The sequence below is a fragment of the Undibacterium sp. JH2W genome (assembly GCF_049340425.1).
Lineage (GTDB): Bacteria > Pseudomonadota > Gammaproteobacteria > Burkholderiales > Burkholderiaceae_D > Undibacterium.
This window is the reverse complement of sequence record NZ_JBMPOT010000010.1, coordinates 1-57259: the sequence shown is the minus strand read 5'-3', so window position 1 is coordinate 57259 and position 57259 is coordinate 1. Positions and strand designations below refer to the sequence as shown.

The window sequence follows — 57259 nt, the reverse complement described above, 5'->3', positions numbered from 1 at the left end:
TTTTGCGCCGACATCATGTGCCTGATACTGTCATTGCCCGTGTCTTGCACTCCCCCGCATACCGACGCCGCTACTAAAACCTGTCTACGATCTTAAGCGCGAGCGTTATCGTAAACGGGTTCTTAGTGAATTTCCTGCTTGGCATCCCTGGCCAGCAAGCGACTGATCATTTCTTGCAGTGAAATCCCGTCAAACAAGACTCCTGCCACGGCATCGGTGATCGGCATCTGTATACCCAGGCTTAGGGCCAGTGTGCGCACTGCTTGCGCACAACGCACGCCCTCAGCAACATGACCCAGTTCCTGCACGATGACATCCAGTGATTTACCCTGGGCCAGTGCCAGGCCTACCTTACGGTTACGCGACAGATCACCAGTACAGGTCAATATCAAATCCCCTACCCCAGTCAGACCCATCAGGGTTTCCGAGCGACCGCCGAGAGCTACACCCAGGCGGCTGATTTCTGCCAGGCCACGGGTAATCAGGGCAGCACGTGCATTCAGGCCCAGGCCCAGACCGTCCGCCACGCCGGTGGCGATTGCCAGGATATTCTTGACTGCGCCACCCACTTCGACACCGACCACGTCATCACTGGAGTACACCCGCATGGCATTCACATGCAGGGCCTGTACCACCAGGCGGCTGAGTTCATGGGATTTGGAGGCGATTGTCAGCGCGCAAGGCAAGCCTTTGGCCACTTCCTGCGCGAATGAAGGGCCAGACAAGGCACCGAAAGCCACACCCTGGCCCACGACTTGTTCTGCCACCTGATGTGGCAATAATTGCGTAACTTCTTCAAAACCCTTGCAAAGCCAGATAATGTTCCTGGGCTGATAAGCGCGGCAAGCTTCCAGCGTGGGGCGCAAACCTGAGACAGAAGTGGCAATCACCAGCAGCCCCTCAGGGCCAGCCGCATGGGCCATGGCGGCAGCAAAATCTGCCGTCACCTGCAAGCTGTCAGGGAAGCTGAAACCGCTCAAGTATTCATCATTTTGCCTGTTTGCCTGCATGGCAGACATGGAAGCTTGATTACGCCCCCACAACAAGACTTGATTTTTTGCGGCGAAGGCGATCGCCATGGCCGTGCCCCAGGCGCCCGCGCCCAATACGCTGATATTCATGCTTTCCCTGACTCCTGCTTATTTTAATAATCGGGTAGATGTAAAAAAAGGACAGCAGGCTGTCCTTTTTTATACTGTGCTGCTGTCTATGCATGCAGCCTGGACACTATAGCACTATAGGCCCCAGACTTCATTGATTTTGACAAAACCTAGCTGGCCGTCACGGTGTTTCACTTTGACCCAACCACCAGCTGCAGGCTCTGCCATTTCCAGCAAGACGTGTTTGTCGGCGCTAAATACCAGAGGGGCAGAGTCATCTGCTGCTGCCCTGATCTTGGCATTCGCTGCCCGCACCACCAGGCTGCGGCGAGTGATCAAGTCCTTGGACTCTACCCAGCTCATTTCACCGCTGACGTCTCTGACCTTACTCCATGCGCCAGAAGTAAACACCACTTCCACCGGCATGCCACGCGGTGCTACTGTTAATTTAGCGCCTTTGGCAGACGGGGCATCATACATGATGACAGCTGTCGCACCGATGGAACGAAATTCCAAAGCCTGTGCCGCACCACTCGCAAGCAGCGTGAACAATAGCAAAGGCAAGGGCTTCAGCAAGCGTCGCATGGATATCCTTCTTCATCAAGCCAGCCCGGTCACCAGACCGGACCAGACTTGTATTGATTACTGAATAGTTGCTGGAGCTTCAGCAGTCGCGCCTGCTTGCTCAGCAGCAATTGCCAGACGTTGTGTGTAGAAAGCTTCGAAATTGATTTCCGACAAATGGATAGGAGGGAAACCAGCACGTGTGATCGCATCAGCCACGTTGGAACGCAGGTAAGGATAAACGATGTTAGGGCAGCCGATTCCCAGCAGAGGATCGAGTTGATCTTCAGGGATATTGCGTGCTTCGAAAATACCAGCTTGTTTGCCTTCAACCAGGAAAGCCACTTTTTCGCCAACTTTTGCAGTAACAGTCACTGTTACTGTGGCTTCGTAGATGCCATCAGCCAGCTTTTCAGAGCCGACATCAACGGAAACTTCGATGCCAGGGGCTTCTTGTTCCAGGAAAATTGCTGGGGAATTAGGCTGTTCAAGCGACAAATCTTTCAGATAAACGCGTTGAATTTGGAATACGGGCTGCAGATTTTCGTCAGACATGTGAAACTTTCTAAAATTCTAAAAGATTAATAATGAACAGCGAGTCTGGCAGATAAGGCCGTTTCCAGCCATTTCAAGATCGCAGCGCGCTATTGTAGCAAGTAGTCTGCAAAAACAGCAATTTACCTCACAAAGCCGTAGAAAATCTGGCAAAGCCCGGTTTTTAATCAGCTGGATTCAGTAAAGGATCGAGTTTACCCGCTCTATCGAGGGCAGACAGGTCATCAAAGCCGCCTACATGGGTGTCATCTACATAGATTTGTGGCACGGTGCGACGGCCGGTTTTCTTCATCATCGCTTCGCGCACGCCAGGTTCGAGATCGACCCGGATTTTTTCTATTTCCTCGACACCCTTGGACTTCAACAGGCGTTCAGCCATCGTGCAATAGGGGCAAACGGCGGTGGTATACATGACTACATGGGCTTTCATGATGCTCTCCTGCTTTACTTTACTGTTGGCAAGCCTTGCGACTTCCAGGAATCTATACCACCATCCAGGCTGAACACCTGGGTAAAACCGGCTTTGCTGAGCAAACCTACAGCACTGGAAGAACGCACGCCAGACGCACAGACAGTAATGACGACATTGCTTTTTGACTTTTCTATCTCTTTCATGCGGTTATTCAGCTCAGCCAGAGGGATGTGCTTGGCATTTTGCAAATGTCCGGCAGTAAATTCCTCTGCACTGCGCACGTCCAATACCAGGGTCTTGGTCTGATTCATGTATTGTGTAGCTTGAAAATGCGAGACCTTGGCACCACGTCTTTGTAGAGCAGGCACCAGCAATGCGCCACCAGAAAGGATGGCGAGACCTATCCAGAATATATTGTCAAGAATGAATTTCACAGGATTCCAGTAGTAAAAATGGTTATCAGAAGCGCGCCATTATAAAATAGATGCCGCAATCGCATACTAAATCACTCATCTCATCTACTCGCACACTATGTATAAAATCGTTTTAATGCGCCACGGCGAATCTACCTGGAATCTGGACAACCGTTTTACCGGCTGGACTGATGTTGATCTGACAGCAAAAGGTGTGGCAGAAGCGACCCAGGCAGGCAAGCTCCTGAAAGATGCCGGCCTGACTTTTGACCTGGCCTATACCTCGGTACTGAAACGTGCAGTGCGTACCCTGTGGGGCACACTCGATGAAATGGATTTGATGTGGTTGCCAGTGATTCATGACTGGCGTCTGAATGAGCGTCATTACGGCGCGCTGCAAGGCTTGAACAAGGCAGAGACAGCGGCAAAATATGGCGACGAGCAAGTGCTGGTGTGGCGCCGTAGCTACGATACACCTCCTATGCCGTTGGCAGAAGAGGATGACCGCACCTCTTTCAATGACCCACGCTATGCTGGCCTGGAGCGCAGCCAGATCCCGCTAACAGAATGCCTGAAAGACACGGTTGCCCGCGTCATGCCAGCCTGGGATGACAGCATTGCCCCGGCCATACGCGCTGGCAAACGCATTCTGATTTCTGCCCATGGCAACAGCCTGCGCGCCCTGATCAAGATGCTCGACGGTATCAGCGATGACGACATCGTCAACCTGAACATCCCGAATGGCCAGCCGCTAGTGTATGAACTCGATGCCGACCTGAAACCTATCAGGCATTATTATCTGGGTGACCAGGACGCAATTGCTGCCGCCTTAAATGCGGTTGCCAGCCAGGGTAAATCCAAATAAGCATTGAATGTCATTTAACACCAAGTCTTCACCGTTTTTAATTGCAAGTTTGCTGTGCCTGACTCTGGCAGGCATGGCAACGTCTGCGGCACCGGCTTTGGCCGCCAGCAATGCCCGTTCGCAGCAAAAAACCAAGGCAGAAGCAGACCGGGCAGAGTTGCAAAACCGCCTGAAAGCACTTAAAAACGATATAAACAAAACTGAAACTGCCAAGGACAATGCCAGCGATGCCCTGGCTGATTCAGAAAAATCCATCTCTGAAGCCAACCGTTCTTTACGTGACTTGCAGACCGAGCAAACGCAGACAGAAGCCAAAGTCAAACAACTGACCGAGCAACAGCAGGCACTGGCAGACAAGGTGGAAAAACAAAAAAACCAGTTATCGAATTTTTTACGCCGCCAGTATATGCGGGGCGACAGCGACCGCATCAAATTGCTGTTGTCGGGTGATAACCCCAACCGCATCAACCGCGAATTGCAATACATGAGCTATGTATCGCAAACCCAGGCCAAGATGATAGATGGCTTGCGCATCAGCCTGCTGGCTGTAGAAAAAAATGCAGAAGAAGCCAAAGAAGCCAAAGCGGAACTTGATGAAATCGCCGACGAAGAAAAAAGTCACAAACTGGCGCTGGAAAAAGAGAAAAAACGACATGCCACATTACTAAGTCAGTTGGCAGAAAAATTATATACACAAAAAAAACAGGCTGACAGCCTGGAAAAAGATGAACAAAGACTGACAAATCTGGTCTCACAATTAAATAAACTAATTGAAGAACAGGCCAAGGCAGATGCAGCCCGGGCAGCACTGGAAGAAAAACAACGCCAGGAAAGAATTGCAGCAGCACAGAAAGAAAGAGCCAGACAGGCGGCGCAGGGAAAAAAACCAGCAAAAATCACCAATCCAAATGCGATTGATGATGATGAACCACCTAAACAGGCCAAGGTGGAAACACCACCTGCAGGTGAATTTGACAAGCTAAAAGGGCAATTGCGCTTGCCGGTAAAAGGAGAAATCCTGGCCAAATTTGGTAGCAAGCGCACTGACGGGCCTAGCTGGAAAGGCATGTTCATCAAGGCCAATGCCGGTGCCGAGATCAAAACCATCGCCCCTGGCAAAATTATTTTTGCCGACTGGTGGAAGGGCTATGGAAATATGATTATTGTGGATCATGGCGGCAGTTACTGGAGCCTGTATGGCAATAATCAGGCAGTATTAAAGCATGTAGGCGATGTGGTAAAAACGGGTGATGTGATTGCCAGTGCCGGAAACAGCGGCGGTAATGAAGAATCAGGTTTATACTTTGAAGTACGTCATCAGGGGCGTGTATTTGATCCCCTCAACTGGATCGTTAAATAGGTTTTAGGTGAATCACATGGGCAGCAAATTCAAGAATTTCGGCTTAATCGGCCTCGGCATGGTTGCAGGCGTAGCAGTTTCCATGCAATTTTCGGCAGTAGCGCAAAAAACTACCGGCAATTCCTTGCCGGTAGAAGAGTTGCGGCAACTCGCTGATGTCTTCGGCCTCATCAAGTCTGACTATGTAGAGCCAGTGGAAGACAATAAGCTGCTGACGGAAGCGATTTCCGGCATGGTGGCATCGCTGGACCCGCACTCAGCCTATCTGGACAAGAAATCATTTAAAGAATTAAAAGAAGGTACACAGGGCAAATTCGTTGGCCTGGGTATAGAAGTCGGTATGGAAGATGGCTATGTCAAGATCGTCTCCCCGATTGAAGACTCGCCGGCTTACCGTGCAGGTCTGAAACCAGGCGATCTGATCACCAAGCTGGATTCGCAGCCAGTCAAGGGCTTGACACTGGATGAAGCCGTCAAGCGCATGCGTGGCGAACCGAATACCAAGATCACCCTGACTATCTTCCGCAAAACCGAAGACAAGCCTATTGTCGTCACGATTACCCGTGAACTGATCAAGCAGCAAAGCGTCAAGGCCAAGATCGTTGAACCTGGTTATGCCTGGGTCAGGATTGCCCAGTTCCAGGAGCCTACGGTCGAAGACATGGCCAAGAAAATCCAGACCCTGTATGCCCAGGACCCCTCCATCAAGGGCCTGGTGCTGGATTTGCGCAATGACCCGGGCGGTGTCCTGCCTGGTGCGATAGGTGTCTCAGCCGCCTTCCTGCCTAAAGACGTACCGGTGGTATCTACCAATGGTCAGTTGCCAGATTCCAAGGCGACGTTCTATGCCCGCCGTGAATACTATTCTGGCCGTACACTGAACGACCCGCTGGCCAAATTGCCAGAAGCGATCAAAAACGTGCCTATGGTGGTACTCATCAACACAGGCTCGGCATCTGCCTCTGAAATCGTGGCTGGTGCCTTGCAGGATTACAAACGCGCCACCATCCTGGGTACCCAGAGCTTTGGCAAGGGTTCAGTACAAACCATACGCCAGATTTCTGCTGATACGGCAGTCAAGCTGACGACGGCACGTTATTACACGCCAAATGGCCGCTCCATCCAGGCCAAGGGCATCGTCCCTGACTTGAATGTCGAAGAAACCGCAGATGGTGATGGTTTCAATGGCTTGCGTGCCCGCGAAGCTGATTTGCAAAAGCATTTGACGAATGACAAGGAAAAAGAAGTCGCCCGTCCTAAAGTTGATGAAGTCGAAGAAGAGCAGCGTTTGATCGCCCTGGCGAAAAAGAGCAAGCCACTGGAATATGGTGGTGCAGAAGACTTCCAGCTGGCCCAGGCCTTGAATCATTTGAAAGGCTTGCCAGTCAAAGTCACGGAAGCCAAAATTGCTGACAAAGATGGCAAGGATAGTAAAGACGGCGGCAAGGAAGCTGACAAAGGCGACAAAGCCAGTAAAGCTGACAAAGCCGAGCACAAAACCGATAGCAAGAAAAAATAAACCCTGACAAAAAGAGGCCGCATGCAGCGGCCTTTTTTACAACCATGAACGATCAGCAACTCTTACGCTATTCCCGCCATATCCTGCTGGACCAAATCGGCATAGAGGGTCAGCAAAAAATCACTGAAGCACGCGCCCTCATCATAGGCGCTGGTGGCCTGGGCTCACCGGCTGCCCTGTACCTGGCCAGTGCTGGTGTAGGTCATATCACCCTTGTCGACAATGACAGCGTAGACCTGACCAATCTGCAAAGGCAGATCATGCATACCACGGCAGCCGTGGGCATTGCCAAGGTCAGCTCAGGCAAGCACACGCTGGAAGCCATCAACCCGGAGATCAGCATTATCGCCCTGCAAGAGCGGGCTGCCGATGCACGCCTGGAAGAACTGGTCAGCCAGGCCAGCATCGTCCTTGATTGCTGCGACAATTTTGCCACCCGCCATGCCGTCAATGCCGCTTGCGTTAAATTTGGTATCCCGCTGGTATCGGGGGCGGCCATCAGCTTTGATGGCCAGATCAGCGTATTTGACAGCCGCGATGACAATTCTCCCTGCTATGCCTGCCTGTTCCCACCCGACCAGCCGTTTGAAGAAGTATTGTGCTCGACCATGGGGGTGTTTTCACCCCTGGTAGGCATTATAGGCAGCATGCAGGCCGCCGAAGCCCTGAAAGTCATCATGGGCATAGGCCAGGCACTCAGCGGCCGCCTGCTCTTGCTGGATGCATTGCGCATGGACTGGACCAGCATAGGCATCAGCAAGAATCTGCAATGCACAGTGTGCGGACAAATTCATCAGCATTAAATCCCTCGCGTTCTAAAAATCTTATCAAGGATAAACATGTACACCCTGTATTACTGCCCCGGCACAGCCAGCATGGTCGTTCATCTGGCTTTACTGGAAATCGGTGCCGCGCATGAATTGAAACTGGTCGATGTAGAAAAGAAGCAGCAAAAAGATCCCGAGTACCTGCGCCTGAACCCGAATGGCGTCGTGCCTACACTGGTCTTTGATGGCCGCCCTTACCTGGAATCAGCTGCGCTATTGATGTTGTTATCCGAACGTCATCCAGAAGCTGGTCTGGTGCCAGCCACAGGCACAGTGCAACGCGATCAATGGCGGCAATGGATTATCTTCATCAGCGGCAGCCTGCAATCTGCTTTTCGGGCCTGGTTTTATCCGGCAGAACTGGGCTTTGAAGAACATAATGAAGCCACCCGTGCCGCCCTGCAAAAACGTATCGCCGCCATCTGGGATCAACTGGACCAGCACCTGAGCAAGAATGGCCCTTACCTGCTGGGCGAGACTTTTTCTGCGGTCGACCTGCAATTGACCATGCTGATGCGCTGGTCACGCAATATGCCGCGCCCAGCAACGCAATGGCCAGCCCTGAACAAGCTGGCGCAACTCATCATCGCTCGCCCGAGCTGGCAAAAGATGGCGGCAATCGAAGGCCTGGAAACCTGGCCAAAAGTCAACAATTAAGACTTGAGATTTCATGCAAAAGATGGGCTTGAATTTATACAAGGCAAACCAGGCAGCCAGCACAGAACTGCCGGAAGTCACCATCGCCGAACATCTCGGTGTGCGCACCCTGCATCTATCCTCGGATGCCATACAGGGTGCCATGCGCATGGCCATGCCTGACCAGATAGAACTGGAATACGTACAGCAAATGATGATGTGGATGCTGTTCAAAACTGAACCGCAACACATCGTTCAACTCGGCCTGGGCGCAGCATCACTGACCAAGTTTTGCTACCGTAATTTTCCACTGGCCAGAGTCACGGCAATAGAACTGAATCCCAAAGTCATCGCCACCTGCCACCTGCATTTCAAGTTGCCAGACAATGATGGTCGCCTGCAAGTGCTGTGCATGAATGCGCTCGATTATGTCAATGACAGCGCCAACCACGGCCAGGCCGATGTGCTGCAAATTGATTTATACGATGCCGCCGCCGAAGCCCCGGCACTGAGTAGCGCAGCGTTTTACCAGGCATGTGCAGACACCCTGCATGAAGATGGCATGCTAACAGTGAATCTGTTTGGCAATCCGCATAATTATGAGGCGAATTGCAATGCCAATATCGCCGCTCTGCAAGAGGCTTTTGATGCCGTCGTCTGGCTGCCGCTGGTGCATGATGCCAACACCGTCGCCATCGCCTTCAAGCAAGCCCCCGCCGTAGATTTTGAAGACTTGTATGAACGCGCAACGGCGATACGGCTGACCTGTAAATTACCGGCGGCAAAATGGGTGAATGGTTTGAAAGAATGGATGATTGAGCATGCATAATGTGCAATAATCCGGTGCACATTTGCGCCCGGCTTTATCGTCATTAATTTCACCTCCCTCCCCATTTTTTTAACACCTTTTTTCTATGCGTTTAATTTTTACGTCGAAGGGCCACGCTCGTTTTTTCGCTCTCTTTGTATGTGCCCTGCAATTTTTTTGCCTGCCTGTGCGTGCACAAACCATGGATAAGCAAGAAATGCGCTTGCGCGATCTTGCACAATTATGGCGTGACGTTAAATGGCGCCACCCCGCGCTGAGCAAAGGCAATGTAGACTGGGATAAAGCCTTGGTCATGGCTTTGCCCAGAGTGCAAGCCGCGCAGTCCAGGCAAGAATTGCGTGATGCTGTTGCCGGCATGATGGCGGCTTTGCATGACCCTGCGGCAGAGGTCTTCATCATGGAAGAACATGAGTCAACGGACCAGTCACAACAACTGATCGTGCCAGCCAAACAGGATGTGCTGGAATGGTTGAATGGCGATATCGCCCTGCTGCATTTGCATCACCCCCAAATCATGAGTAATGATCATCCTGATTACACCAAACTGATACAGGCCAGGGATGCCATCAAAAGCCGAGCCAAGGGCCTCATCATAGATTTGCGGCCTGCAGAGTCTGGCTGGTATGAGTCTGAAAATCTGAATGCCCTGCTGGCACACTGGATTGCTGCGCCATTAATCTTGCCGACCGAAAGAGTACGCGTGCACTCAGGCTTTGCTCCGCAAAAGGGAATGAATAGTGGCGGTTATTTTTCCGCACTCCAAACCATGGAGGCTGAGATCATCCAGCCTCTGGCACAGCCTGCTAAAGCCCTGCCCATGGTGTTCATAATTAACCAGGCCAGCCTGGTTCCACCTGCTGTACTGGCCCTGCAAAAAACCGGCAAAGCCTGGATACTGGCGCAAGGCAAGGCTACACCGGGCTGGTTTACCCCTACCAAACGTCATATCATCGCTGGCGAAGTCAAAGTCATATACAGCAATGCAGAGCTGGTCCATGCCGATGGTACTACCGGCTTTGCAACCGATGCCGAGATAGCGCCAGATACATCGACCGCCAAAACCAGTGCCAGCATCAGCAAAGCCCTGGCCCTGCTACATAGCAAGTGCAAACCCGGTGCGGCGATGCACTATCAAGCGAGTTCTGGCGTGGCCGTCAGGACGCTGGAGCTCCCCTATCGTGAGATGCGCTATCCTGACCTGGCCTGGCGACAATTGGCGGTCATTAAATTATGGGCGATTGCCGAGACCTTCTTCCCCTATAAGCATTTGATGGACCAACCCTGGTCAGATCAGTTGCCCATCTACCTCAGGCGCATCGCTGAAGTCAAAAATGCCGTGGAATATGCCTTGACGATGGCTGAGATGGCCAGCCATCTGCAAGATAGTCATGTCTATGTCAGAAACCGTATCAGTACAGAATATTTTGGTAAAGCCTGGCTGGCGATGAATCTGCTCATGATAGACAAGCAGGTGGTCATCAGCAAGATTACAGACTCACGTCTGCAGCAAAACCCTGACTTACATGTCGGTGACATCATCCTCAAGATAGATGGAGTGGCAGTTGCAGATAAAATTGAGCAATTCGCCAAGACCATCTCTGCATCCACCCCGGAAACCAGGGTCAGGGATGCGCTTGCCAACCTGTTGATGGGGCAGGAAAAAAGTGTGGCAAGCTTGCTCATCGCAGATAGCGCAGGCAAGCAGCACGAGATACGCCTGCCACGTTTTAATGATACTGTAGCTCCTGAAAATACCGCGCCAGCATTTAAAATGCTCAACAAGGATATCGCCTATGTGGACCTGGACCAGCTAGAAGGGACCGATGTCAATGCCATGTTTGAGGCCATCAAAGATAGCAAGGCCTTGATACTCGACATGCGAGGTTATCCGCGTGAATCAGTATGGAAAATAGCTCCCAGGCTGAATGTGAAGCAGGCACGGGTAGTGGCCCAGTTCCGCCGTCCTATGGTCTCGGCTGTTGAAGGTGACCAGAGCGGTGGTTACTATAGCTTTGAACAAACCATCAATACAAAAGCACCAGACTTGTACCGTGGCAAACTGGTCATGCTGATCAATGAAGAAACACAAAGCGCTGCCGAGCATACTGGCTTGATCCTGGAGTCAGTCGCACCGATGACCTATATAGGCACACATAGCGCTGGTGCCAATGGTGACATTACCGGCGCGTATTTGCCGGGGGCCTTATATTTTGCTTTTTCTGGTCATGACGTGCGACATGCCGATGGCCGTCAGTTGCAACGCACAGGCATACAGCCAGATATCAAGGTCGCCCCTACGCTGGCTGGTATAAGATCAGGAAAAGATGAAGTGCTGGAAAGAGCGATGCGCTTTTTAGAGACGGGCGAGTAAGAGCTACTCGGCATGATGGCAGCAAACACAAAGCTTGTTGCCATCCGGATCGCGGAAGTATGCACCATAGTAATTCGGATGATAGTGCGGACGCAAACCCGGTGGTCCTTCGCAAGTGCCGCCATGTGCGAGTGCTGCGTCGTAGGCACGCTGCACCGTTGCACGTGACGCAGCCAGCAAGGCCACCATCTGGCCATTGCCATGTTCGGCGGCTTCGCCGTTATAAGGTTTGCCGATGACAAATAAAGGGCGTGGCTGGTCTGCAGGCATCCAGCCTGCCCAGGGCTTGTCAGCATCCTTGAATTTCAAGACCAGGCCCAACTCAGCCATGAGAGCAGAGTAAAACGAAAAAGATTTATCAAAATCCTGTATGCCTGTGAATACATGGGAGATCATGCTTTTTCCTTCGTGCTGATTGTGATGTTTATTTGGTCGTGGCGTTTATTTGAATGTGGGATTTTACTGCGTGAAAATCTTGACCGGTATCTGCGCCTGCCCGGCAAGTTCTACCACATGCTGAGTACCACGGGCGCAACCAGGTTTGCCATAGTCTGCATGAAAAGCCAGCACCAGGTCTATACCCGTTGCCAGCATCCTGACATTCAAGCCCTTCCATCCCTCACCAGGAAATGCGCGGTAATCAGCATTGGTCTTTTTCATAGCTTCGACAGTAAAACCAAATTCCAGTGCAACTACTTTGGCATGCGCATCTATGCCGGGGGTATCACCGGTAACGATGATGGTCGCTGGCGGTAGCTGAGCCAGTTCGCGGCAGATTGCGGCCTGGCTCTCCCAACTGGTAGATCCTGTGATCAATACTCTCACTAGTGATTCTTCCTGGCCAGGCCCAGGTAGGTATCGATCACACGCTGGTCATTCGCCAGTTCTGCGGCATCACCTTCGAGCGCAATCTGTCCGGTCTCCAGTACATAGGCATAGTCAGCCACTTGCAGGGCGGCGCGGGCGTTTTGCTCTACCAGTAAAATTGCGACGCCGGTTTGCTTGAGGCGCTGGATGATGTGAAAAATTTCCTTGACGATCAGCGGTGCCAGACCGAGACTGGGTTCATCGAGCATCAGCAATTGCGGCTTGGCCATGAGGGCGCGACCTACTGCCAGCATCTGGCGTTCACCGCCTGAAAGTGTCCCTGCTTCTTGCGTGCGTCTTTCTTTGAGTCGTGGGAAGAGATCGAATACCACATCGAGCTGGTCGGCATAATTCTTTTCACCTGCCTGGTAACGGCGGTAACTGCCGAGCAAGAGATTGTCTTCCACCTTCATGCTGGCAAATAGTTCGCGTTTTTCCGGGACCAGGGACATCCCTTGTGCGACACGGTTTTCTATACTGACGCTGGCGAGATTTTTGTCGGCCAAAAGTATCTGCCCGCGCATACTGCCATTTGCAGGCAAGGCACCGGCGATGGCATTGAGCATGGTCGACTTTCCAGCACCATTCGGGCCGATGACAGTGACAATTTGCCCGGCACCTACACGTATATTGGCAGCCTGCAAAGCCTCGACCTTGCCATAGAATACTTGCAGGTCCTTGGTTTGCAATAAGGCCGGTTCCGACAGCGATGTCGTTGCCAGGATGACTGGCGTGGCTTCTGGAGTATTTGTGTTCGTCATCAATCTATCCCACCCAGATAAGCTTCCAGCACAGCCGGATTTTGTTGTACATCTTGCGGCAAGCCTTCGGCGATCTTGGTGCCGAATTCCATGACCACTAGTTGATCCGTCAAATTCATGACGAAATCCATGTCGTGCTCGACCAGCAGGATGCTCATGCCTTCTGCACGCAGTTTGTGCAAGAGTTCGGCGAGTTCCTGTTTTTCCTTATAACGCAAACCGGCGGCTGGCTCATCGAGTAACAACAGGCTGGGGTCACAACACAAAGCCCGCGCGATTTCCAGTATGCGTTGCTGGCCCAGGGCCAGGCTGCCTGCTTCTTCATTGATCAGATGCGCCAGGCCTACTCGTTCCAGCTGTTTTTTCGCCTCGGCCAGCAGGGAATTTTCTACCTTGCCATCACGCCGCAAAATGCTGGCGATGACTTCCATGACGTCGCCGCCCTTGGCACGCAGATGGGCACCTATCGCGACGTTTTCGAGTACCGTCATACTGGCCAGCAAGCGCACATGCTGGAAGCTGCGGCCTATGCCCAGTTTGACGATTTCACGCGAAGGCAGGTTGGCGATATCCTGCAGTTTGCCATCACGGTAAAAGCGCACAGCACCGCTGGTCAAAGGCAAAACGCCGGTGACCAGATTGAACATCGTTGATTTGCCTGCACCGTTAGGGCCTATTAAGCCAACGATCTGTCCTGCGCTGACGGTGAACTGCATATCATTGACAGCAACCAGTCCACCAAATTGCTTGCGAGCCTTGTCGATTTCCAGGATGACAGTACCGACAGCTGGTTTGGCGCGCACTGGCAATACCGCCGCATCTGCGACTACCTGTATGCCCTGATCTTCTGGTAGCCATTTGGCCAACAGACGCTTGCTCCAGCTGGCCAGATAAGGCCAGACCCCATCGCGCGCACGTTGCAGCAGCAAGACCAGCAAGACGCCAAACACGATAACTTCAAAATTGCCATTCGCCCCCAGCAATGCAGGCAAGATGCTTTGCAGTTTGTCTTTGAGTAGCGTCAGCAAAGCTGAACCCAGCAAAGCTCCCCAGACATTGCCAGCACCACCAACCACGGCCATGAACAGATATTCGATACCTTGATTCAAGCCGAAAGGTGTGGGATTGACTGCGCGCTGCATATGCGCATACAGCCAACCGGAAACACTGGCAAGCATGGCAGCGATAACGAAGATGATAACCTTCATGCGCGCCGTATTGACGCCCATGGCTTCTGCCATGACACCACCGCCCTTGAGTGCACGTATGGCACGGCCAGGGCGCGATTGCAGCAGGTTCTGTATCGCAACTATCGCCAATAGCAAAATCACCCAGATCAGGCCAAACATGCTGCGACCGCTGTCTAGCTTGAGGCCTGCGATTTGTATAGCCGGTATGCCATTGAGGCCATCGTATTTGCCGAGGAATTCCAGGTTACCGAACAGGAAATACAGTGACAGGCCCCAGGCGATAGTCCCTAGTGGCAGATAGTGGCCAGACAGGCGCATGGTAATCATGCCTATCGCCAGCGCTGCCACCATGGTCAGCACCAGGCCAGCCAGCAAACCCAGCCAGGGTGAATAACCCAGGGCCGTACTCAGATAGGCAGTGGAATAAGCCCCCAGGCCGACGAACGCTGCCTGCCCAAAGGAGGTCATGCCGCCTACCCCGGTCAGCAAGACCAGGCCGAGTGCGACGATGGCATACAGGCCTATGTAATTGGCCAGGGTGATCCAGAATTCTGGTACTGGCAATAGCGGAAACAACAGGGCCAGTGCCAGCAATACCCATTTCCCGTGTTTGATACCCTTGGTGAGGAGTGCTTTCATTATTCTTCATCCTCATCAGTGTGTTTGCTGGAGAGCGAGCGCCACAGCAAGACCGGGATAATCAGGGTAAATACGATGACCTCCTTATAGGCACTGGCCCAATAAGATGAATACGATTCCAGCAAACCCACCAGCAAGGCACCCGCTGCTGCCACAGGATAAGACACCAGTCCACCAACGATAGCACCGACGAAACCTTTGAGGCCGATCAAAAAGCCACCGTCGTAATACACCGTGGTCATCGGTGCGATCAAGACGCCACACAATGCGCCCATGGCTGCGGCCAGAGTAAATGCCAGACGGCCAGCCTGCGTGGTACCTATGCCCACCAGTTGCGCACCGAGGCGATTGACGGCAGTAGCACGCAAGGCCTTGCCAGACAGGCTGCGCTCAAAATAGAAATACAGCGCAGCGATCAACAGAGCAGAGACAGCAATCACCACCAGGCTTTGACCAGATACCTGCATGGCACCAAGTTCAAAGCGTGCATCACTAAAAGCGGTCGTGCGTGAACCCTCGGCACCGAACATGACCAGGCCCATGCCAGTCAGGGCCAAGTGCACACCGACAGAAACGATGAGCAAGACCAGAGTGCTGGCTTCTGCCAGGGGTTGATAAGCCAGGCGGTAGATCATGGGGCCCATGGGCACGACTATCGCCAGCGCCAATAAGACTTGTGCAAACAGCGACCATTCCTGTGCGTTGACATTACGTGCCAATAACCAGACTGCCACAGGAAACAGCAACAGCTTGCCTGCGGACAAAGCCAGTGCCTTGGTATTCACGGGCTGTTTGCTGCGTAATTGTGTATAAATTTCCTTGCCCAGGCATAACAAGCCGAAGGCCAAGAGCAGGCTGGCAGAATGCGGGAACTTGCCCGACTGTATTGCAGCCAGACTGAGCGCACCAAAGGCGACAAACTCACCTTGAGGTATGAAAATAATCCGTGTAACGGAAAACACCAGCACCAGCGCCAATGCCAGCAAGGCATAGATGGCGCCACTGGTAATACCATCCTGAGCGAGGATGGCGGCAATTGAAAAATCCATGTCAACCTGACTTTCTTGCTTACTCGTGTGGCATAGCCTCAAATTATGGGCCGAACAAAAAGGGAGCCGCAGCTCCCTTGATTACTTCATCAATACATCAGTTAGCCAGACCGATCAATTTCCATTTGCCATTGACGATTTGCACCATGACGCGGGAACGCTGGTCGAAGCCCAGATGGTCAGTATCCGTCATATTGACGATGCCATGCGAGACGGGCAGATTCACCGTGTTTTCCAGAGCGGTACGCAAGGCTGCACGAAATTCTTTAGTACCAGGCTGTGCCTTTTTCAAAGCCACGGTCGCTGCAGATTCCAGCAACAAGCTGGCATCCCAGGCATGACCACCAAAGGTGGAAACAGAACCTGGGCCATATTCTTTTTCATAGGCCTTGGCATAGCGCATGGCAGATTTTTTGACTGGATTATCATTCGGTAATTGTTCCGCCACCAACAAGGGGCCTGCTGGCAACCAGGTACCCTCGCAATCCTTGCCGCAAACCCGCAGGAAATCGTTATTGGCGACACCATGGGTCTGGTAAATCTTGCCCTTGTAGCCGCGCTCTTTCAAAGTTTTTTGTGGCAGGGCTGCTGGCGTACCGGCGCCAGCAATCAAGACGGCATCAGGATTGGTCGCGAGGATTTTAAGGATCTGGCCAGTGACAGAAGTGTCACTGCGGGCAAAGCGCTCGTTGGCGACCACTTTGAGCTTGCGCAATTCAGCGATCTTGGAAAATTCTTTGTACCAGCCTTCACCATAAGCGTCAGCAAAGCCTATGAAAGCCACTGTCTTGACGCCAGCATCATTCATATGACCGGTAATCGCGGTCGACATATGCGAATCATTTTGCGGGGTCTTAAATACCCAGTAACGCTTGGAATCAACAGGGGTAACGATAGCGGCGGATGCCGCCATGGAGATCATCGGTGTTTCATTTTCTGCCGCCACATCGACCATGGCCAGGGAATTAGGTGTAATGGTAGAACCGATGATGATGTCGACCTTGTCTTCGGCGATCAGCTTGCGGGCATTTTTGACCGCCGTCGTGGTATCGGAAGCATCATCGAGCACGATGTATTCAACCTTCTTGCCAGCGATTTCTTTAGGCAGCAGGGCAAAGGTATTTTTTTCAGGAATGCCCAAAGAAGCTGCGGGGCCGGTGGCCGATACATTGACACCAACCTTGATCTGGGCATGGACATTGCCTGCCAATACCAGCGATAACATGGCTGGCAAAGCCGCCAGTAAAAACCGTTTCTTCATGGGTAGTCTCCTGTTTTGCGATTATTTGCTTATTTATATTTTACTTATTTGCCACATTAATCAATATGCAATTTGCCGACCGATCGGTCGGTTAATTTTTCCCAGTGTAACCTTTCCCAGGCGCAGGCACAATATTTAAGCAGGGTCAATTACCAAGGTGCCATGCCTTAATTAGAATTCATCTTTATACTTCAGATAGACAAGTCCTGGCAGCTTTGCTTGCATCTAATTGTTCAAATCAACAACACCAATCAACAACAAAAGCCCCACGCAAAGAATTACACAACATTATTTGCTCTGCCGCCTGCAGATCTGCCCGCGTCAGGACTTGCTCCACTAGCTGATAACGCCTGTCTTCCAGCAAAATCGCCCGCATGATGCCGGGTAATACGCCGTCTGCCAGGGGTGGCGTCAGCCATTTGCCGTTCAACTTGAGCAAGACGGTGCTGCGCCCGCCTTCAGTCAGATGCCCGTGCTCGTTAAAAAACAACATATCAAAAGCACCCTGCTGCTCTGCCGCCTGCCAGGCCTGGTCGTATTGCTGTCGCAAACTGCTTTTGTGGTACAGAAACAAATTGCGACTGTCGCTGGCAGTGCTGGCCAGCATCACTTTTGGGCTGGCAGGCATGGGGCTCAGCACAGCGGTACGCACATCAATCTCGCCATCTGGCTGCAAAGTCAGGCGTAATCTATGCGCTATACCTGAGGGCAAGGCATCACAGACTCGTTGCAGTGCCAAGCTGATCTGTGCTTCATTCCAGGCAAAGCCAAAATACAGCGCAGATGCTCTCAGGCGTTGCAAATGCCGGGCTTGATGACGGCAACCTTCTTCCAGCGTCGCATGCATGGTTTCAAACAATTCAAACTGCGGCAGCAAACCAGTCAGGAAACGTGCTTTCAGATGGCATTCGGCATATTCTTCCTGCGCCACGCTGTCGTAGACGATACCAGCACCGACACCCAGCACACCACGGCGCAAGCCAGGTTTGGCATCCACCAGTGGTGCTTGCAGTTGCAAAGTGCGGATAGGTACGGACAGGCAAAAATCGCCCGGAGCACCCATCTGTGCAGGCGGGTCAAACCAGCCTATGGCCCCTGTATACAGGCCACGCGGCTCGGCCTCCAGTTCACGGATAATTTGCATGGTGCGGTACTTGGGCGCGCCAGTAATCGAACCGCAGGGGAACAAGGCCGTCAGTATCTGTCCCAGATCCAGGCCATCCTGCAAGTCTGCCTCGACGGTAGAGGTCATTTGCAAGACACTGGAAAAGCGCTTGACGTCAAATAATGAGGGCACCCTGACCGTGCCGGTTTTGGCAATACGGCCCAGGTCATTCCGCAGCAAATCGACGATCATCAGGTTCTCGGCGCGGTTTTTGCTGTCGGCAGCGAGTTCGGCTGCCAGGCGCTGATCTTGCTCGGCGTCGCCAGTCGCTGCTGCCGTACCCTTCATGGGGCGGGCCAGCAGTTTTCCCTGTCGCTGACGCACGAATAACTCAGGTGACAAAGAGACTACTGCCTCGCCATCCGGCAGGCAGATCAGGGCACCATAAGGCACGGGCTGGCGCTGACGCAAACGACTGTATAGCGTCAGTGGCGTGCCATAACTGTCAAAGTGCAGGCGATAGGTGTAATTGACCTGATACGTGTCACCAGCGGCGATATAATCCCTGACCCTGGCTATACCTTCCTCGAACTGGCTGGCATCCACATTGGCCTGTATGCCGGCTATCCCGGCTATGCTGGCTATTTCAGCGCTATCGTCGCACGCGGTCTGGGTTTGCAAAAAAGCAGCGACTTGCTGGCTATCCAGAATATGACATTGCCTGAACAAAAGTATGCGCGAGACTGCAGGAGCAGCATACTCAACAATACCCTGCAGCTGCGCACCACTTTCATAAGCCAGCAAAGCCAGGGCAAAGCTACCTTGCTGCAAGGCCAGTTCGGCGTTGCGCCATAATGCTGGCCATTCTTGCGCTGTACTGCAAACCAGTACACTCTGCAAATCACAATAAAAACGGGATTGCGCCTCTTGTGCATGGGCATCATCAAGCAAGGCAAAGCATTCCCCTGTCTGAGGCAGAGGAAAAGGCAAAACTGGATTGTTGGAAAAATCTGACACGCGGTTTCAAACTCACATAAAGATGTGCCGCAGTTTACTCGCAGATACCGGATTCTGCATAAAGCTGCACGCAAAGTCTTCAATAAGAGTAGAAGTATAGTGTCATGGCAATTTTTATGACATGATTCTGGCAGATAGGTATAGTCGCTGATATTCACTACAGCCAGCAATTTCCAAAGGGCAATTCGCAATATTTCTCATGCAAAATACTTATTTCAGGCTGCCGATGGCAAAACGGATTTTTCGTCAGAATCTGCAGGGCATGACCCTGGCCTTGCTGGTGGCATTGTTGCTCGCCCTGACCCTGTCCACCTACCTGCTACAAAGAAATTTGCGTACCGAAGCCTTGTATAAGGTCGATATCCTGGCCAGCAATATGGCCGATGCCATGATCGCCAATGATATGCGGCAATTGCAAAGCCTCTTGCTCAATGCGACCAATACCCAAGACTTGCAAACTGTCTATGTGTTTGACAAGAATGGCCAGCCACTGCTGGCCTGGACATCCCAGGGGCAATTGATCAAGACCAGTGGCATAGAAGCCGCAACACTGTTCAGACACCACGCTGTGGAACAACATGTTAGTCAATTTACAGCCATCAGCCCGGTGCTGAGCGGCACCAGCATCAATGGCCAAGTGCAAATGCAGTTGAGCGCCTGGCCACTGTACCAGCACTTCTTGTTGTTTTTGCTGATAGCTGGTTTCTTGTCCATCTTTATTGCCGCGCTGGCAGCGTATTGGCTGACCAATAAGCAATTGCGGTCCATGCAGCCCATCATGGAATTAAGTGTGATGGCTGAAAAAGTGGCGACGCTTGGGGACTATAGCCTGCGTGCACCACAAGACCCGGAACATGAGCTGGGTAGCCTGAACATGCATTTCAATCTCATGCTGGCCCGTATGGAAGCTTGGGAAAACGATATGCAAAGCGAAGCCAAGGAAAGGCGCGAAGCCGATAGCCGTCTGGCGATTTTGAATAATCACGACAGCCTGACCAAACTGCCCAATCGCCACTATTTCCACAGGCTGCTTAGCAATTGCCTTGAAGATGCGGTCGCCAATAATGAAATAGCCGCCCTGATGTTCATAGATCTGGACCACTTCAAGGGTCTCAGCGAAAGCTTTGGCTATGATGCAGGCGACCTGATCCTGGCAACCATGGCCAACCGCCTGTGTGGCGTCTTGCGTAGCACCGATACCCTATGCCGTGTCGATGGCGATGAATTCGCCGCCATCATGCCCAATGTTGGCAGCCTGGAAGTGGTAGAACACCTGGCAGACCGCCTGGTCAAGGCCATCAACCAGCCCATGACCTTGCGTGGCCAGCAAATTGTACTGAGCGCCAGCATAGGCATAGCCTGCTGCCCCCTGCATGCCAAGGAGCAGCGGTTATTTTTACATCATGCAGATATTGCGTTGAAAGCCGCCAAGGCCAGTGGCCGCAATACCTGGCGCATGTATAACAATGACTTGCCCAAGACTTCACAGGCTGTGCAGTTAAGTATCTGATGCTTCAATAAGCAATGTGCAGGCGGCGATATAAAAAACTCAGCACGAACAAGGGGCCTATCAGCAAATAGCGCAGGTCATCAAAGAAAGATGGTTTCTTGCCTTCTATCTTGTGGCCTATGAACTGGCCTATCCAGGCAACGACAAAGATACCCAGCGAGATTTGCCACATCAGGTGTTGCGGCAGCTGCGAGAGTATCCATAGCATCGTGCCTGACATAGCCAGCATGCCAACGGCAAATGGCACCGACAGTGTCATATAATATGCCAGCGACAATAACGTGGCTGCCAGCGCTGCCAGCGGATGCACGGCCCAGATCAGGCCAAGGAAGGACAGCACGATGACGGGTACGCAAACAAAGTGGATCAGTTCATTGGTGGGGTTCAGATGGCTTTCGCTGTATTTGGCCAGCAATTGCTCTATCTGTCTGGAATTGGTTTCTTGCATGAGAGTCTCCTGAGTATTGTTATACCCCCAGAGTAATCCATCAAATAGCATCCTGCTTGAACGCAATCGCCATCCTGTGTAATTCTGAGGGTGCTACCCCCATCATGCTGCGGAAGGTGCGGCTCATATGCGCCAGATCGGCAAAGCCGGACGCATGGGCAGCCGCTGTCATATTATTGCCCTGCGCAACAGCTGCTACGGCATCCACCATGCGCGACCATAGCAGATAGCGCGACAAGGACATGCCGGTTTGCTGGCGAAATAAATGGGTGAAGCGGCTTTCTGACAAATGCACCAGCCTGGCCAGGCTCTCACCATTGCAATCCAGCCCGTGGCTGGCTACAATGGTATCCAGTGTGCTGAGGATGCGGCTATCGAACGATGTGCTGGTCTGACTGTGTGGCAAGGCACAACTTTGCCAGGCTTGCCGTATCTGCAGGGCTGCTGCCATGTCCAGTGACTGATGACGATTGTCAGCCAGACTGGCAAGCAACGCCTGAAATTCTGGCTGAGACTCAAATCCTGCCTGTAAATCAGTTGCCTTCAGCTTCACTGCTTCAGGCATTTCCAGGAACAGATGCGCCAGCATGCCGCCATCGCTATCTATCTGATGGGCATCATGCGGGGCAAAACTGGCGCTGCGGCTGACTGTCCAGTCATGCTCTGACTGCAGGCGGGCGCGAAATGGCCGCTCCAGGCCGTAAGTGAGTTGCAGCGCATAATGGGTATGCAGGGACGAATCTATACCCGGTGAAACCACCAGGGCAGCGCCACGCCATAGGAATAAACGTCCGGGTTGCTGGGGCGACTTCATCAGTGGCTATAAAAATCCTGTGTGAATAAAACACGGACTATGATGCGTCAGCCAGCGATGAAGTGCAATCCTGCCTGATTGATTAGCGCAACAGCAAGGCTGTATGCATGGCTGCCTGCTCAGTCGGCAACAACTTGAAACCCGTCTTGGCAAAACGTAACCAGCGTCCCATGACAAAGCTGCATAAGAGGCTGGCACGGGCTTGCGCTTCTTCTTCGGCAAAATGCCCCTGGCTGGCAGCCAGGCGCAAGGATTGGCGGAAAGCCATCTCCATGCGCTCAGCCAATTGGTTCATGCGCAATTGCAGGCGTTCATCTTCATTCACCAGGGCATCACCGATGAGCACGCGGGTCATACCGGGATTGCGCTCGGCAAAATTGAGCAACATCATGATGATGGACTGGGCTTGCACCATGCCATCTTCCTGGCTTTCATTGATCTGGTTAATCAGGCCAAAGATGGAAGACTCGATGAACTCGATCAGGCCTTCAAACATTTGCGCCTTGCTGGCGAAATGGCGATACAGCGCCGCTTCAGACACTGCTACTTTGGCAGCCAGGGCAGCGGTCGTGACCTTTTCACCTTTGGGATGCTCAAGCATCGCCGCCAGCGTCTGGAGTATCTGTAATTTACGTTCGCCGGGTTTGGTGCTGGCCATATAGTGTCAAATAGTGGATTCAAAAAGGAGATGCAGGCAAGCTACACCCGGGGCGAGATTCTAAAGACCAGCCCGCCAGTGCGCAATCCCCCTTTTACATTTTGCTACACTAGCTGAAATCAGGAGCGCAGGCGGTGGATGTGGCGGGCGAGTTGCATGACGGATTTTACTTTGACGTCAGCACAGGCGGCAGCTCTTTTACGCTGATGGGCAGGAGTATAGCCTGTGATCCAGGCTGTGCGCAGACCTTCTTGCTTTGCTGCAAGTAAATTCTCTACACTATCTTCTACCAGGATACAGTCTCTTGCCCGCTTGCCATAACTTGCCAGCAGCTTGCGCAAATAAGGGCGCGAAGGCTTGGGTTGCATTTGCCCATGCACACGCATGGCTTCGACCGGAATATGCGCATCAAAATGCTTGTGCAAACCCATATGCCTGAGTACCCGGCCAGAGTAGATGCGCGGCGCATTCGTCAGCAAAATCTTTTTGCCCGGCAGGCGGCGCAGCAATTTCTTCAAACCACGCTCATACCGTATCATCGCGCTGAGGTCATCAAAATGATGAACCTCTTGCAAAAATTCATCTGCCCTCACGCCATGGTGTCTGACCATGCCCAGCATGGTGACACCATAGCGGGCATAGTATTGCTGGCGTATGGCATTCACTCTTTCCGCATCTGCTGGCTTGCCATCTTCACCCAGCACACGCGCCAGGAAGGCATTCATGTTCTGGCTGATGACAGGGAAAATCGCATGTGAGGCATTATGCAGCGTATTGTCCAGATCAAACAGCCACAAGGGCTCGGAGCGTCTACGCATGACGGGGACACTCTTCCAGCATTGATCTATTCATTAGTGGCTGCGTATCATGGTACCGAAGGCTTGCTCGGTCAGCACTTCCAGCAACAGCGAATGTTCTATGCGGCCATCAATGATATGCACGGTATTCACGCCAGACTTGGCCGCATCAAGTGCGGATGAAATCTTGGGCAGCATGCCACCAGAGATAGTACCGTCAGCAAACATTTCATCAATTTCACGGGCCGACAAATCGGTCACCAGGTTGCCTTGTTTGTCGAGCACACCGGGGATATTCGTCATCATGATGAGCTTTTCAGCTTTCAGGATTTCAGCAATCTTGCCTGCGACCAGATCAGCATTGATGTTGTAAGCCTGACCATCCTCACCAAAACCGATAGGAGAAATAATAGGAATAAAAGCATCATCCTGCAGGGCTTTAACGACAGCAGGGTTGATTGCATCAATTTCACCAACATAACCTATGTCCAGCATGGCACCCGGGTTTTCACGGTCTGGCATCATCATCTTGCGGGCACGGATCAAACCGCCGTCTTTACCGGTCAAGCCTACTGCCTGGCCACCGTAGTGGTTAATCAGCATGACGATATCTTGCTGGACTTCACCACCAAGTACCCATTCAACCACCTCCATGGTTTCTTCGTCGGTGATACGCATGCCCTGGATGAAAGTACCCTGCTTGCCCATTTTTTTGAGGGCATTATCAATTTGCGGGCCACCACCGTGCACCACGACCGGGTTCATGCCTACCAATTTGAGCAAAATGACATCACGGGCGAAGCCGTGTTTCAGGCGTTCTTCTGTCATGGCATTGCCACCGTATTTGACGACGATGGTTTTGCCGTGGAATTTACGGATATAAGGCAGGGCTTCCGCCAGAATTTCAGCCTTGATGGCTGGCTCCACACCGGCCAACCGGTCTTCGGGTGCAAGTTCTTCTGTGGTGTTTGCTTTCAAATCGCTCATAATGACGGGGTATCCTAAAGGTATCATTGCAGGACTTTCAAAAAATCGCCCCAGCTGTGTTGCAGCGCCTAGCCGTACAATGGTACTGTCGTCGTCGCTACACCTTGCCGGGACAATTTTGTGAAAGTCCTGAAAAAAAGGAGTTATCTTATCTAAGCCGAATTTTACAGGATTTGCAGCGAAAGCTTTTCCAATTCAGTCACCAGACTTATGACATCGATCACAGACTTGCATCAACAACTAGAAAACCTGCGGCCTGGGCTATATCGCTTTGCACAATTACAATTGCGTAATGAGAGCGCTGCAGAAGATGCCGTTCAGGAAACTTTGCTGGCCGTGTTGGAAAAACCAGACAGTTTTGCTGGCAATTCCTCATTACGCACCTATGTGACTGGCATCCTGAAGTTCAAGATCATTGATCACCTGCGTTCTTTGAAAAGAGAAAAGCAATTGGAAACCCGGGATGATGAATCTGAAGATGATCTGATAGACAGTTTATTTAATGCTAATGGTCATGCACTGAGCACGCCTTCTGACTGGGGTGCGCCTGAAGCAACTTTGCAGCAAAAAGATTTTTTTCGCGTACTTGAGCTTTGCCTGGAAAACCTGCCTGCAAAAACAGCAAGGGTTTTCATGATGCGTGAATGGCTGGAACTGGAAACAGAAGAAATTTGTAAGGAATTGGACTTGACCACGTCTAATCTATGGGTGGTCTTGTATCGCGCACGCCTGCGTTTGCGCGAGTGCCTGGATCTGAACTGGTTCGGACTACATTCCTAAAAACCTGCTTACGATCTGTAGCGAGCGTCAGCGGGGTCAGGGTAGTAAAAACGCAGCGCAAAAAGCGGAATATACTCTGGTACATGAGCATTTTGAGCAGCGCATGAGCCCCGATCACGTTCGCGCAGTAAGATCGTAAGCAGGTTCTAAGACTGAGGAAAAAACATGGCATTATTTTTAGCTTGCAAACACGCACACCAGCTCATCTCGGAAGGGATGGACCGGCCTTTGAGCCTGCCCGAGCGCACCAAATTGAAAATGCATTTAGCAATTTGCCGTTATTGCACCGGTTTCAATGGCCAAATGTCTTTCCTGCGCCAGGCCATGCGGCAAACGGCGATTCAGGGCTTGCCAGAGCGGGCGGCGGATGGAAAATCATCCACACCAGGTAAAGAAGGTGGCGCATGAGTGTGTGCCCCCGTTGCCAAAGTGAATTCACTTGTGCCATGGCAGATAATACTGGCCAGGCATGCTGGTGCACGGCCTTGCCACCGATTGCATTTAAAAAATTGCCAGGTGGTGAGTTGAAGCTTGATGTCCTTTGTTTTTGCCCGCATTGCCTGCCTTTGTGGAAGGCCGAGCGCGAAGCTGAATACCAGAAAAACAGTCCACAATAACCAGAAGCAGCAAGCATAGACTACGTCAATTTGACAATTCAGTTACCATAGACTTTTTACATCCCGGTTTTCAGCATGTCTAACGATACGCCCATTGCTTATAAAGCTGTCAATATCCCCGTCTCGCAGCGCATACGTGAACGCATCACGGCCAGCAAGACGCGTTTTCACGCGAACGATAATATCGCCCACTTCATTGAAGCTGGCGAGATGGATGAATTGCAGGCTGAGGTTGAAGAAAAACTGCGGGCCGTGCTGGAAAGCCTGGTGATAGATACCGAGAGTGACCATAACACTCAGGATACTGGCCGCCGGGTCGCCAAGATGTTCATACAGGAAGTCTTCAAGGGTCGCTATGTGCCCATGCCTGCTGTCACTGAATTCCCGAATGCCTCGCATTTGAATGAATTGATGATCATAGGCCCGATCACGGTGCGCAGCGCCTGCTCACATCATCTGTGTCCGATTATCGGCAAAGTCTGGATAGGTGTCATGCCGAATGAGCATTCGAATCTGATAGGCTTGTCAAAATATGCCCGCATTGCAGAATGGGTCATGAGCCGCCCGCAGATACAGGAAGAAGCCGTGGTACAACTGGCTGATGCCCTGCAAGAAAAAATGCAGCCCGACGGGCTGGCCGTAGTCATGGAAGCCGATCACTTTTGCATGCATTGGCGCGGAGTGAAAGACATGGAGGCCGCCATGATTAATAGTGTGATGCACGGTTCGTTTTTGAAGGATGCGAACCTGCGCCGCGAATTCTTATCCCTGATCAAACGCTAACCAGGACTTGCCATGCTAGTACGCTTACTTTATGCCAGCCGTGTCGTGGATGAAAAAATGTGCGACATCGTGCAATCCATCGTCAGCCAATCACGTCAGCATAATCCGCAGCATGGGATCACTGGCGTACTCTGCCATAGCGATCAAGTCTTCATGCAGGTGCTGGAAGGCGGCCGCGAAGCGGTGAATACCCTGTATAGCCACATCTTGCGTGACCCCCGCCATACCGATGTGATCTTGCTCGATTATGAAGAAATTCTCGAACGACGCTATGCAGGCTGGACCATGGGGCAAGCAAACATGAGCAAGATCAACCCTTCCATCTTACTCAAATACTCCCCTCTGCCTGTGCTGGACCCGCACCGCATGTCAGGCAAGATCTTGCTGGCCCTGATCGATGAACTGATGGCCACTGCCTCCATCGTCGGGCGTACCTGACAATCTGGCGCTATCCCCTGAGCCGCCGCTCTGGCTCCTGCCGGTGCAGGAACTTCGTCAGTGAGTCTGGTGGCGAATCCATGCCGGTATCTTCCATCAACTGACCTACACTACCCCGGTGATAACCGGCATGGGTAATCACATGTAGCAGCATCTCTTCACAAGACATGCTGCCCTTGTCACCATCAGTAAATGTGAACTGTGAGCGCAGCTTCAAGCGCTGGGGACTGATAACAGAGACAAAATCGAGATACCAGTTATCCGTAAGCCTGACCCGCTCTCGCAACTCCACCAGGCCTGGTCTTATTTCAGAATTCGTCGTCACAAAACTGCTGGTGTCAGTGCCATTCAAATGCCCCATGAATATCCTGTCGACGACATGGGCATGATCGAGTATCTGCAACATGGCTAGAAACTTGTCGGGATATTGTTGAGCATCGAATTTTTCCAGGGCCGCATGCATTTCTGCATTCGCCCAAGCCTTGTATTTGAATAGCGACAGCAAAATACCATCCATATGCAACTAACTCCTTGATAGCTGTTTTGATTTATATGGCAAAATAAAACCAGAACTCACAGGCTCATGAAGGAAAATCGTTGTGAAGTTTATGCGACAGTGACAGCCTGTAGCAAGGACAAGTCCAAAGTGCTGGCCTGCATTAATTCGGCTGCATGAAAACCAAACATATTGGCAATGGCAGGGCCGGGGAAATGCAGCATATCCTGGTTATATTGCAGGACACTGTCGTTATAGGCCTGGCGAGCAAAGGCAATCTTGTTTTCTGCATCATTCAACTCTTCGGTCAGCCGCTGCATGCTGACATTGGCTTGCAGCTCCGGGCATGCTTCTGCGATGGCGAACATCCTGCCCAGAGTGACGGTCAATCTGTCTTCAGAAGCAGCCAGATGCTGTACTGCTATGCCTACCAGGGGGTGGGCTGCTGCCATGGAGTTTGCCGCAACAGCCTCATTAAGCGCAGTGATGATGGTTTCCAGGACTTCGCGCTCATGCTTCATATAGCCCTGGGCAATTTCTACCAGATTGGGGATCAGGGCATAGCGGCGCTTAAACTGCACATCAATTTGTGAGAATGCAGTTTTAATGCGCTTGCGGGCATTCAGCAGGCGCTTGTGGACACCCAGAACCCAGAATGCAAATATCGTGACCATGACCGATAAAACGATCATTGCAATCATGTTTTCTCCAGAATAAACAAGACCGACAAAAGTCGGTCATGCTGGTTCAATTATCGCTGCTGGGTGGGTTCTTGCTTGGTGTGGCCTGATAGGTTTTCAATTCTTCTTCGGTGATGTATTCAAATACTTTGACCACCTTGCGTACACCACTGATGCTGCTGGCAATATCTGCCGCATGGTTGCCTTCACGCTGAGTAACCCTGCCCATCAGGTAGACGATACCAGCTTCTGTGACAACCTTGATGGCATTCGCCGAGACATCCTTGGTATCGACAAAAGTAGCCTTGACCTTGGTCGTGATCAGTGTATCACTGGAACGCGATGATAAATCCGAGGCACCGGCGATCTGTATTTCATTGGTCACGGTGACAACGCCTTCCACTGCACGCAATTCGCGTTCTGCTGCCGACTTGGCGTTTTCATCGATCGCCTCACCAGTCAACAAAACGTGGCGATTAAAGGAATTGACATTCACATGGCCATTTTTCCCCAGCAAGCGCTGGACACGGGTCTCACCCTTGATGACGATGGCTTTGTCTTCAGTTTGTGCCCCAAAGGTACGGCGATCAGTGGCGGCAAAAGTACCCACAACAGCACTGCCAACGACCATTTCTACACAGCCTTGCAGGCTTATTGCTGTTGCACAACACAAGCCAATTACGGCGACCGGTCTGGCCAGCTTGTTCCAGGATTTTTTACTCATCAGCATCTCCTCCAAATAATGCGGCATCAATGCCGTCACACAAACAATGTATGGTCAATAAATGAACTTCCTGTATGCGCGCTGTCCTGTCATGCGGTACGCAGATATGGACATCGGCTTCAGTCAGGATATTCGTGATTTCTCCACCGCCCTTGCCAGTCAGGGCTACAACCCGCATATCCCTTTCAAGCGCGGCATTAATGGCATTCACCACACTGAGCGAATTGCCGGACGTGGACAAGGCCAGCAAGATATCACCAGACTGGCCAAATGCCTGCACTTGCTTGGAAAACACTTCATTAAAACTGTAATCATTTGCGACTGCCGTCAAAATCGACGTATCGGTCGTCAATGCCATGGCCGGCAAAGGCAGGCGTTCACGCTCAAAGCGCCCTACCAGCTCGGCGGCAAAATGCTGGCAGTCGGCCGCAGAGCCGCCATTCCCGCAGGCGAGTATCTTGTTACCATTAGACAGCGCCGAGAACATGAGTTCCACCGCGTCTGAAATAGGCTGAGCCAGCTCTGTGCCAGCCCGCATCTTTAATTCTGCACTTTCCTGGAAGTGCGCCAATATGCGTTGATTTGTCATAATGCTTACTTAGTCTGATTGCGTCAGATTATACGGCAGACCAAGCTTAAGTGGACTGTAACAGTGAAAGCAGAGTGCCTGCCACGTGCGCGCCCTTCACTTCAGCCATCACTATTCCAGTCCTCTATCCTGTCATTTCATCCAGCGACGATGACATTCTTTAGCCAGTTGATCTGTTCACCATCTATGGCCACCAGGTCAAAACGACAAGCTGGCTGGATCTTTTTTGCTAACAAATAGACTTGGGCCGCGTGCACCATACGTCTTTGCTTGGCAGGAGTAACGCTAGCAATGGCACCACCAAATTGCATGGAACTGCGCTTTCTGACTTCGACAAAGACCAGCACAGCCCCATCTTGCATGATGAGGTCGATTTCTCCGCCTTTACACAAAAAATTTTGTTGCAATAATTTCAAGCCCGCTTTTTGCAAATACAGCAGCGCCAGGCTTTCTGCCTCGTCACCGCTACGGCGACGACTGGTGCGCTGGTCGGGCACTGATTTGTTATCCGGCGTTTCTGGAGTCTTTGCGAGTCTCATTGGCGTACAATCTCGGCTAATTCATTTAGAACTCATTTCATAAATAGGATGAGTGCGAACAAGGCGATTTGGGATGCAGTGCAAGGCCTTAGGTGCGTACCCTGCGCTGCTAAGGCTCCTGCCTTAGCGAGGGGCACAACGCCGCAATGCGCCCAAATCGTCAGTTCCCGAAGGGTTTGCCTCATAACGCGCACTGGACTGCGTTGGACTCATTATCAATAGCACCACTATTGACGGCCTCGTCCGCCTTGCCAGCCCACGTTATGAGGCAAACGCATCTCACCCTATTTATGAAATGAGTTCTACTTATTTTGCTTATTAAATAAAGGAACAGGCATGAGCACCACCGACAACGCACTGTTCACGAGTGCCACTGTGATCGAAGCAGTGACCAGACAAAATTACCCAACTGCTACTTTATATGTGGTTGCTACCCCCATAGGCAATGTTGCCGATATCTCTCTGCGCGCCCTGCATCTGCTGTCACTGGCAGATGCCATCGCCTGCGAAGATACCCGTAATACTGCTCAATTGCTAACGCGCTATGGTATCAGCAAACCCCTGATCGCCGCTCACCAGCATAATGAGCGCGAAGTGGCTGAAAAGATACTGGCGCGCCTGCAGGCTGGCGAGCGCATCGCCCTGGTATCCGATGCTGGCACGCCTGGTGTATCCGATCCTGGTGCCAAGATCGTCGATGCAATCAAACTGGCAGGCATGTCCGTCACGCCTTTGCCAGGCGCCTCAGCGGCTATCAGTGCCCTGTCAGCCAGTGGCCTGATACATGACCGCTTTTATTTTGTCGGTTTCCTGCCTGCCAAAGCCGGGCAGCGCGACAGCATATTGCGGGAAGTGCAAGCCATACCAGCCAGCCTGATTTTCTATGAAGCGCCGCACCGCATCATCGAAGCCGTGGCGGCCATGCGTGCGATATTTGGTGATACCCGCCGTATCGTGCTGGCGCGCGAAGTCAGCAAACTGTTTGAAGAAATCCATCGCTGCACCCTGGCAGAAGCTGAAAGCTGGCTGGCAGCCGACAGCCACAGGGAAAAGGGGGAATACGTCATCCTCATCGAAGCTACCACCGCAGCCGCCGATGATCAGGAACTGGAAGCACGCCGGGTCTTGCAGATCTTGCTGGAAGAATGCTCAGTCAAGCAAGCTGCAGGACTGGCCGCACAACTGACAGGGCAAAAGAAGAATGCCCTGTATCAAATGGCGCTGGAGATGAAGCAGGCAGCAGAAGATGAATAGTCTTTAACGCTGAACCACCATGGGTCGCCCTACGCCAAGCTCACCGGCCTGGGCAATCGCGGCTGTGGCTTCAGTACGATTGGCAAAAGGGCCACTGACCAGGCGATACAGGCTGCCTTGCTGCACGATATCAAAGCTGGGTAACTGACTGGTGGCCTTGCCCTTCAAATGATTCATGATGGCTTCGGCATTGGCACGTATCGCGTAGGCACCAAATTGTATGTAATAGCCAGGGGTTGCCGGGCTCACTGATGAGACGGCATTCGCCGCAGCCACGCTGTTGACCATGTTGCTGGGCGTCGTACTGACAGACTGGGTAAATTTTTCTACAGGCTTGTTTTCCTGTGCTGCCAGCAATTCTTCCATGCTCATGGTGGGCGCGGGATTATTGCGCACGACCGGAATTTCTTTTGCAGCTACCGGGCTGCTGATCGCTACCGCCGTCGGCTGGCGCACAGGCTGGACAGGCTGGTTTTTGCGGTTCTCTGCCATTCTTTCTATATCGGCAGGCAATAAGCGTTCAACTTCTATCTGGCTGCTACCCTTGCCTATGACATCGAGCTTGAGTGCCGCGGTGTACGACAAATCGATGATGCGGCTGGCGTGAAACGGCCCGCGGTCATTGATGCGCACAATGATTTGCTTGCCATTATTGAGATTCGTCACCCGTGCATAAGAAGGGATAGGCAGGGTAGGATGTGCCGCCGTGATTTTGTACATATCATACAATTCGCCGGATGAGGTTTTCTGGCCATGGAATTTTTTGCCATACCAGCTACCTACGCCACGCTGCACGAAAGGAGTGCTGTTATCGGCTATTGGTGTATACGTCTTGCCGAATACCACATAGGGCTTGTTGCCCGAGCGTGAATAATCTTCAACCATGGGGATGGGATCGACAGTATTCTCCAGGCCTTCGGGTATGCTGTCACCTGGCCCGTCATCCTTGTAATAAGCGCCGCGGCCAGAATTTGCCTTGGGCAGGGCGGCGGTCTGACTACTACCAGACTTGCTGGTCGAAGCGGGACGCGGGCTATCTGCAATGATGATATTTTGCTTGGGCGCACTGCCACAAGCTGTCAGCAATACTGCAGCTGCTGCCAGGATGGAAAGCTTGCAGTGATGGCCAGGCATGCGCCTGCTCATGTCTGCACCAGTTTGCGGTTACGCTGTACACTCATCATTATCCCTAATCCCATACCCAGCGTCACCAGTGCAGTGCCGCCATAACTCATGAAAGGCAAAGGCACGCCGACTACCGGCACTATGCCTATCACCATGCCCATATTCACAAAGGCATAGGTAAAGAATATCATAGTCACGGCACCAGCCATCAAACGGGCAAACAGGGTCGGTGCATTGGCAGCAATCATCAGGCAGCGCAAGATCAGTAAAAAGTACAGGCTGACCAGGATGACATTGCCAATAAAACCGAATTCTTCAGAGAATACCGCAAAGATAAAATCCGTCGTATGCTCGGGTATGAATTCCAAATGGGCTTGCGTGCCCTTCATATACCCCTTGCCATGCAAACCGCCCGAGCCGACGGCGATAGTCGATTGTATGATGTGGAAACCCTTGCCCAGGGGGTCGCGATTAGGGTCCAGCATGGTGAGGACACGGTCGCGCTGGTAATCATGCAGCATGGGCCAGACTACGGTGGGAATCAGTACTGCTGCTGCGGTCGTCAGGAAGATCAAAAACTTCCAGGAAAGGCCCGCCAGAAATACCACGGTAAAACCGGCGGCAACTACCAGCATGGCAGTTCCCAGATCAGGCTGCTTGGCAATCAGGGCCAGGGGGATACCCAGTATCACTGCGCCGATGACGAAATCGCGCCAGCGCAAAGCACCTTCACGCTTTTGAAAATACCAGGCCAGCATGAGTGGCGTGGCGATCTTCATCATTTCCGAAGGCTGCATGTCTATGCCTATATGCAACCAGCGGCGCGAACCTTTTTTGACCAGGCCAAACAAGGCGACGGCGATCAGCAAGGCCACTCCAAAGCTGTATATAGGTATGGCGAAACGCATTAGTGTCTGCGGTGGAATATTCGCCATGACCCACATGATGAAGAAAGAAACCAGGATATTTCTGATCTGCCCTTCGACACGCCCGGGGAAATCCATGCCCGCGGAATACAGGGTCATGATACCGATGGACATGATGAGAAACACCAGGATCGCCAGGGTCGCATCGAACACGAAAATGTGGGAGCGTATGAAACGCCAGTTAATACCATTTTTTTGCATGATCAATCCTTGTTCCCCGTGGTTTCACCACCTGGCTTGGGACCTGGATCAGGCTCGGCAGGTGCCTTGACTTCCGCATCAGAGCGATACAGGGCCATGTCACTTTGCGGCTTGGGCTGCGGCGGTACATTGTCCTTGCTATCCTTGTCCTTCGGGCGTTTGCCCAGCAGATAATAATCTAGCGCCTTGCGCACAATCGGTGCAGCTGCCTCAGAACCAAAACCACCGTTTTCTACAATGATGGCAATCGCAATCTTGGGTTTGTCTGCCGGTGCAAAGGCGGTATACAGGGAGTGGTCTACATGTCGTGCAGCTATTTTCTTGGCATTATATTTCTCGCCCGTCTTGATACCCACCACTTGTGCCGTACCGGTCTTGCCGCCGGAAATATATTCAGCACCGAGGAAGACTTTGGCGGAAGTACCTTCCTTTGTAACCCCCACCATGGCGTTTTTAATGAAATCTATATTTTCCTGTTTCAGGGGAATACGGGCAGTTTCCTTGGGAACGGTCAGCACTCTTTGCCGAGTTTGTGGGTCTTCCGTCATCTTCACCAGATGCGGCTTCATGATCACACCATTATTCGCCAGCGTCGCCATGGCATGCGCCATTTGCAAAGGAGTAAAGGTATTTTGCCCCTGGCCTATGCCCAGAGATATCGTGTCCCCCAGGACCCAGCGCTTTTGTTCAGGCTTCTTGAAGGCTGCCCGCTTCCAGGCCGTCGATGGCAATAAGCCGGTACGTTCATGTTCCAGATCTATGCCGGTCTTTTGACCAAAGCCAAACGGTGCCATGAAGTCGTGCATGACGTCCACGGTCAGATCATTGGCCAGCATGTAATAGTAGGTATCGCAGGATTGCACGATGGATCTGTACATATCTACCATACCATGTCCACCGGCTTTATCATCCTTGAAGGTATGGTTACCAAAAGTAAAATAGCCTGGGTCAGCAATCGCCTGCGAGGTAGTGCGCTTACCCAGCTCGAGTGCTGCCAGCGCCATGAAGGGCTTGTAAGTCGATCCTGGTGGATAAGCTCCCGTCAACGGCCGGTTCAACAGGGGTTTGTCTTCTGAGGTATTGAGCTCAGTCCAGCTTTGCTGGTCTATGCCCTCGACAAACAGATTGGGATCATAAGTAGGCTTGGAAACAAAGGCCAGCACGTCACCCGTCTCAGGTTCTATGGCCACCAGTGCACCACGCCTATCACCAAAGGCTTCTTCTATGACTTTTTGCAATTCTATATCGACGGACAAGATCAGGTTCTTGCCTGAGGTCGGTGCAGAACGGGACAGTACACGCACGGCCCTGCCACCCGCAGCAACTTCCACCTCTTCAAAACCGGTATTGCCGTGCAGGATTTTTTCGTAGCTTTTTTCCAGGCCCTCTTTGCCTATGTAATCCGTGCCATTGTAGTTGGCAGCATCTTCCATTTCATCGATGATCTCAGCATCCTTGGGGCTGATGCGACCTATGTAGCCGATGACATGGGAAGCCGAATCCCCCTGGGGATATTGGCGGAACAGGCGGGCCTGAATATCGACGCCAGGAAAGCGGAAACGCTGCGCAGTAAACCTGGCGACCTCATCATCGGTGAGGCGGGTGCGGATGGGCAGGCTCTCGAAGCTTTTTGAATCTTCCAGCAATTTGCGAAAGCGTTTGCGGTGCTTGGCTTGTATATCCACCAGCATGGCCAGTTCATCAATCAGCACATCCATGTCCTTGCTGATTTTTGAAGGAGTGATTTCCAGCGTATAGGCAGAATAATTACGTGCCAGCACCACCCCATTTCTGTCGGTGATAAGACCACGATTAGGCACCACCGGGACGATGTCGATACGGTTCTCGTCTGCCAGCAGGGCATAGTCATTGTGCTTGATGATTTGCAGCCAGACAAAACGGGAAATCAAGGCGCCAAAACACAGGACTACGAAGACACCGATGAAAATCAGGCGCATGCGGAAGTGATGCAGTTCGCGTTCCGTGTTCTTAAGTTCTGTCATAGTGAAAAAGGTGAAACAGGCAGCAATCGGATAACAGCAGGACTAGATAGGACGGGTATCGTCTTTATCTATCGCCCGCCTTTGTGGTGCCAGCAACAGCAAGGTGGCAAGTGGCCACAGGATGGTGGTGACCAGGCTGACCGTAAAGTAAGCCCAGCCAGGGAAATTGGCATCCGGTGCCACCAGCATACGCACAGCCAGCTGCACCAGTTGCGCGAACAGGAACAAGGGAAAGACATGCAGGGTTTGTGTCAGCGGATGGAACCACAGCACACGCCTGTGTATCATGATGGCGAAGTAGGACAACAAGGTGTAGGCCAGGGCGTTTTCACCCATATAGATGGAATCGTGCACATCCATCAGCAAGCCCATGGCAAATGCCACGCCTATACCGACTTTACGCGGCTGATGTATGGTCCAGAATACCAGCACCAGAGCCACCACATCCGGCACACCTATCCAACCACCCCAGGGCAGGAAATTGAGAAAAAAAGCCACCGCAAAACTGAGGGCGATGAATACCGGATTGACCGGCAAGAGTATGTAATGCGGGCTATTCATGGTGTGGGCTCCTTGGCAGGTGTCGCTGGAACATCCTTGGCCGCGGCTTCCTTGGGTGGAGTGTCTTTCGCTGTGTTTTCCTTGACCGGTAAATCTTTCATGGGCTGGTCTACGGGCTTGGTATCAGATGCTGGCGCGGCAGCATCACGGGTTACCTTGCGATTGAGTTTTTCTTTCTTGGCACGCACGTCTTCAGTATCCGGGCGTGGCAAATTATCGGTAGAAATCAGCAAGACCAGTAATTGCTTATTGCGGTCTATGCCGGCAGTCGGCACGCAAAGTATGCTTTCAAATGTGGTATTGGCCTTGTTTTCCACCTGCATGACCTTGGCGACTGCCAGGCCCGGAGGATAGACACCATCTATGCCCGACGTCACCAGTTGATCGCCATTTTGTATATCGGCATTGGTGGTCAGGCGCATGTCCAGATAGCTGGACTGGCCGCGCCCATAGGCCACGCTGCGCAAGCCATTGCGCAGGATTTGTACAGGTATCGCCTGGTTCTTATCTGTCAGCAAAGTCACTTCTGCCGTCAGCGGAAATACCCTGGTCACCTGGCCGACTACGCCCTTGTCATCAATCACGGGCTGGGACAGGGCGATACCATGTTTGATGCCGCGGTCGATAATCACTTTGCGGGTGGCAGGGTCACGGGCATCGTAAATAATCTCTGCCATGACAGATTTAACTTGCAGGCGCTCACGCGCATCCAGCAATTTGCGCAAATGAGTATTTTCTGCCATCAAATGCCCGCTTTGCTGCAGGCTATCGGCGTTCTGGGTTTGCTGTCGCTTTAACTGGGTATTTTCTTTTTCCAGTGCGGTGACTGAGACAAAATAATCTGACATGCGCTTGATGGTATCGCGTGGCATGACAGCGACCATCTGCACAGGATAGAGCACACTACCCAAAATCTGCCTGACCAGGGTCAGTGATTTCAGGCGGGCATCAACGACCAAGAGGAAAATTGCCAGGACGGCAAAGAAAACCACTCTGACGCGCGCAGAGGCGCCTTGCTTGAAGAGTGGTGGTGGGCTGTAATCCATACTTTACCGGTGTTTCTCAATGAACAGCGCAACAAGCATTTAAATTGGCAATCAATTCAGCCTGGCTTCAGCACTCAAGGCTGAAAGCAGGCTGCATCAAATAAGAGCTGCAGCCAGTCGCTGGCTGCCACGCTCCCGGATGGCACAGGCTTACTCGTAAGAGAAGATAGAGCCCAGCTTATCCATACGCTCCAGTGCCATGCCAGAACCACGGACCACGCAAGTCAATGGATCTTCAGCAACGATCACCGGCAGGCCGGTTTCTTCCATCAGCAAGCGATCGAGATCACGCAAGAGTGCGCCACCACCTGTCAGCATCATGCCTTTTTCAGCAATATCAGCGCCCAGTTCTGGTGGCGTTTGTTCCAGCGCGTTTTTAACGGCAGAAACGATGTTATTCAGCGGATCTGTCAGGGCTTCCAGGATTTCATTGCTGGAAATCGTGAAGGAACGTGGGATGCCTTCGGACAGATTACGTCCTTTGACTTCCATTTCCTTGACTTCGGAACCCGGGAAAGCGGAGCCGATCGCCTTTTTGATGGCTTCAGCAGTTTGCTCACCGATCAACATGCCGTAGTTGCGGCGGATGTAGTTAACGATGGCTTCGTCAAACTTGTCACCGCCTACACGGACCGAACCCTTGTAGACCATGCCACCCAGGGAAATAATACCCACTTCAGTCGTACCGCCACCGATATCGACCACCATGGAACCAGTTGCTTCAGACACTGGCAAACCAGCGCCTATCGCAGCCGCCATGGGTTCTTCAATCAGATACACCTGGGAAGCACCGGCTCCCAGGGCAGATTCACGAATCGCACGGCGTTCTACCTGGGTAGAACCGCAAGGTACGCAAATAATGATGCGTGGGGACGGCTTAAAGAACTTGGTGTCATGCACCATGCGGATAAATTGCTTGAGCATTTGCTCGGTGACGGTAAAGTCGGCAATCACACCATCTTTCATGGGGCGGATAGCTTCAATATTACCCGGCACCTTGCCCAGCATCTGCTTGGCTTCTTTACCTACTGCCTGAATTGTCTTTTTACCGTTGGGGCCGCCTTCCTGACGGATCGCGACTACGGATGGCTCATCGAGCACGATACCCTGGCTACGTACATAAATCAGCGTGTTGGCTGTTCCCAGATCGATCGCCAGATCATTTGAAAAATAACTACGTAAAAAACCAAACATGTATTGTCCTGTGTTTAACTGATTGTGGGCTCAACCCGCTTCATCAGGTTGCGCGACCGAATTTTTACCCCCACCCGTTTTCACCGGAAACCAGCCAGCCGTCTCGAATCTAAGCATAACTGAGTGTAACTAAGCATGTTAGGGGATTTAGCAAGCCATTTAGGGCATTAACCCGCCATTCTACCTTATAATCTGTTTAAATTTATTTGATACCAACACCTAAATTAAGCTTTTGGTGGTATATCGGATTATGTATTTTTTGACACTCTTTTTCGCGCAAAAATGCGCCCCTGAACTATGTCACTGACACTTGAAGATGTGAAAAGAATTGCCAATTTGGCAAATATAGAAACCTCCCTGGAAGAATCGACTGCTACACTTGAGAAACTGAATGGTATTTTCTCTCTGGTTGAACAATTAAAGGCGGTGGATACCACAGGTGTGGCTCCTCTGAGTCATCCTATCGCCGCCCTGCTGCCAGAAATGGCTTTGCGCCTGCGCGAAGACGTGGTTACTGAAAGTAATCATCGCGAACATTATCAAAAGCCAGCGCCAGCCACACAAGATGGCTTTTACCTCGTCCCCCAGGTTATTGAGACTGAATAAGTCATATTTCACTTATGCATACCAAAACAATTTCGCAATTATCCGCCCTGCTGCAAAGCAAGCAGGTATCCGCCACCGAACTTGCACAGCATTATCTGGGCCGTATTGCGGCCAGTGACCTGAATGCCTTCCTTCATGTGAATCCTGAATGGACTTTGCAACAGGCGGCGGCTGCCGATGCACGCCTGGCCAGTGGAGATGCAGGTGTATTGACGGGCGTACCTATCGCCCATAAAGATATTTTCGTGACACGCGACTGGCGTTCGACTGCCGGTTCGCGCATGCTGGAAAATTATGTCAGCCCTTTTGACGCTACTGTCGTTGAGCTGTTCAATAAAGCAGGCACGGTCACACTGGGCAAATTGAATTGCGATGAATTCGCCATGGGTTCATCGAATGAAAACTCTTATTTTGGCGCAGTGAAAAACCCCTGGGACCAAACTGCCGTACCTGGTGGTTCTTCTGGTGGCTCGGCAGCAGCGATTGCTGCGCGTCTGGCACCCGCAGTGACTGCTACCGATACCGGTGGCTCCATCCGTCAACCGGCATCCTTTTGCGGCGTCACCGGTATCAAGCCTACTTATGGCAGCGTATCGCGTTACGGCATGATCGCTTTCGCCTCTTCACTGGATCAGGGTGGCCCTATCGCCCAGACCGCCGAAGACTGCGGCATCCTGCTGAATGCGATGACAGGTTTTGACGAGAAAGATTCGACTTCGCTGGAACGCAAAAAAGAAGATTTCAACCGTGACCTGAACAAGTCTTTGCAAGGTCTGCGCATCGGTGTACCAAAAGAATTTTTCTCTGCTGGCCTGGCTGCAGATGTGGAACAGGCAGTACGTGCTGCGCTGGCTGAATATGAAAAGCTGGGCGCGACACTGGTAGAAATCTCTCTGCCAAAAACCGAATTGTCCATCCCTGTGTATTATGTGATTGCACCGGCAGAAGCGTCTTCAAACCTGAGTCGTTTTGATGGTGTGCGTTATGGCCATCGTGCGGCCGATTACAAAGACTTGAATGAGATGTACAAAAAGTCACGTGCTGAAGGTTTTGGTGCTGAAGTCAAGCGCCGTATCCTGGTCGGTGCTTATGTACTGTCGCACGGTTACTATGATGCCTATTATTTGCAGGCACAAAGAATACGCCGCCTGATCGCGCAAGATTTTGCTGCAGCGTTTGAGAAATGTGATGTCATCATGGGTCCGGTAGCGCCGACCGTGGCCTGGGATCTGGGCTCCAAGGCAGATGATCCGGTCGCTAACTACCTGGCTGATATTTTCACGCTCTCGACCAGTCTGGCAGGCTTGCCTGGCATGTCCATCCCTTGCGGTTTTGGCCAGGGCGAAAAGAATGCCAAGCGCCCGGTAGGCTTGCAAATCATAGGCAATTATTATGATGAAGCGAAATTGCTGAATGTGGCGCATCAGTTCCAGCAAGCCACTGACTGGCATACGCGCAGCCCTGTATGAGCTTGAAAATCTTCCTGGGCGCAGCCATGTGGCTGATATGTGGAACTTTGTCGGCACAGACACTGGACACACATATTGCCTGCACACAAACGTTGCAGGAAGATGCTGATGGTGAGCGCCTGCTTTACAGTGATCAGGTACGTATGCAATTGAATGGTACGCAGGTCATTGAGTTTCAATGGGAATCATCTGTATTTCGCAGCAATCGCGGACATGAATGCAGCATAGATACTGACGATGACCTGACAGCAGAATTGACAGAAAAAGGCTGGCGCATACGTCTCAGGAATGCCCAGTCAGCAAGGCAGAAGCGTGGGTATGATGTAGACCGCGGCTCGCAATGCAGCATACGCCTGGAACGTGAAGGCGATGCCCTGCATATCAAGCCTACTTGCCCTGCGCTATGTGGCTCACGCAGGAATTTTTCAGAGCTGACGGTGAATACCAGAACCGGGCTTTGTACCTACGAATAATGAGATGAATTGATGTGCTGCCCGCTTGCAGACGAACGGGCGCAATAAGTTAAAGATAAGACGAGGAAATATTATGCAATGGGAAGTCGTTATCGGTTTTGAGACGCATGCGCAACTCAAGACCAACTCAAAAATTTTCAGCGGCTCTTCAATACAATTTGGTGCCGAACCGAATACCCAGGCCAGCCCGGTTGATCTGGCCTTGCCTGGTGTGTTACCTGTCATGAATAAAGGTGCAGTGGAAAAAGCCATACAGTTTGGTCTGGCCGTTGGTGCATTGGTCGCACCGGAATCTATCTTTGCCCGTAAAAATTATTTCTACCCTGACCTGCCTAAAGGCTATCAGATCAGCCAGTTTGAAATCCCGGTAGTCCAAGGCGGTTTCGTCCCTTGTGTATTTGAAAAAGATGGCAAGACTGAGTTCAGGAATATAGAACTGACGCGCGCCCACCTGGAAGAAGATGCTGGCAAATCCATGCATGGCATCACCGAAGGCATGACAGGAGTAGATCTGAACCGCGCCGGTACACCTTTGCTCGAAATCGTTACCGAGCCAGTCATGCGCAGCGCTGCCGAAGCAGTCGCTTATGCCAAATCGCTGCATTCGCTGGTGACCTGGCTGGATATCTGTGACGGCAATATGCAGGAAGGTTCTTTCCGTTGCGATGCCAACGTTTCTGTACGCCCGGTTGGTCAAAAAGAATTTGGCACGCGTTGTGAAATCAAGAACCTGAACTCTTTCCGTTTTCTGGAAGAAGCAATCAATTATGAAGTGCGTCGCCAGATTGAATTGATTGAAGATGGCGGTGTAGTCATTCAGCAAACGCGCCTGTATGACCCGGATAAGAAAGTCACGGTGAAAATGCGCGACAAGGAAGATTCGATGGACTATCGTTACTTCCCTGACCCTGATCTGCCACCATTGAAAATCAGCCGTGAATGGATAGAACAAGTACGCGCCACCATGCCTGAGCTGCCATCCGCCATGCGCCAGCGCTTTATCGAGCAATTCGGTTTGCCTGAGTACGATGCGACCATTCTGACGCAATCCAAAGGCATGGCAATATATTTTGAAGCTGTGGTAGCTGCTGCTGGTGCCGCGCAAGCCAAGCCTGCTGCGAACTGGATGATGGGCGATGTGGCAGCAACCCTGAACCGTGAAGGCCTGGATATCAGCGCTATTCCGGTGACGGCTGCACAGTTGGCGGTGTTGCTGCAGCGTATCGCTGATGGCACGATTTCCAACAAGATTGCCAAGGAAGTGTTTGCTGCCATGTGGCAGGCGCCATCTACTGATGTCAACCTGGCGGATCAGGTGATTGAAGCTAAAGGTTTGAAACAGATTTCTGATGTTGGCGCACTGGAAAAAATCATCGATGAAGTCATGGCTGCAAATCAGCAATCTGTCGATGAATATCGCGCCGGCAAAGAAAAGGCGTTCAACTCCCTGGTCGGTCAGGCAATGAAGGCAACCAAGGGCAAGGGTAACCCAGCCCAGGTCAATGAATTGCTGAAGAAAAAACTGGCGGGCTGATCTCTAGCAGAAAATAAAAACGGCACATCTTTCAAGGATGTGCCGTTTTTTTATGTCTTCGCCATCAATGGCTGATTACAATTCCAAGCCCGCTCAGGTCATGGGTGAAAAGTAAGCGCCAACTGCCTGGATATCATCGACAGTGATATTGCCAGCGGTCACACGCAGTCTCAGGAAACTGATCAGGTAATTGTATTTAGCCTGGGCCAGGTCACGCTTGGAGGCCACCAATTGCTGCTCTGCACTCAGCACATCAAGATTGATACGCACACCACCCTTGACGCTTTGCTTGGTTGCTTCAACCAGCAAGGTAGATGAATTGACCGATTTTTGCAAGGCAGCGATCTTGGTCAGGCTGGTTTGTACTGCGTTATATTGCTTGCGCAACTCTATAGAGATACGATTGCGTGTGCCATCCAGGTCAGCCCTGGCCTTGTCGCGGTTGGCGACAGACTGGTTGCTTACCGCATTAACATAGCCACCTGAATAAATCGGTATCACCAATTGCACGCCTATGCTTTTGACAGTTTGATCCTGGGTTCGGTTATTTAAACTATCGGACAGACCACGATTGTAACCAACATTGAGGTCCAGTCTTGGTGTATGCCCGGCTTTACTCTTGTCAATTTCCAATTCTGCAGTTTCAAGGGAAAACTTGGCGGCGGCGATCTCAGGATTGTTTTCTGCAGCGATAGTCATCCAGTCATCGAAACTTGACAGTGACCCTGGCATGACATTGAACTCGGGGCGCAAGCCATCGAGTTGTTGCACTTCACTACCAATGATGGCAGAAAAAGTATTTCTTGCATTCAGCAGCGTGTCTTGTGCTTCTATGACCTGGGCTTCAGCGACATCCAGTTTGGCCTGGGTTTCCAGCATGTCAGTCCTGGTGCCTTCGCCTTTTTCAAACATGCGTTCATTAATACGCTTTTGTTCCGCATAGGCATCTCTTTGTGCACGGAACAAATCCAGCTGATCCTCGGAGAATTTGACATCGGCATAAGAAGTCACCAGACGAACGATCAAATCCTTGCTGCGCGCAGAAAATATCGCATCGCTATAATTGGTCTGGGCTATACCTTGTCTGTAACGCGCCGTCGCATCCAGGCTGAACAATACCTGACGCAGTGAAAGAGAGCTGCTAATACTGGTGTAGTCGTAATCATTGGTGATTTGGACCACCGGGCTAAACTGACTTAATTGCTGGGGAGCAGTGATTTCAGCCTTGTTTTTGCTGGTGCCATAAACGTATTGCACTGTAGGCAGCAAGCCGGAACGACCAATATTCTTGTACTCTTTGCCAGCCGTATTTTCGGATACAGCGGCACGATAAGATGGATCATTCATCAACGCCGCCTCATAGGCTTGCAACAAGCCCATGGCTTGTGCCTGGCCTGCTGACATCACGAGGACGCTGCAGGCGGCGGCAATCAAATTGAGACGCTTCCATGATTTTTTCATGATTACTCCTCAGTCAAGGCAGAATGAGCGCGGTCAAGCACAGGTTTCAACAAGTAATTCATCATGGTGCGACCACCCGTGCTGACGAATAATTCAACTGGCATACCTGGGCGAACTTGCAGATTGGCGAGCAGCTTCTTGCCTTCAGGTGTGACTTCTGCACGCACTTTATAGAAAGCCTGGCCAGTTCTTTCTTCCACAGTACGGTCAGCAGATACCTGGGTAATGACACCCGGAATATGCGGCGTAGTGTTGGAGTTGAATGCAGAGAAAATCAACTCTGTCTTCAAGCCGGCATGTACCTTGTCAACCAGGTTGACTGGCAAACTGGCTTCGACTATCAGTGCATCATCCAGAGGCACCATTTCCATCAGTTTGTAACCACTAGGAACTACCGCCCCTTTGGTGAATACATTCAGGCCTACGATAGTACCTGCCACTGGTGCTTTTACCATGACATTGTTCAGATCAAAGTCCAGCGCGGTCAGACGGTTTTGCAAAGCTTCTGCTTCTTTTTGCACGTCAGACAATTGCGTACGGATTTCTTTTTGATAGTCTTGCTGACGCTGAGCTTTACGCAAGCCCATTTCCATGATCTGGCGCGAGACACGGCCCATATTGCCCAAGTCTTCAGAAATACTGCCATTCACTTGCGCATAAGTGCGTTCCAGGTCCAGCAGACGATTGCGGGCAATATAGCCTTCCTTGGCCAGATCGCGCATACCATCGAGCTGTTCCTTGAGGAATTGTTGCTGCTGCTTCTTGCTGACCATGGATTCTTCCAGGCCTTTTTGTTGCGATTTCATACCAGCAATATTTTCATCCACTGCACCCAGCTCACTTTGTATGGAAATCTGACGTGTAGTGAACAATTGCTGTTGCAGCAAAATGACGTTGGCAACGCGGGGATCACTTTTCGCTTCATCCAATTCCTTGGGGAAACTGATGGACTTTGCACCTGCACGTTCGGCCAGCAATCTTGCTTCTACCGCCTGGGCCGTGAACAATTGCACCCTGGTGATTTCTGCATTTGACTTGGCGCTGACATTGTTCATTTTCAGCAAGACTTGACCAGCCTTGACGACATCGCCATCCTTGACCAGGATTTCATCCACTGTGCCACCTGTCTGATGCTGGATAACTTTACGGCTGGAAGCTACTGCAACGTTGCCACTCATAGGCACGCCCTTGTCCAGCTTTGCCGTAAATGCCCACAGCAAGAAACCAACTACGCCCACCAGAATGATGATCCAGCCCATGCGGGAATAGCTACGCGCATCCGTGTTGACTTCCAGTATCTCTACATTATGGGTTGCCACATCTGTGACATCATTTTTCTTAACCAATGCATTTTTCATGATTACTCCTGTTCTGCAGCTGTAGCAGTTGCTTGCTCTTGCGCACTGGCATTAATTCTTGCCTGTGTATCTGCTGGCGGCTCCGTTGCCGCAGCTTGCAAACCATTTTGCTGTTGTGCTTGCTGGGCAGCTTGTTGTGCTGCTGCGGCTTGCTGAGCTTGTTGCATTTGCTGTTGATTTGCCTGATTCAAAGCAGCCAGAACCTGGTCACGCGGACCGAAGGCTTGTGCCACACCATCACGTAACAACAAGAGCTTGGTAGTAGCACCCAGAATCGTTGTGCGGTGAGTGATCAGAACGATGGTCTTGCCACGTTGACGCAGATCATTGACGGCCAGGACCAGGGCCTGCTCTCCAGCATCATCCAGGTTGGAATTTGGTTCATCCAGTACCAGCAGGGATGGATCGTCGTACATGGCACGCGCCAGACCTAAACGTTGTTTTTGACCACCAGACAAACCCGCACCACCATCACCCAGGCGGGTATCGTAACCTTGCGGGAAATGCAAGATCAATTCATGCACACCAGCACGCTTGGCAGCCAGTATCACTTTCTCAGAATCAACTTCACCAAAGCGTGCAATATTTTCTGCCACAGTACCGCCAAACAATTCTATGTCTTGCGGCAGGTAGCCAATGTTAGGGCCGAGCTGGTCTTTATTCCATTGGTAGATATCGGCACCATCCAGGCGCACCTTACCTACAGCGGCTGGCCAGACACCCACCAGCAAACGCGCCAACGTGGATTTACCTGAACCTGAAGGCCCAATCACGCCGAGTACATCACCAGGTTGCAATGCCATCGTCAAACCTTTGACAACCACAACTGTAGAACCAGGGGGCGCAGCTGTCACACCTTCAACAGACAAGGCACCCAGAGGCTTGGGCAAATTCATGCCAGCCTGACGTGGTGGGTTGGCACCCAGCAATTCATTCAAACGGCCATAAGCACCTTTGACTGTGCTCCATTGTTTCCATACACCGATCAGTTGGTCGATAGGGCCAGTTGCTTTACCCAGCAAAATCGAACCAGCAATCATCATACCTGGTGACATCTTGCCTTCGATAACCAGCAAGGCACCAAAACCCAATACCAGAGACTGTACCGCGACGCGGACAAATTTACTCAAGGCGGTGATAATGCCTGACTTTTCGCTCGCTTCTGCCTGCAATTGCAGGAAACGGCCATGCAACTTGAACCAGCGCGACATCAGGTTAGGCAACATGCCCATGGCTTCAATAACTTCGGCATTGCGCAGATTATTGGTTGCCAGATTGCTGGAAATGATGGCCATGGTATTGGCTTCGGTCAGCGGCTTCTTGGAGACGACTTCATTGGCATAGGCCAATATCACCATGATGATCACTGCTGCCAGAGCAAACAAGCCCAGGTAGGCATCAAACATGAAGATCACTGCCAGGTAGAAAGGAAACCAGGGTGCATCAAAGAAGGCAAACAAACCAGCGCCGGTCAGGAACTGGCGAATTTGTGTCAAATCCTGCAAAGCCTGGCCTGCATTGCCGCCACCACGCTTCAGGTTTTGCTCAAATGCAGCGGTATAGATACGTTTGTTCATTTGCATATCGAGCTTGGCGCCAAGACGTATCAGCACAAAACTGCGAATATATTCGAGTGCACTCATCAAGGCATAAGCACCCAGCATCAGCAATGTCAACATCAACAAGGTGATTTCGTTGCGACTTTGCAAAACACGATCGTAAACCTGTAACATATACAGGGAAGGTGCTAACATCAAAAGATTGATGATAGCGCTGAAAATGCCAACGGTCCTGAAAGCACTTTTAAAAGTCATCAAGACTTGTGCGATTTCCGTTTGTGGAAGTTTTAATTTCGAGATCATTTGTATTCTTTGCACATTGAAGTACTAAAAACAACGCAATTTAAAAGGTAACCGCCGGGTGAATACGCTCTGGAGTAGCAATACTCATCTGCATATTCTGCATTTGTAAGGCAAGGCGGCATTATCCTCGTTCACAACTCAATTAAATGTGACGTACATCACATTTTTCGAAAGCGTAACATAAGTTTTACGCTTTTAAAACGTGTTTCGTGTATCAAAGTCCGTTAATTTCATATACTCCTACCTGTATATAAAAATTTGAGCTTTTTTTGCGGGGACACTCTTGCTATTTCTCACATACTCCCTCATTTAATCATTTCATAAGAATTTTTGTGCAAATGGAATTTATTCATTTGGCAAAATTGTTTCTTGTGACACTGGTTTCCCTGGCTGAACAGATAAATACTGGTATGCGAGCTACTGCCTGAAGTATGGGAATTTTCCAATTCTTGCTATGGAGATAGGCATCCTGAAGTCAGCCATGATTTGCTACCGCAGGGAGTTTGTGGGCACAGATAGGTGAGAATGTGTACGAACGAAAAAAAACGCCCCGCAATATCCGTTGCGGGGCGCCGAGTTCTTTAATGGTCTTGCTGGCTACAGCTTCATTTTAACTCAATTACGATCGTGTTTACAAGCGGCTGTGCAGATATCTCATTTTGAATGTTAACTTTTGTGTCTTCAGCTAAGGTATTCACCCATTCCAGTTGAGCGGGCAAGCAAACTTTTTGCAAATCATAGAATTCACAGGCAAAACGGCGGGCATTCTCCCCTAGGCGCTGGCGCTCTTCCGGCTGCTCCAGCAAATCACAAACCTCTTGCGCCAGCCCCGCCACATCAAAGAAATCTACCAACCTGCCGGTCTCATTATGGCGTATGGCTTCCCGCAAAGGCTGGGTATCCGACGCCACAATGGCACATCCAACGCTCATTGCTTCCAGCAAACTCCAGGACAGTACGAAGGGATAGGTCAGGTACACATGGACGCGTGACAACTGCAACAGAGGAATAAAATGCTGATAAGGAATATTGCCGAGGAAGTGGATACGCTTGCGCGCCTCTTCCGGCAACAGTGGACTGACCTCTTTAAGGAATATCTCTTTCCATGATTGGCCGCTGGCTGACTTGGCGCCATAACTGACATCATCCCCCCCCACCAGCAACACCTGGGCATTAGGGCGCTGAGCCAAGATTTGTGGCAAGGCACGCATGAATATGTGGTAACCACGATATGGTTCAAGGTTACGATTGACGAAGGTGATGACTTCATCATCACGCGTCAAGGTCAAACCGCCACCCAGGGTCAATGCAACGGCAGGGTTGGGGGCAACCAGGTCGGTATTGATGCCGTCATGGATGACGCTGATGTGCTCACGGAAGGCCGACGGAAATGTACTGGCTTGCCAGTGTGTAGGTGAAATGGCGGCATCTGCTATTTCCATATGCAAGAGATTATTGATATTCTTGAGTTGTATCTTGCATGCTTGCTCTATGCTGTCGGAAGAAAACTCAGGGTCAAAGCCTACGTCTGCCCCATGCGCATGATAAAAGAATTCTGCATAGATGCCCAACCTGGCCTTGGGCCACACTTTTTTCAAGAACAGGCTTTCACCCCAACCCGGATGAGCAATAATGACGTCCGGCACAAAACCTTGCTCACGCAATTGCAGGGCAGCCCGCATGGCGGCTTCGCCACGGATAACTTTGGGCTCGCTGTCTGCCAGCCAGGGGTGGGTTTCGGCCGCTGTGCCACGCGCAACCTGATAGGAATGAACCTTGACCCCATTCCATAACAATGGAATGCCTTTTTGCATGGTCAAAGCCACAACTTCATTGCCAGCATCTGCCGCCAGGGCCGGAGCCAGGTGCACAAACTGGCCAGGGAAATTTTGGTGAACGAACAGGATTTTCATAGAGCAAATTGGATAGGAATACGAGCCAAAGGAATTGCCACAGTATAAACGCTATTACCTCTGGAAGTCGCAGCAAATAGCACGGCTTTCAGCAAGTTTCATGCAACGCTTAAATGATGGGTAAACGCCTGCAGAATGCCGTCTGGCCGCAAGTGATGAGCATCAATATGCCATTGTTGATTTGCCTTGCCATTTCCACCATCAGTCATGGCAAACAAATCGAGAAAATCCATGCCCATTTGCAATGTCAGCTGCTTCAAAGTCAGGTTGAATAAGGTCAGGAACTGACCAAAATCATGCAAGTCTTGCTGACTTAATCCATTTTCATCAATGTGGTAAGCAGGCACACCACTAATGATAAGTTTTAATTTACGTGGCTGCGCATGAAGCAGCAGCGCGTGCAAAAAAGCCGAGATCGTCTTTTGCACCCGCTGCGGCAAGCCTGGCTCCATATTTTTTTTGTTGGCCTTGTAGATGCCGCCGTCAATACGACAATCAATTTCACCTACCATGATCAAGACGCTGGATGCTTCCGGTACAGCAAGCAAATAAGCCTTCATTAATTCTTGGTAATGATTAGCTCCGGCATGGCCAATACGCCATTGGGTGCAAGCCTCTATCCATAAACCTTTGCATTGCAAGCTTTGCCCGCGATAACTGAGCACCAGATTATGGGCAGACAGCATATGGCTTTCACCAATGACATGTAGCACACCATTTGCCTGAGGGATTTGGGTTTGTTGCCTGAACAGCTGCCACCATAAATATATCTTCAACATGAAGGCACAGTAAATCAACGAACCTCTATCCTTGACCTGGACATTGTCCAACATGGCTTTTGCCGCCTGCAGCAAAGATTCTACATTTACTGCATTGCCATATACATGGTGCAGTATCGCCAATTGCAGGGCGGCATTTTGACGAACAAAACCGGTGGCACTCAATTCCAGTACTTTTGAATAATGCTGGACAGCTTCATTCAAGTGCCCGGTAATTTTATAGGCATTCGCCAAACAAGCATGCAACTCAGCATTGCCTGGTGCGATACTCAAACCCTGCTGATAACTGTGCATGGCTTCGGGCAAACGCTCTAGTTTCAGCAAGGCATTGCCACGATTATTCCAGCTCTGAAAATGACTCGCGTTACCCTGCAGTACTTGCTCATAATCATGCAAAGCTCGCGCGTAATCACGCATGTCCATGTATAGATTGCCGCGGTTAAAATAGGCATCTGGAAAATCAGTTTGTTTACTCAATGCCTGGTTATAACAAAGCATGGCCTCTGCTTCATGGCCCAAGGCACTGAGTGCATTGGCTTTGTTGTTGAGAACTTCGGCGAAATCTGGCGTAAATGATAAAAACCGGTCATAGCTGGCAATGGCATCTGCAGGACGTTGCAGGTCTAGCAAAACATTGCCTAACGACGCGTGTATGGTGACATGGTCAGGCTTGATGGAGGCAGCCGAATTCAATAAATCGAAAGCTTGCTGAAACTCCCCACGATTGCGACAGATCATCCCCAAAAATTGCAAGGCATCAAAATGCCTGGCATCGTTTGCCAATATCTGGCGATAAAGAGCCTCAGCCCCTGCCAGTTGTCCGCTTTGGTGTAATACCAATGCCTGCTGCAACAATTGTGCAGTTTGGAGACGGGTATTGGCGCTGTCAGGCGCTGACTTTGCCTGCACTTGCCTGGCTGGTGATTTCTTTTTTTGCATCCGGCAAACAATTATTTTGCTGCAATTTGGGCTAATAACAGTTCTTGAACTTCAGCAATGGGTCTGACATTTTTGCTACCGACTGCCCACAGGTCAAAGGCAGATGGTCGCGATGCCGCGACGACAGCTTTAAACCCAAATTCCGCCAAGAGGTTCATCAATACTTTTTGCGTGAAACCGCAGCGATGTGCCATAAAAAGATTACCACGCTCCATCGCGGCACGATGTCCGTACAGTATATCGAGGGGGGAAATCGGACCAGCCGGAGAGATATAGGCTGGCTCCAGCAATTTGTCTTCAGCAACCAATTTACAGACAGAAACCAGATCGGGACAAGTAACGACGAAAATCCCGTCATCCTTGAGCACACGCAAAATTTCTTTGATTGCTACAGGTACTTCATGGGGATACAGGTGTTCAATATTATGTGATGAAAACACCGCATCAATGGAACCAGTTTCTACTGCACTCATGTCGGTCAGGGTTCCTTGTATGTCTGGATTGACTGTGGGGTCAATATCAAAGCGTATTTCCTCCCAGTCATTTGACTGGAAATAGGGTGTCGTTCCTGACTTGTTTTGTGGGCCACAGCCTACGTGCAGTAATTTCAAAGTAATCACCTTGTATATGGTCTAAAAAAATGGGGCAAATCTGCCCCATTTTCTACTCTCAATCTGGTTCTCGTCAATCGCAGATTACTGAACCTGGGCTGGACGTGAGGATGCCAATGCAACCTTAGGCAAATGACGGAAAGATGCCCAATGCAATTCCAGCAAAGACATCAAGCCATTACGCACCCAGCGTGCCAGCGTAGCATCATCAAGTGCCATGACTTTTTCACGGTCAACAATACGGAAACCACCGATCAGGTGCACTTCGTTGCCTTCACGGAAGTTGAGGTCTTTTGCTACCAATACACCGGTAGTTTCCAGCTCATTCAAGACAACACGGCCTTCGCGCAAGTTCTTTTCATAGCTGTTCAGTAACTCCAGGACTTGAGCAAAGTGTGGATTGAATTCTGCCTTGTCTGTAAATACCAGTTCACCTTCTTTGTTGTTGAACTGAGGAGCATCCATATCAGCCGCCAACAGGTATTCGTCAGTATCACCAATACGGCCCAGGATAAATGGATAGCGACGTACATGGACCGGCACATAGGCTTCAGTCCATTGGTTTTTTTCATTCAGGAATACATTGCGCTCTCTCAAGCCCAGTACCGCAATCGCATTCAATACACCGGATTGTGAGAACAGAACAGGATAGTATTCTGCTGCTTCAGGGATTTCTGTGGGTGCCAAAGGGGCAGTGGTCAAGCCACGAGCAAAGGCAAAGTCTGCTGCTGGTTGAAAGCGCAAAGCGCCATGCAGGTTCTTGTCCAGGGTTTGAGCATTTTGAAACATAGTAAAACTCCAATAACTAGAAAAAGCCCATTTCCATTGATGGCATGGGTTAAGCGCCAGGCGTAGATGGCATTAAATCGCAAATCATATTTTGATCACAACACGATTACTCAAACTGAAATGTAGGCGTTTTGGTCAAAATCAAGTGCAGTATTGTATCAGCAGGATACGCAGATGGCGCTTTTTTCGGCACTACGCTTCTACCGAAGGCAAATCATGCTACAGCCACATTGCCCTGTCTGGTGCACTACTTGATGAAACTTAAGCCAAAGCTAGCAGGCACCATTAAAATAAACAAATATCAATTTCCTTATCCGTTTACCTGGCCTGCAATATCGCGAATGAATACTGACATGCTTCAAAGCCCAAGCTTGGATCATGCATTATTATGCATAACTCATGTCAGCTTGCGCCAGATCAGCAAGTAACCCGGTATCGCCTGCAAGTTTTCCATCCTGATGGTTTGTGGCAGACACTGCAATATCGTAAAGCCATGCTGAGCAGCCAAGCCTTGCAGATAAGGCAATTGATGTGCGTAGCGGCCACTATTACGTAGCTGATAGCCTGGATGCTCCTCACTAGGCACCAGGTCTGCATCTCCTGCTTCAACTGAAAAAGCAAATAAACCATCAATCACCAGCAAGCGGCTTATTTCCGCAACGATGGCATCTAGCTGTCCCAGATAAACAAATACATCAGCCGCTGTCACCAGCTCATAACTGGCAAGCAGTTCTTGCCTGGTCATGCTCAGCAAATCAGCCTGTATCAATCTGTGATACAACTTTCTCTCTTGCGCCTTCAGCAGCATTTTTTCTGACAAGTCAACGCCAACAATGTGCTCTGCCACGCCAGCAAGTTCTTGTGCCACCAGACCTGTACCGCAGCCCAGGTCAAGAATGCGCCAGTTTGCCTTGCCAGCCACTTTCATTTGCCTTAACTGCTGGCCGATGACAGTCGGGATCTTATATTCGAGCACTTCTTGCAAATGCTGGTCAAAACGCTCTGCATAGTCGTCAAAAACCTTGCTGACATAGTTGACTGGCGCTTGTGTACTAGTCATACCACTAAGTACATTAATAAAATGGGCCGCATTACCTTGCTGCGGGTCTAGTGCAAGTGCTCGCTGATAGCTGGTCAGCGCCCGTGCATTCTGACCAGCATCTTTATAAATATTACCCAGGGTATTATTAATTTCAGCCATATCTGGCTGCAAGGCAGCAGCACGTTCTGCGCACTGTATGGCACTCTGCAAGTCCTTGTGCTTTTGATGGATCAGGGCGAGATTATTCCAGGGTTCTGCCAGGGCTGAGTTCAAACTGAGGGCATGTCGGTAGGCCAGGATAGCCTTATCCATATCGCCGGTATCTTTATACACATTGCCAATATTGCTATGCGCCTCGGCGTAATCAGGTTTGAGTTTGCAGGCTTGCTGGAAGCAATGCAATGCCTGCTCAGCCTGGCCATTTTCACGCAAGGCTGCGCCCAGATTGTTCAAGGCAAAGAAATTGCCAGGGTTCGCTTGCAAGGACAATTGTATGAATTGTATCGCCTGACTGTAATCTCGGATTTGGTGAGCGGTCACGCCATAGAGATGTAATGCATCTGGATGAGCTGGATTGAGCTGGAGGATACCTTGATAGGCTTTCCTGGCTTCCTCTATCTGGCCATTACGATGCAAGAGCATGGCTTGCTCCAGCAAATGAGCGATCTGTCCTGGTATTTGTTGCTTTTGTTTTTCTGCTTCAGTGCGTTTCAGCTCCTCTGCAAGCATGCAACATTGCTTGTATTTTTTTCCACTGCCGCAAGTACAGGGATCATTCCGATTAGGTTTCTTGATAGTCATGACAAGGCAGCAGTATGGAGTTCTGTGTTCCGAATAATTATTGAGTAAGACAGGATTTTGTGGTCAGCCCATAACAGCCTGATGCAAGCTTGTTCTATACGTAAATAATTGCCAGGAACATATACTAACAAATTATAAAAAAACCCACCGCTTTGCAGAGGTGGGTTTTTATTTTTCAACAACAGGGAGGATGTTCTCTCCCTGTTGCATGGGTAGCAAGCTACCCATTTTTTTGCATAACTTACTGAATTAAGCGCTAAAGTCGCCGGCGATGATAGTACCTGCACCAACGAGTTTAACGATAAAGTCATCATTGCCAACAGTTGTTGCTGAGCCTGCACCGATGTTTTGGAAGGCATAAGTACCAGCTGCTGTACCTGCGGCTACAGTGATGATGTAAGCCTGGGTATTAGTTGCCAGAGTTGCACCAGCAGCTTGCGCTGCCGTTGCAATTGCTGCTGCCAGAGTGGATACGTCAGCATTAGCGATGTTCAGCGCGCTCAATGTTGTTGCTGTTGTGCCTGTCTTGAACACGTCAGTACCAGCAACCTTGAAGTTAGCAACGGTATCGATGTTGTTGCCGAACAAGGAACCAGCAGCGAAGACAGTGTCGTTACCAGAAGACAATGTGATTGTATCTGTACCAGCACCGCCAGTTACTGTAACGCCACCAGTTGCTGTCAGTGTTTGACCACCAGAACCCAGAAGGAAAGTACCACCAGTTGTGTTCACTGTAGCCGCACCGCTAAACATAGTTACAGTGTTTGCACCACCAGTAGCACCATTGAAGTTCACAACTTCAACACCAGTCAATGTCGCACCCGCTGCACCTGCTGCTGCCAGGCTAAACGCTGCACCAACTGCGTCAGTTACAGTGACTGTATCAGTACCCAAACCACCATTGATTACTTTGTAAGCCAAGTTAGCAAAGGTAGTAGTGAAGGAATCGTTACCTGTACCACCAGTGAAGGTTTGGTTAGCATTAGACAAAGCCAGAGTTACAGTGTTTGTACCGTTGGCCAGATTGTAAGATTCCACACCAACTGTACCAGTCAATGTTGTGCCTGTAATCGCGCCAGCAGTAGTCAGAGTAACTACGTCACCTGCGGCAGCTGCAGTAACAGTTGTGAAAGCATTGTATTGCGCTGCTGTCAAAGTTGTTGTTGCACCACCACCCAATTGCAGGATGTCAAAATTGGCAATATTTGCACCAGAGATATTGGCGCCTGTTGCAACCAATGTATCAGCTGTACCGGTACCAGCACTGAATGTACCAGTGTAAGTTTTGGCTTCCAGTGTCAATTGTTGAGCACCTGTAGGAGTAGCACTATTGCCCAGATTGACGTTACCAGCCAGGAATGTGTTGCCTGTGTTAGTCAAATCAACAGAGTCATTACCTGTGCCGCCATTTACTGTAGTGATACCAGTAGTAGCATTAGCAAAAGTGATGACGTTAGTTGCGTTAGCCAGTGCCAGTGTTTTGATATTGGTGATAGTACCACCTGCTGCACCGTTGCCGATAGCAACAGAAGCTGCATCGCCCAATGTGATTGTATCAACGTCACCGTTGTTACCAGTCACTGTTGTACCGCTCAAAGTAGCAGTCAAGCCTGTGAAGTTGTCGTTCACACCTGCTGCGCTAGTGAATGTACCGCCAGCAACCAATGCTGTTGGGTTCAAAGCTGAACCACCACCGTTGACTGGATTAGTACCTACTACGCCTGTTGTAACAGTACCAGCGCCAGTCACTGCATTGGTTACAGTGCTGTTATTCACACCAGCAGCTGCAGTGAAGGAAGATGTTGTATCCACAACCAGAGTGCCGCTAGCGATATTGATGTAAGACAGATCAATATTGTTTGCACCATTGATATCATCAACGATAGTCAGTTGATGTGGAACATTGCCCACGAATGTCAATGCAGGGCCAGACAGATTCAGTGCTACGCGAGCAGCGATCAGAGCGGCATATTGAGAAGCAGTGATCACAACAGCAGAGTTTAATGTGATGTTTTCAATATTTTGCAAAGTCGCGCCAGCCAGGTTGATCGCACCGTAAGTTACCAGTGTATCAACACCCGCACCCAGGTTGATCGTGTCCGTGACGACGCGAGCAGTTGCTGTAGTTGTGGATTGTGCATTCAGGTTCACACCGTTTTCAACTGTGTTGTAAGTACCGGCAACATAGTTACCCAACAACACAACGCGATCAGTACCCGCACCAGTTTGAACGAAGTTTGCACCACGCCCCAATGTAACATCCAGTGAAGATTGCGCTGTCAATGAGCTTGCGTCGATAGATACACCTACTGTTGCACCTGCAACATTAGTATTGTCGATAGCGCGGATGACTTCACGTTTCAAATACTGAGTAGGACCTGCAGTGGCATTACCAGCTTGGAAGCTATCAACCAAAGCATTAACAACTGTGTCGTTCAACTGAACTTGAGACACTTGTGTTACAGATGTGGTGTTGGTCAGCTCGATGATACCGATGTTGTTGATACCATTGAAGTCACCAATAGACGCATTTGTCGCGTTACGCAGTTCGATTACATCGTTGTTGCGGCCACTGTTATTAGTTGTATTGTTGTCAACTGCACCACCGTTGATGGCGTGGGTACCATTGAAGTTCGCATCAGAGAAAATGATACGGTCATCAGTACGAGAAACACCTTCTTCGCCATTGTAGCTGAAGCGGCTAGTCGCGCTCAGTGTACTTGCGTCGATGACTGCTGCGCTTTCAACTGCTGTACCAGCTGTGTCTGCTTTGTCTGCACCATCATTGTTTGTGTCATTGTCATTGACAATCGCCAGTACGCCGCCGTTGTTGTTGGCTGCAATCAGGGCATCTGTCAATGTCAGACGGTAGTTACCAGCACCCACTACACCGGCGTTGTTGGAAGTACCAACCAAGCGGATAGTTTCGAAACCGGATACGTTAGTCCATTCAGACGCGCCCAGTGCGATAGTGTCGCCCAGGCTTGCACCTGTCAGGTCGCCGTCGATGACGAGTGTGTCGTTACCAGCACCACCTACGACTGTGTCGGAGATAGTCAGACCAGCGCGTGTATCTTTGATGTTATCGAAGATCACTGTGTCGTTACCAGCA

At 50.9% G+C, this 57259-nt stretch carries 56 protein-coding genes (1 of these 56 cut by a window edge); 19 read left to right on the top strand and 37 right to left on the bottom strand.

Annotated elements, in window-relative coordinates:
- A protein-coding gene (locus ACO0LC_RS16195; RefSeq protein WP_423004872.1) for a hypothetical protein crosses the window boundary here: on the top strand, window positions 1–77 show its 3' end. Its footprint begins 103 nt before the window's first position; only the last 77 of its 180 coding nucleotides appear in the window; its start codon lies off the left edge, out of view; its stop codon occupies window positions 75–77.
- A 45-nt stretch (window positions 78–122) separates the two neighbouring features.
- Here the strand turns inward: ACO0LC_RS16195 and ACO0LC_RS16190 are convergent, their stop codons facing one another.
- The 5 genes from ACO0LC_RS16190 to ACO0LC_RS16170 all read right to left on the bottom strand — a co-directional run bounded on the left by ACO0LC_RS16190 (window position 123) and on the right by ACO0LC_RS16170 (window position 3065).
- A complete protein-coding gene (locus ACO0LC_RS16190; RefSeq protein ID WP_423004870.1) occupies window positions 123–1121 on the bottom strand; it encodes an NAD(P)H-dependent glycerol-3-phosphate dehydrogenase in 999 nt (332 codons plus the stop codon).
- 114 nt (window positions 1122–1235) lie between these two features.
- Window positions 1236–1685 (bottom strand): SH3 domain-containing protein, encoded by a 450-nt coding sequence (locus ACO0LC_RS16185; RefSeq protein ID WP_423004868.1) that lies wholly within the window; start codon window positions 1683–1685, stop codon window positions 1236–1238.
- A 57-nt stretch (window positions 1686–1742) separates the two neighbouring features.
- Complete coding sequence (gene secB, locus ACO0LC_RS16180; protein ID WP_423004866.1) at window positions 1743–2219, bottom strand: protein-export chaperone SecB; 477 nt, start codon at window positions 2217–2219, stop codon at window positions 1743–1745.
- 163 nt (window positions 2220–2382) lie between these two features.
- On the bottom strand, window positions 2383–2649 hold the full coding sequence (gene grxC / locus ACO0LC_RS16175; protein ID WP_423004864.1) for a glutaredoxin 3: 267 nt from the start codon (window positions 2647–2649) through the stop codon (window positions 2383–2385).
- Window positions 2650–2663: 14 nt separating this feature from the next.
- The gene (locus ACO0LC_RS16170; RefSeq protein ID WP_423004862.1) at window positions 2664–3065 is read right to left on the bottom strand and encodes a rhodanese-like domain-containing protein; all 402 of its coding nucleotides are present in this window, start codon (window positions 3063–3065) and stop codon (window positions 2664–2666) included.
- 97 nt (window positions 3066–3162) lie between these two features.
- Here ACO0LC_RS16170 and gpmA point away from each other — a divergent pair, with 97 nt between their 5' ends.
- From gpmA to ACO0LC_RS16135, 7 genes are all read left to right on the top strand, one after another.
- Window positions 3163–3909 carry a 2,3-diphosphoglycerate-dependent phosphoglycerate mutase gene (gene gpmA / locus ACO0LC_RS16165; RefSeq protein ID WP_423004860.1) on the top strand — a complete coding sequence of 249 codons (747 nt, stop codon included), beginning with the start codon at window positions 3163–3165 and terminating at the stop codon, window positions 3907–3909.
- Window positions 3910–3916: 7 nt separating this feature from the next.
- Window positions 3917–5269 (top strand): murein hydrolase activator EnvC family protein, encoded by a 1353-nt coding sequence (locus ACO0LC_RS16160; RefSeq protein WP_423004858.1) that lies wholly within the window; start codon window positions 3917–3919, stop codon window positions 5267–5269.
- A gap of 16 nt (window positions 5270–5285) precedes the next feature.
- Window positions 5286–6788 (top strand): S41 family peptidase, encoded by a 1503-nt coding sequence (locus tag ACO0LC_RS16155; protein WP_423004856.1) that lies wholly within the window; start codon window positions 5286–5288, stop codon window positions 6786–6788.
- Window positions 6789–6832: 44 nt separating this feature from the next.
- On the top strand, window positions 6833–7591 hold the full coding sequence (locus tag ACO0LC_RS16150; RefSeq protein ID WP_423004854.1) for a HesA/MoeB/ThiF family protein: 759 nt from the start codon (window positions 6833–6835) through the stop codon (window positions 7589–7591).
- Between the two features lie 36 nt (window positions 7592–7627).
- On the top strand, window positions 7628–8272 hold the full coding sequence (locus tag ACO0LC_RS16145; protein ID WP_423004852.1) for a glutathione S-transferase family protein: 645 nt from the start codon (window positions 7628–7630) through the stop codon (window positions 8270–8272).
- Between the two features lie 13 nt (window positions 8273–8285).
- Entirely contained in the window at window positions 8286–9080 is a 795-nt protein-coding gene (locus ACO0LC_RS16140; RefSeq protein WP_423004850.1) for a spermidine synthase, read from the top strand.
- 181 nt (window positions 9081–9261) lie between these two features.
- Window positions 9262–11451: a S41 family peptidase gene (locus ACO0LC_RS16135; RefSeq protein WP_423004848.1), complete on the top strand. Its 2190-nt coding sequence runs from the start codon at window positions 9262–9264 to the stop codon at window positions 11449–11451.
- 3 nt (window positions 11452–11454) lie between these two features.
- Here ACO0LC_RS16135 and ACO0LC_RS16130 read toward each other — a convergent pair whose 3' ends face one another.
- The 7 genes from ACO0LC_RS16130 to pabB form a co-directional block, all read right to left on the bottom strand.
- Window positions 11455–11847 carry a VOC family protein gene (locus tag ACO0LC_RS16130; protein ID WP_423004846.1) on the bottom strand — a complete coding sequence of 131 codons (393 nt, stop codon included), beginning with the start codon at window positions 11845–11847 and terminating at the stop codon, window positions 11455–11457.
- A 63-nt stretch (window positions 11848–11910) separates the two neighbouring features.
- Window positions 11911–12276, bottom strand: coding sequence for an SLOG family protein (locus tag ACO0LC_RS16125; protein ID WP_423004844.1), 366 nt, complete (start codon window positions 12274–12276; stop codon window positions 11911–11913).
- A complete protein-coding gene (locus ACO0LC_RS16120; RefSeq protein WP_423004842.1) occupies window positions 12276–13079 on the bottom strand; it encodes an ABC transporter ATP-binding protein in 804 nt (267 codons plus the stop codon). The genes ACO0LC_RS16125 and ACO0LC_RS16120 overlap by 1 nt, the downstream gene beginning before the upstream one ends.
- Window positions 13079–14908: an ABC transporter permease subunit gene (locus ACO0LC_RS16115; RefSeq protein WP_423004840.1), complete on the bottom strand. Its 1830-nt coding sequence runs from the start codon at window positions 14906–14908 to the stop codon at window positions 13079–13081. Before ACO0LC_RS16115 ends, ACO0LC_RS16120 begins: the two co-directional genes overlap by 1 nt.
- Window positions 14908–15957, bottom strand: coding sequence for a branched-chain amino acid ABC transporter permease (locus ACO0LC_RS16110; protein WP_423004838.1), 1050 nt, complete (start codon window positions 15955–15957; stop codon window positions 14908–14910). The genes ACO0LC_RS16115 and ACO0LC_RS16110 overlap by 1 nt, the downstream gene beginning before the upstream one ends.
- Before the next feature lie 97 nt (window positions 15958–16054).
- Complete coding sequence (locus ACO0LC_RS16105; protein ID WP_423004836.1) at window positions 16055–17218, bottom strand: ABC transporter substrate-binding protein; 1164 nt, start codon at window positions 17216–17218, stop codon at window positions 16055–16057.
- Between the two features lie 238 nt (window positions 17219–17456).
- Window positions 17457–19340, bottom strand: a complete 1884-nt coding sequence (gene pabB / locus ACO0LC_RS16100) for an aminodeoxychorismate synthase component I (RefSeq protein ID WP_423004834.1) — start codon at window positions 19338–19340, stop codon at window positions 17457–17459.
- 199 nt (window positions 19341–19539) lie between these two features.
- Between pabB and ACO0LC_RS16095 the strand changes: the two genes are divergently transcribed.
- Entirely contained in the window at window positions 19540–20850 is a 1311-nt protein-coding gene (locus ACO0LC_RS16095) for a diguanylate cyclase domain-containing protein (RefSeq protein ID WP_423004832.1), read from the top strand.
- 4 nt (window positions 20851–20854) lie between these two features.
- Here the strand turns inward: ACO0LC_RS16095 and ACO0LC_RS16090 are convergent, their stop codons facing one another.
- From ACO0LC_RS16090 to argB, 5 genes are all read right to left on the bottom strand, one after another.
- The gene (locus ACO0LC_RS16090) at window positions 20855–21298 is read right to left on the bottom strand and encodes a DUF962 domain-containing protein (RefSeq protein WP_423004830.1); all 444 of its coding nucleotides are present in this window, start codon (window positions 21296–21298) and stop codon (window positions 20855–20857) included.
- A 40-nt stretch (window positions 21299–21338) separates the two neighbouring features.
- Entirely contained in the window at window positions 21339–22112 is a 774-nt protein-coding gene (locus ACO0LC_RS16085) for a helix-turn-helix transcriptional regulator (RefSeq protein WP_423004828.1), read from the bottom strand.
- 82 nt (window positions 22113–22194) lie between these two features.
- A complete protein-coding gene (gene slmA, locus ACO0LC_RS16080) occupies window positions 22195–22770 on the bottom strand; it encodes a nucleoid occlusion factor SlmA (protein ID WP_423004826.1) in 576 nt (191 codons plus the stop codon).
- 119 nt (window positions 22771–22889) lie between these two features.
- Entirely contained in the window at window positions 22890–23588 is a 699-nt protein-coding gene (locus ACO0LC_RS16075) for a pyrimidine 5'-nucleotidase (RefSeq protein WP_423004824.1), read from the bottom strand.
- Window positions 23589–23621: 33 nt separating this feature from the next.
- Window positions 23622–24554, bottom strand: coding sequence for an acetylglutamate kinase (gene argB / locus ACO0LC_RS16070; protein WP_423004822.1), 933 nt, complete (start codon window positions 24552–24554; stop codon window positions 23622–23624).
- A 210-nt stretch (window positions 24555–24764) separates the two neighbouring features.
- On the opposite strand from argB, the gene ACO0LC_RS16065 reads away from it, so the two are divergent.
- From ACO0LC_RS16065 to ACO0LC_RS16045, 5 genes are all read left to right on the top strand, one after another.
- Window positions 24765–25334, top strand: coding sequence for a sigma-70 family RNA polymerase sigma factor (locus ACO0LC_RS16065; RefSeq protein WP_423004820.1), 570 nt, complete (start codon window positions 24765–24767; stop codon window positions 25332–25334).
- Between the two features lie 165 nt (window positions 25335–25499).
- Window positions 25500–25742, top strand: a complete 243-nt coding sequence (locus tag ACO0LC_RS16060) for a zf-HC2 domain-containing protein (protein ID WP_423004818.1) — start codon at window positions 25500–25502, stop codon at window positions 25740–25742.
- Complete coding sequence (locus ACO0LC_RS16055; RefSeq protein WP_423004816.1) at window positions 25739–25951, top strand: cysteine-rich CWC family protein; 213 nt, start codon at window positions 25739–25741, stop codon at window positions 25949–25951. Before ACO0LC_RS16060 ends, ACO0LC_RS16055 begins: the two co-directional genes overlap by 4 nt.
- Window positions 25952–26026: 75 nt before the next feature.
- Window positions 26027–26734, top strand: a complete 708-nt coding sequence (folE, locus tag ACO0LC_RS16050; protein ID WP_423004814.1) for a GTP cyclohydrolase I — start codon at window positions 26027–26029, stop codon at window positions 26732–26734.
- Window positions 26735–26746: 12 nt separating this feature from the next.
- On the top strand, window positions 26747–27172 hold the full coding sequence (locus tag ACO0LC_RS16045; RefSeq protein WP_423004812.1) for a BLUF domain-containing protein: 426 nt from the start codon (window positions 26747–26749) through the stop codon (window positions 27170–27172).
- Between the two features lie 10 nt (window positions 27173–27182).
- On the opposite strand, the gene ACO0LC_RS16040 is transcribed toward ACO0LC_RS16045, so the two are convergent.
- The 5 genes from ACO0LC_RS16040 to ACO0LC_RS16020 all read right to left on the bottom strand — a co-directional run bounded on the left by ACO0LC_RS16040 (window position 27183) and on the right by ACO0LC_RS16020 (window position 30200).
- Entirely contained in the window at window positions 27183–27689 is a 507-nt protein-coding gene (locus ACO0LC_RS16040; protein ID WP_423004810.1) for a DinB family protein, read from the bottom strand.
- 89 nt (window positions 27690–27778) lie between these two features.
- Window positions 27779–28369, bottom strand: coding sequence for a LemA family protein (locus tag ACO0LC_RS16035; protein WP_423004808.1), 591 nt, complete (start codon window positions 28367–28369; stop codon window positions 27779–27781).
- A gap of 46 nt (window positions 28370–28415) precedes the next feature.
- A complete protein-coding gene (locus ACO0LC_RS16030) occupies window positions 28416–29078 on the bottom strand; it encodes a BON domain-containing protein (RefSeq protein ID WP_423004806.1) in 663 nt (220 codons plus the stop codon).
- Window positions 29065–29661: a phosphoheptose isomerase gene (locus tag ACO0LC_RS16025; RefSeq protein ID WP_423004804.1), complete on the bottom strand. Its 597-nt coding sequence runs from the start codon at window positions 29659–29661 to the stop codon at window positions 29065–29067. Before ACO0LC_RS16025 ends, ACO0LC_RS16030 begins: the two co-directional genes overlap by 14 nt.
- Before the next feature lie 137 nt (window positions 29662–29798).
- Window positions 29799–30200, bottom strand: a complete 402-nt coding sequence (locus tag ACO0LC_RS16020) for a YraN family protein (RefSeq protein ID WP_423004802.1) — start codon at window positions 30198–30200, stop codon at window positions 29799–29801.
- 336 nt (window positions 30201–30536) lie between these two features.
- On the opposite strand from ACO0LC_RS16020, the gene rsmI reads away from it, so the two are divergent.
- Window positions 30537–31454 (top strand): 16S rRNA (cytidine(1402)-2'-O)-methyltransferase, encoded by a 918-nt coding sequence (gene rsmI / locus ACO0LC_RS16015; protein WP_423004800.1) that lies wholly within the window; start codon window positions 30537–30539, stop codon window positions 31452–31454.
- A 3-nt stretch (window positions 31455–31457) separates the two neighbouring features.
- Here the strand turns inward: rsmI and ACO0LC_RS16010 are convergent, their stop codons facing one another.
- The 6 genes from ACO0LC_RS16010 to ACO0LC_RS15985 all read right to left on the bottom strand — a co-directional run bounded on the left by ACO0LC_RS16010 (window position 31458) and on the right by ACO0LC_RS15985 (window position 38510).
- Window positions 31458–32600 carry a septal ring lytic transglycosylase RlpA family protein gene (locus ACO0LC_RS16010; protein WP_423004798.1) on the bottom strand — a complete coding sequence of 381 codons (1143 nt, stop codon included), beginning with the start codon at window positions 32598–32600 and terminating at the stop codon, window positions 31458–31460.
- Window positions 32597–33706, bottom strand: a complete 1110-nt coding sequence (rodA, locus tag ACO0LC_RS16005; protein ID WP_423004796.1) for a rod shape-determining protein RodA — start codon at window positions 33704–33706, stop codon at window positions 32597–32599. The genes ACO0LC_RS16010 and rodA overlap by 4 nt, the downstream gene beginning before the upstream one ends.
- Before the next feature lie 2 nt (window positions 33707–33708).
- Window positions 33709–35709: a penicillin-binding protein 2 gene (gene mrdA, locus ACO0LC_RS16000; protein ID WP_423004794.1), complete on the bottom strand. Its 2001-nt coding sequence runs from the start codon at window positions 35707–35709 to the stop codon at window positions 33709–33711.
- 42 nt (window positions 35710–35751) lie between these two features.
- A complete protein-coding gene (gene mreD / locus ACO0LC_RS15995) occupies window positions 35752–36270 on the bottom strand; it encodes a rod shape-determining protein MreD (protein WP_423004792.1) in 519 nt (172 codons plus the stop codon).
- Window positions 36267–37316 (bottom strand): rod shape-determining protein MreC, encoded by a 1050-nt coding sequence (gene mreC / locus ACO0LC_RS15990; protein WP_423004790.1) that lies wholly within the window; start codon window positions 37314–37316, stop codon window positions 36267–36269. Before mreC ends, mreD begins: the two co-directional genes overlap by 4 nt.
- Window positions 37317–37466: 150 nt before the next feature.
- Window positions 37467–38510, bottom strand: coding sequence for a rod shape-determining protein (locus tag ACO0LC_RS15985; protein WP_110256286.1), 1044 nt, complete (start codon window positions 38508–38510; stop codon window positions 37467–37469).
- A 297-nt stretch (window positions 38511–38807) separates the two neighbouring features.
- On the opposite strand from ACO0LC_RS15985, the gene gatC reads away from it, so the two are divergent.
- The 4 genes from gatC to gatB are packed head-to-tail and all read left to right on the top strand — an operon-like array spanning window position 38808 to window position 42592.
- The gene (gene gatC, locus ACO0LC_RS15980) at window positions 38808–39116 is read left to right on the top strand and encodes an Asp-tRNA(Asn)/Glu-tRNA(Gln) amidotransferase subunit GatC (RefSeq protein ID WP_423004788.1); all 309 of its coding nucleotides are present in this window, start codon (window positions 38808–38810) and stop codon (window positions 39114–39116) included.
- A gap of 14 nt (window positions 39117–39130) precedes the next feature.
- The gene (gatA, locus tag ACO0LC_RS15975; RefSeq protein ID WP_423004786.1) at window positions 39131–40585 is read left to right on the top strand and encodes an Asp-tRNA(Asn)/Glu-tRNA(Gln) amidotransferase subunit GatA; all 1455 of its coding nucleotides are present in this window, start codon (window positions 39131–39133) and stop codon (window positions 40583–40585) included.
- Complete coding sequence (locus tag ACO0LC_RS15970) at window positions 40582–41058, top strand: hypothetical protein (RefSeq protein ID WP_423004784.1); 477 nt, start codon at window positions 40582–40584, stop codon at window positions 41056–41058. Before gatA ends, ACO0LC_RS15970 begins: the two co-directional genes overlap by 4 nt.
- A 55-nt stretch (window positions 41059–41113) precedes the next feature.
- Window positions 41114–42592: an Asp-tRNA(Asn)/Glu-tRNA(Gln) amidotransferase subunit GatB gene (gatB, locus tag ACO0LC_RS15965; RefSeq protein ID WP_423005270.1), complete on the top strand. Its 1479-nt coding sequence runs from the start codon at window positions 41114–41116 to the stop codon at window positions 42590–42592.
- Window positions 42593–42685: 93 nt separating this feature from the next.
- On the opposite strand, the gene ACO0LC_RS15960 is transcribed toward gatB, so the two are convergent.
- The 9 genes from ACO0LC_RS15960 to ACO0LC_RS15920 all read right to left on the bottom strand — a co-directional run.
- Window positions 42686–44053, bottom strand: coding sequence for a TolC family outer membrane protein (locus ACO0LC_RS15960; protein ID WP_423004782.1), 1368 nt, complete (start codon window positions 44051–44053; stop codon window positions 42686–42688).
- A gap of 2 nt (window positions 44054–44055) precedes the next feature.
- A complete protein-coding gene (locus ACO0LC_RS15955; RefSeq protein WP_423004780.1) occupies window positions 44056–45411 on the bottom strand; it encodes an HlyD family type I secretion periplasmic adaptor subunit in 1356 nt (451 codons plus the stop codon).
- 2 nt (window positions 45412–45413) lie between these two features.
- The gene (locus ACO0LC_RS15950; RefSeq protein WP_423004778.1) at window positions 45414–47273 is read right to left on the bottom strand and encodes a type I secretion system permease/ATPase; all 1860 of its coding nucleotides are present in this window, start codon (window positions 47271–47273) and stop codon (window positions 45414–45416) included.
- 605 nt (window positions 47274–47878) lie between these two features.
- Window positions 47879–49186 carry a glycosyltransferase family 4 protein gene (locus ACO0LC_RS15945; RefSeq protein ID WP_423004776.1) on the bottom strand — a complete coding sequence of 436 codons (1308 nt, stop codon included), beginning with the start codon at window positions 49184–49186 and terminating at the stop codon, window positions 47879–47881.
- Window positions 49187–49284: 98 nt separating this feature from the next.
- Window positions 49285–50904, bottom strand: coding sequence for a tetratricopeptide repeat protein (locus ACO0LC_RS15940; protein ID WP_423004774.1), 1620 nt, complete (start codon window positions 50902–50904; stop codon window positions 49285–49287).
- An 11-nt stretch (window positions 50905–50915) separates the two neighbouring features.
- Complete coding sequence (locus tag ACO0LC_RS15935) at window positions 50916–51524, bottom strand: class I SAM-dependent methyltransferase (protein WP_423004772.1); 609 nt, start codon at window positions 51522–51524, stop codon at window positions 50916–50918.
- Between the two features lie 75 nt (window positions 51525–51599).
- Complete coding sequence (locus ACO0LC_RS15930; RefSeq protein ID WP_423004770.1) at window positions 51600–52304, bottom strand: SapC family protein; 705 nt, start codon at window positions 52302–52304, stop codon at window positions 51600–51602.
- A gap of 397 nt (window positions 52305–52701) precedes the next feature.
- Window positions 52702–54147 (bottom strand): tetratricopeptide repeat protein, encoded by a 1446-nt coding sequence (locus tag ACO0LC_RS15925; protein ID WP_423004768.1) that lies wholly within the window; start codon window positions 54145–54147, stop codon window positions 52702–52704.
- Window positions 54148–54396: 249 nt separating this feature from the next.
- Window positions 54397–57259 (bottom strand): beta strand repeat-containing protein (locus ACO0LC_RS15920; protein WP_423004766.1); only part of this gene is annotated, 2863 nt, incomplete at its 5' end.

Excerpts from the sequence above, each read along its gene's own strand:
- ACO0LC_RS16190 (WP_423004870.1), bottom strand. The coding sequence starts at position 1,121 with ATGAATATCAGCGTATTGGGCGCGGGCGCCTGGGGCACGGCCATGGCG.
- ACO0LC_RS16185 (WP_423004868.1), bottom strand. The coding sequence starts at position 1,685 with ATGCGACGCTTGCTGAAGCCCTTGCCTTTGCTATTGTTCACGCTGCTT.
- secB (WP_423004866.1), bottom strand. The coding sequence starts at position 2,219 with ATGTCTGACGAAAATCTGCAGCCCGTATTCCAAATTCAACGCGTTTAT.
- grxC (WP_423004864.1), bottom strand. The coding sequence starts at position 2,649 with ATGAAAGCCCATGTAGTCATGTATACCACCGCCGTTTGCCCCTATTGC.
- gpmA (WP_423004860.1), top strand. The coding sequence starts at position 3,163 with ATGTATAAAATCGTTTTAATGCGCCACGGCGAATCTACCTGGAATCTG.
- ACO0LC_RS16160 (WP_423004858.1), top strand. The coding sequence starts at position 3,917 with ATGTCATTTAACACCAAGTCTTCACCGTTTTTAATTGCAAGTTTGCTG.
- ACO0LC_RS16155 (WP_423004856.1), top strand. The coding sequence starts at position 5,286 with ATGGGCAGCAAATTCAAGAATTTCGGCTTAATCGGCCTCGGCATGGTT.
- ACO0LC_RS16150 (WP_423004854.1), top strand. The coding sequence starts at position 6,833 with ATGAACGATCAGCAACTCTTACGCTATTCCCGCCATATCCTGCTGGAC.
- ACO0LC_RS16145 (WP_423004852.1), top strand. The coding sequence starts at position 7,628 with ATGTACACCCTGTATTACTGCCCCGGCACAGCCAGCATGGTCGTTCAT.
- ACO0LC_RS16140 (WP_423004850.1), top strand. The coding sequence starts at position 8,286 with ATGCAAAAGATGGGCTTGAATTTATACAAGGCAAACCAGGCAGCCAGC.
- ACO0LC_RS16135 (WP_423004848.1), top strand. The coding sequence starts at position 9,262 with ATGGATAAGCAAGAAATGCGCTTGCGCGATCTTGCACAATTATGGCGT.
- ACO0LC_RS16130 (WP_423004846.1), bottom strand. The coding sequence starts at position 11,847 with ATGATCTCCCATGTATTCACAGGCATACAGGATTTTGATAAATCTTTT.
- ACO0LC_RS16120 (WP_423004842.1), bottom strand. The coding sequence starts at position 13,079 with ATGACGAACACAAATACTCCAGAAGCCACGCCAGTCATCCTGGCAACG.
- ACO0LC_RS16115 (WP_423004840.1), bottom strand. The coding sequence starts at position 14,908 with ATGAAAGCACTCCTCACCAAGGGTATCAAACACGGGAAATGGGTATTG.
- ACO0LC_RS16110 (WP_423004838.1), bottom strand. The coding sequence starts at position 15,957 with ATGGATTTTTCAATTGCCGCCATCCTCGCTCAGGATGGTATTACCAGT.
- ACO0LC_RS16105 (WP_423004836.1), bottom strand. The coding sequence starts at position 17,218 with ATGAAGAAACGGTTTTTACTGGCGGCTTTGCCAGCCATGTTATCGCTG.
- ACO0LC_RS16095 (WP_423004832.1), top strand. The coding sequence starts at position 19,540 with ATGCAAAATACTTATTTCAGGCTGCCGATGGCAAAACGGATTTTTCGT.
- ACO0LC_RS16090 (WP_423004830.1), bottom strand. The coding sequence starts at position 21,298 with ATGCAAGAAACCAATTCCAGACAGATAGAGCAATTGCTGGCCAAATAC.
- ACO0LC_RS16085 (WP_423004828.1), bottom strand. The coding sequence starts at position 22,112 with ATGAAGTCGCCCCAGCAACCCGGACGTTTATTCCTATGGCGTGGCGCT.
- slmA (WP_423004826.1), bottom strand. The coding sequence starts at position 22,770 with ATGGCCAGCACCAAACCCGGCGAACGTAAATTACAGATACTCCAGACG.
- ACO0LC_RS16075 (WP_423004824.1), bottom strand. The coding sequence starts at position 23,588 with ATGCGTAGACGCTCCGAGCCCTTGTGGCTGTTTGATCTGGACAATACG.
- argB (WP_423004822.1), bottom strand. The coding sequence starts at position 24,554 with ATGAGCGATTTGAAAGCAAACACCACAGAAGAACTTGCACCCGAAGAC.
- ACO0LC_RS16065 (WP_423004820.1), top strand. The coding sequence starts at position 24,765 with ATGACATCGATCACAGACTTGCATCAACAACTAGAAAACCTGCGGCCT.
- ACO0LC_RS16060 (WP_423004818.1), top strand. The coding sequence starts at position 25,500 with ATGGCATTATTTTTAGCTTGCAAACACGCACACCAGCTCATCTCGGAA.
- ACO0LC_RS16055 (WP_423004816.1), top strand. The coding sequence starts at position 25,739 with ATGAGTGTGTGCCCCCGTTGCCAAAGTGAATTCACTTGTGCCATGGCA.
- folE (WP_423004814.1), top strand. The coding sequence starts at position 26,027 with ATGTCTAACGATACGCCCATTGCTTATAAAGCTGTCAATATCCCCGTC.
- ACO0LC_RS16045 (WP_423004812.1), top strand. The coding sequence starts at position 26,747 with ATGCTAGTACGCTTACTTTATGCCAGCCGTGTCGTGGATGAAAAAATG.
- ACO0LC_RS16040 (WP_423004810.1), bottom strand. The coding sequence starts at position 27,689 with ATGGATGGTATTTTGCTGTCGCTATTCAAATACAAGGCTTGGGCGAAT.
- ACO0LC_RS16035 (WP_423004808.1), bottom strand. The coding sequence starts at position 28,369 with ATGATTGCAATGATCGTTTTATCGGTCATGGTCACGATATTTGCATTC.
- ACO0LC_RS16030 (WP_423004806.1), bottom strand. The coding sequence starts at position 29,078 with ATGCTGATGAGTAAAAAATCCTGGAACAAGCTGGCCAGACCGGTCGCC.
- ACO0LC_RS16025 (WP_423004804.1), bottom strand. The coding sequence starts at position 29,661 with ATGACAAATCAACGCATATTGGCGCACTTCCAGGAAAGTGCAGAATTA.
- ACO0LC_RS16020 (WP_423004802.1), bottom strand. The coding sequence starts at position 30,200 with ATGAGACTCGCAAAGACTCCAGAAACGCCGGATAACAAATCAGTGCCC.
- rsmI (WP_423004800.1), top strand. The coding sequence starts at position 30,537 with ATGAGCACCACCGACAACGCACTGTTCACGAGTGCCACTGTGATCGAA.
- ACO0LC_RS16010 (WP_423004798.1), bottom strand. The coding sequence starts at position 32,600 with ATGAGCAGGCGCATGCCTGGCCATCACTGCAAGCTTTCCATCCTGGCA.
- rodA (WP_423004796.1), bottom strand. The coding sequence starts at position 33,706 with ATGCAAAAAAATGGTATTAACTGGCGTTTCATACGCTCCCACATTTTC.
- mrdA (WP_423004794.1), bottom strand. The coding sequence starts at position 35,709 with ATGACAGAACTTAAGAACACGGAACGCGAACTGCATCACTTCCGCATG.
- mreD (WP_423004792.1), bottom strand. The coding sequence starts at position 36,270 with ATGAATAGCCCGCATTACATACTCTTGCCGGTCAATCCGGTATTCATC.
- mreC (WP_423004790.1), bottom strand. The coding sequence starts at position 37,316 with ATGGATTACAGCCCACCACCACTCTTCAAGCAAGGCGCCTCTGCGCGC.
- ACO0LC_RS15985 (WP_110256286.1), bottom strand. The coding sequence starts at position 38,510 with ATGTTTGGTTTTTTACGTAGTTATTTTTCAAATGATCTGGCGATCGAT.
- gatC (WP_423004788.1), top strand. The coding sequence starts at position 38,808 with ATGTCACTGACACTTGAAGATGTGAAAAGAATTGCCAATTTGGCAAAT.
- gatA (WP_423004786.1), top strand. The coding sequence starts at position 39,131 with ATGCATACCAAAACAATTTCGCAATTATCCGCCCTGCTGCAAAGCAAG.
- ACO0LC_RS15970 (WP_423004784.1), top strand. The coding sequence starts at position 40,582 with ATGAGCTTGAAAATCTTCCTGGGCGCAGCCATGTGGCTGATATGTGGA.
- ACO0LC_RS15960 (WP_423004782.1), bottom strand. The coding sequence starts at position 44,053 with ATGAAAAAATCATGGAAGCGTCTCAATTTGATTGCCGCCGCCTGCAGC.
- ACO0LC_RS15955 (WP_423004780.1), bottom strand. The coding sequence starts at position 45,411 with ATGAAAAATGCATTGGTTAAGAAAAATGATGTCACAGATGTGGCAACC.
- ACO0LC_RS15950 (WP_423004778.1), bottom strand. The coding sequence starts at position 47,273 with ATGATCTCGAAATTAAAACTTCCACAAACGGAAATCGCACAAGTCTTG.
- ACO0LC_RS15945 (WP_423004776.1), bottom strand. The coding sequence starts at position 49,186 with ATGAAAATCCTGTTCGTTCACCAAAATTTCCCTGGCCAGTTTGTGCAC.
- ACO0LC_RS15940 (WP_423004774.1), bottom strand. The coding sequence starts at position 50,904 with ATGCAAAAAAAGAAATCACCAGCCAGGCAAGTGCAGGCAAAGTCAGCG.
- ACO0LC_RS15930 (WP_423004770.1), bottom strand. The coding sequence starts at position 52,304 with ATGTTTCAAAATGCTCAAACCCTGGACAAGAACCTGCATGGCGCTTTG.
- ACO0LC_RS15925 (WP_423004768.1), bottom strand. The coding sequence starts at position 54,147 with ATGACTATCAAGAAACCTAATCGGAATGATCCCTGTACTTGCGGCAGT.